This window comes from Sulfurovum sp. NBC37-1, from assembly GCF_000010345.1.
GTDB lineage: Bacteria > Campylobacterota > Campylobacteria > Campylobacterales > Sulfurovaceae > Sulfurovum.
This window is the reverse complement of sequence record NC_009663.1, coordinates 2,133,330-2,191,000: the sequence shown is the minus strand read 5'-3', so window position 1 is coordinate 2,191,000 and position 57,671 is coordinate 2,133,330. Positions and strand designations below refer to the sequence as shown.

Below are 57,671 nucleotides of genomic sequence, written 5' to 3'. Positions count from 1 at the left end.
GCCAGTTTGGCAAGAAGAACAATGCCTTTGTAATAGAGTTTGGCATCTGTGGGGTAGGCAATGTTTTTCTCCTGTACCGTAGAGTCAATCACGGCGTACTCTATACTTTTGGGTTTGATTACTTTTGTTTGAAAACCGCTTTTGATGGTCTCTTGCAGCAGTTTGTAGAGTTTTTTCTTTTTGAGCCTCTCTCGAAATTTGCTCATAGAGCTTCTGTCTATAGGAAAAGTGTGTTGAAACACTTTCTCTCCGCAGAAGTACTGATAGTAGGGATTCTCGATATAGGCCCAGACGATACTTTCATCACTCAGATCAAACATGTAGCGCAGATAATGCAACCCTACCATCAGGCGGATAGGTTTATTGGGATGGCCTGTAGTGGAAGGATAGGCTTTACTGAGATCTTCTTCGATACTTTTCCAATCGATAGAGTTTGCCAATTTAACAAGCGGATGATTTTCATCGATGATGTCACTCAGCTGTTTGCAGTGATCAAACAAGGTGACTCTCTCTTGTTTTTCCTGAATCATAAAATACTCCAAAACTGCAAGGTTTTATAGTGTAGCTATGTGCTTTTATGTATATTTAGGGTAGCATAAAAGTGCTTTGAAACCCCTTGCAGTGGGGCTTTGTGGGTTTTTCACGGGGAACTCTATAATGTCAGAGTTAAAATCACTCTTTTCATTTGCAATGGTGGAAAACATGGCACGGAAGCCGTGGGGTACGATGCGGTCAAATGGTCTCTTTGCTATAGTGTACCAAAAATGTATCATTACGTGTACCACTTGCTCTGTGGTGTAGTGAGTTGTGATTATTTTTTGTGAGATGATATGATATGCTTTAAAACCCGTATTTTAGGGATTTACAAAGAATTGTGATTTTTTATGAGTTGTATTGAATTGTTACGAAATGTAGTGTTGGTGGAAGTGAGGGGAATTGAACCCCTGTCCTAAAATAGCTAGGACTATGACTCTACATGCTTAGTCGGTGTTGATTGTTCTCGTTTGGTTTCGTTCAACACCCAAAACTACACCAAACCAGCCAGAATTCTCACACCGTGGCATGGCTTCCACGGAGCATAGTCATCAGATGTGATACCCAAAGATCCGGTTAAGATGACACTCACCGGCAGGGCAGTCCTCCGCGTTAGCGGGGTTAATGACTTACGCTACTGCGTAAGCTGGACGATAATCTGTATTGTTTGCGTTTAAGCTAAGTGGGCCGCGTAACGGAATTGCCCAGTCCGACATGCACATAGCCCCGACTACTCCAGTCGAAACCAAGTCACTCCCATGTGGGCGGATAATAACACTTTTAGGTTAGTTTGTCAAGGGCGTTATTTCTTAAGGTATATAATGCTAAGATTTTCGTTATGTATTTAAGTATATAAGGAAAAAGATGGAAGTCACATCGCCACTTACCTTTGAAATTTCCGGTGAACCGTTCCTGCTGGAAAAACGTATACGCCTTTTACATGCGATAAATGAGCATGGTTCCATTTCCAAGGCGGCCAAAGCAGTACCTATGAGTTACAAGAGTGCCTGGGAAGCGGTTGATGCGATGAACGCACTCTCTCCGGAACCCATTGTTTTCAGGGAAACAGGCGGAAAAGATGGCGGCGGTACGACCATTACAGCATATGGAATGCAGCTTTTGGAGAATTATGCACTGCTGAAAGAAGAGCATAACCGTTTTCTGGAACGTCTTTCCAAATTGACGGACATTCAGAGTGGAGCGTTTAAAACCATTGGGCGGCTGGGATTGCAGATCTCGGCACGAAACCAGATACAGGCAGTGGTTACAGCCGTTGAACCCGGAGAGGTCAATGCAAAGGTTCACCTGAAATTAAAAAGTGGGCAAGAACTGGTTTCTGTGATCACGGAAGAAGCCGTTGAAGACCTTGATATAAAAGAAGGACAGGTGGTAACGGCTATTTGTAAGTCTTCAAATGTTTACCTCCTTGCGGAGAATGAGAATAAGAATGAGATGGAAAACCATCTTGAAGGCAGGGTAGTACAGATGGAAAAAGACAGAAAAAATGCGAAGATAACGGTAGATATCGGCGAGCATGATACGATCGTTTCTGTAATGTCCCTGGCGAACTTTGAGAAATGGGCAATAGCAGAAAGCAGTAGTGTCATAGTAGTAATTGAAGCAAAAAATTTAATGTTGGGAAGATAAGGAGGAAGATGCAATGCTAAAAAAACTCTTTTTGGGAATCTTACTGCTGAACAGTCTGCTCTTTGCCGATACGATTACGGTTTTTGCGGCAAGTGATCTGAAATTCGCACTTGACAGCATCAAGGCAAAGTTTCTGGTACAGCATCCGGACGATACGGTCAATATGATCTACGGCTCTTCGGGTAAAGGAAGGATACAGGTGGAAAAAGGGGCGCCATACGATCTCTATTTCTCTGCCAATATGGATTATGTGGAGTATCTGCACAAAAACGGGGATATCGTGACGAAACCCAGACTTTATGCCATAGGAAGGATCGTGATATGGAGCAAAAATAAAAATTTTGATGCTAAAAAAGGGTTTGAGAATTTCAAAATGTCATGGGTACATAAAGTGACCATTGCCAATCCGTCGCATGCGCCGTATGGACAGAAAGCGAAACAGGCGCTTGAAAGTATTGGGCTCTACAAAGCGCTGGAACCCAGGATCGTCTTTGGCGAGAATATCTCCCAAACAGCGAACTATATCAATATGAAAGCTGCCGATATAGGCATCATCGCACTTTCGCTGGTACTTGCTCCCGGCATTGCCGGGAGTGAATACAGCAGTTACTATCTGATAGATGATTCGCTTCATGAACCGCTGAGACAGGGGTACGGTATCACGAAACAGGGTTCGAAGTCAAAACTGGCCAAAGCATTTTATGAGTTTATGCAAACACCACAGGTACAGCAGATCATGAAAAAGTACGGTTTTGTCGTCAATAAACAGGCATAAGAGAAGATGAACAGAATTACTGCAGCGATCACCGGTATCGATACGGTTGAAAATCTCAACATCGTACAGTTTAATGTACAGGGTGACAGCCTGACAATGATGAGTTTAGACCTTGGTGATACCGTCCGGATCGGAACCGTGGTCAAACTTGCAGTCAAAGCAACGAACATAGCCATAGGGAAGGATATCGGCGGATCATTGAGTTATGCCAACCAGTTACCGGTTATCGTGGAAAACATTGAAGAGGGTGTCTTGTTGAGTGCTGTGACTTTAAGGCATCTCGATACCGCTTTGGAGGCGATCATTACTGCCGATACTTTGAAAAAGATGGATTTGCATATAGGTGAAAAGGTCACAGCACTCATCAAAGCGAGTGAAATCTACATTCAGGAGATCATCTATGAATGAATTGTTTCAGACCATCGAATTCACGCCTTTTGTGCTTTCATTCAAACTCGCGGCGATCACGTCAATGATTCTTTTCACGATAGCCCTGCCTCTGGCATGGTACCTTTCGCAGACACGTTCCAAAGTGAAGCCTGTCCTGGAAGCCGTTACAGCTTTGCCTATCGTACTGCCGCCCTCCGTTCTGGGGTTCTATATGCTCTGGGCACTCTCAGCCAACTCTCCCATAGGGGCTTTTTTTGAAGAGATATTCGGTGTCAAGCTGGCTTTCTCTTTTCCCGGACTGGTGATAGCCAGCTGTTTTTACTCCATGCCCTTCATGGTCCAGCCCCTGCAGAGCGGATTTGAATCGCTCAATAAAAATATGCTTGAAGCGAGCTACATCGCAGGCAAAAGCAGATGGATGACGCTTCTCAAAGTGGCACTGCCCAACATCAAACCTTCCCTGATGACTGCGCTTATTGTGACCTTCGCCCATACGGTCGGCGAGTTCGGTGTGGTACTGATGGTGGGAGGCAGTATTCCCGGTGAGACGAAAGTGGCATCGGTGGCTATCTATGATATGGTCGAAATGATGGACTATACCTCTGCACATATCTACAGTGCCATTATGATCGTCATGAGTTTTCTGGTATTGCTGGCTGTCTATATCTTCAATGCAAAACAGCATAAAAAGTTTGGTTTACAATGATAGAGATAGGAATCAGAAAAAGCCTTCACGGCAGTACCGGAGAGATGGATCTTTCTGTCGATCTGGAGATCAAAGAGCAGGATTTTATTGCCTTGACAGGGAAAAGCGGGAGTGGGAAGACAACCCTGCTGCGAATACTTGCCGGTCTGGAAAAGGCGGAAGGGAAGATCACTGTTTCAGGAGAGATCTGGCAGGATGGGAAACGATTTCTTCCTCCTCAGCAGAGAAAGATCGGTTATGTTTTTCAGGAGTATGCCCTGTTCCCCAATATGACGGTAGAAGAGAATCTGCTCTTTGTTGAGAATGACAGAGTCTTGTCGGATCGTTTACTTGAACTTACGGAGTTATATGATTTGAAGAAAAGACTGCCGCATTCTCTGAGCGGTGGACAGCAGCAGCGTGTCAGTCTCTGCCGTGCCATGATGAAGCGTCCCAGACTGCTGCTCATGGATGAACCGCTGTCCGCACTTGACCCTGAAATGAGGATGAAACTGCAAAGTGAGATACTGGCACTGCATAAAGAGTTTGGTACCACAACGATCATGGTCAGCCACGACCCGAGCGAGATCTACCGTTTGGCGTCACGCGTCCTGGTGCTGGAGCAGGGAGAGATCATCAATGACGGCAAGCCCAAAGAGGTACTGCTTCAAACACAGGGCTCCCAGAAATTCTCTTTCGAGGGTGAACTGCTCGATATTACAAAAGTGGATGTGATCTATGTGGCCATTGTTTCCATCGGACAGCAGCTTGTTGAAGTGGTGGTCAGTTCCCAGGAAGCAGAAAAATTGGAGATCGGACAGAAGGTTAGGGTGAGTACGAAAGCCTTTGCTCCGATGATCGTATAATTCATGTAATGCTGTAGATCAACTGCGCTGCAGTACCTGCTTTTTCATTTTTGGGCTGGTAGAGGTAATTGTTCAACTTCTGAGGAATATGCTCCGGTACTTCCAATGTTTCATATTCCTCTTTGGCGGCTTGTTTGGCTTTGAAGAGTGCCATTTGTACACGGCTGTAGAAATTGGCTGCACCTTCTCCCGATGTCTCTATACTGAGGAAATTCGCCTGCGGATAGCGGCTGGTCACCAGTGACTGGACTCCGTCCGACACCGCGGAAGAGGGCATGCATCCGAAAGGTTTGATGGAGATGACGAGGTGTGCAAGATTATGCTTGACGCTTTCGATGAGGTGTGCCACCTCAAGGTGCCCTTCTCCTCCGCTGCAGTCGAGTGTATAGTACTCCTTTGCAAGCTCTGCCAGCTTTTCCATATTTGGAATGTCATAGTCATGCAGGCCGATGGCTTTGGCATAAAGTGAAAAGTGGGTTTTGACAGCCGCTTTTCCGGCTTTGATGAGCATGCGCGTTCTGACGTTTGAGAAGTCTATTTTTTTGCCGTTCTCGACAGCGAGCTTCTCTTTTTTGTTCAGAGCCTGTTCTGCTTCCCAGATGCTAAGCATCAGGCGATTCGTGATAGGTTGCGGTATGCATTCCGCCCCCTCGGTTTCCAGAAATCTGTGTAGATTGTAGTTCCCGTCACCCTCTGTCATCGCAGCCCAGAATTCTCCCATGACCATCACTTTTGCTTTGGGCTGCAGACGGTTTAGTTTGACCTTTTCCAGAACAGTCCGGCACTTCCAGAGTGCATTGATAAGACTGGAATGATCCAGAAAAGCCTTGGATACGATCTCTTTACATTTTTCTACAGCCTTGTCAATGCTTCCTTTCTCCACTTCATAGGGGCGCATTTTATAGGTCAGAATGTTGATGATGTCGCCGATGATGACGGCCTTGATGAGTCTAATGAAGAATTTTGGGGTAAAACTGAGAATATCTTCCTCTATTGTATCTCCCTGAAAGATCCCCTTATCATGTTCGAAAGAGGTCAGTCTGAAACCTTCAAAGCCCGCATCACGCAATGCCTTTTTGTATTCGGTGATGTACATACCGAAACGGCATGGGCCACATCCCCCGGCAGTGATGTAAACATATTTTCTGATGATCTCTTCACTGCTCAATCCCTGTTTGTCACGGAGGTCCTGCAGATATTTGACCAGGTTCCCTACGGTAAAGTAGGTAGGGTTGCACTGGCCTCTGTTCCCAAAGGCTTTTCCCGTCTGAAAGGATTTGAAGTCCGGGTTGGGCAGGGCAATGAAGTTGATATCCATGGAGTTGAGGGCTGCTTCGACCAGTTTGTCCTGCAGGAGTGTCAATCCACCCGAGAGGAAGATGGTTTCTTCTTTTGGGGCATATTCAATGGGTTTGGAGGGAATGTCTCTCCATTGGGAAGGCGCTTTGTTAATGAAACTCAGATCACCGTTCTTGTCAGTCATTTTAATACTTGTACATGCTGAACTCATTTTTTCCTCAAATTGTTATTTTGATATTTAAATTTCTTTTGTTACTTTTTTCTTTTTGTACTGCGACAAAAAAGAAAGGAAAGTAACCAAAAAAGAAAAAGCGCAAGTGACATAAAGTGTTTGCAGGTAGTGTATTGCTAACGACTTTGGATAATTTTACTTCGGTAGCGGTTTTATTGATAGAAAATATCATGCTAGAATCTTTGCTTTGGTAACGGCAATACGTTCTTTTGCATTTCTCAGTGTCTGCTTGTATTGTTCCAGAGTATAGGCAAAAGTCTTTACTCTTATCTTAATGGACCCGCCCGGCTTGTTTGCATCGATGTCGTGAAGGGTCAGATGCGGTGTACGTGAAGCGCCGAGTATCTTGTCGATGATGGCATAGGTCGGTGCGTCGTGCCCGCACTTGAAGGAACTGAGGTCAAGTACAGCCACATTGGGATGCCGTGCAGCGAATTTGGCTGCCCAGACCTTTTGTGCCGAATTGGTCGAGAAGTTCTCTGCCCAGACATCGCGTATATCATAAGGGGATTCTATGATTCCCTGTGAAACTTCTTCTCCAAAGAAGCGCATCAGATAGGTTTCATCTTTGGGAATGGCACGCATGGAGAGGGTCTTGAACCCGAGTGACTGGAATTCGTCGAGAACTTCATGGTTGAGCCCGGGGTCGGAATGGTAGGGACGTGCAAGCAGCAGAATAACGACTTCATTGTTCTGTTCGGCCTCATCTAGAATACGGTGTCCCTCTTCCATTATCTCCCGGTCGTTTTCATCGAGTGCCTTCCATGCCTGCTCGGCCGCCCAATGGTTCTCATCTTCCGTGATACGCAGTTTTTCCCCCCATGTGGCAAAGAGCTGTTTCTCAAGCAGTTTCCGGTTATCGAAATTCAGCGCTTCATCGACATAGACGATCCCTCTCTCTGAGAAAAGGTCCTTCTCTTTGGTAAAGGCAGAGTAGACCACTTTGGGTGTACCGGAAACGATGGGGCATGAGGTTTGTCCCATGGTATGCTGAACGTAACCGGGAAGCTCCGTCACGGCGGGGAACCATAGGTAGTCAAATGCTTTTTTTGCAAATTTTTTGCTGTACATCAGTGCATAGACATGAGACTGTGCCACTTTGGCAGGGTAGCAGGAATCCACAGAACCGTATTTGGCTCCTTCAAGGTACATATCTTCATTGGAAAAACCGGAGAACTGGATGTTGAGAGGGTTGATGCCAAGCGCTTCAAGATAGGTTCGCATGAAGGGGGCCAGGGAGTAGACATTGAGCACTTTGGGAATGGCGATCTTGAGTGCTTTCCTGTAGGCTGCATCTTCCGCTGAACTGACTTTGAAATTCCGTGTGACCTCTCTGCGCAGTGTCGGCCCCCAGCCGCCAAGGGTCACTTTTACCTGCTGCTCTTTTATCTGTGTAGATGCTGTCGGCTTTTTATCCAGCATGTAGGTGGGTGCAAAAAGTTTGGAAGACTCTTTTTTGACAAGGTTTGGTACGGTTTCCTGTAATGCTTTTCTGGAACTTTTCAGTGCTTTAAAGGCATCTGCAGACTCGACTGTACCGTCTTCGCAGGAGAACCCGGCAATGTAACGCACGGTCTCCGAAGAAGGGGTATGGGTATCGATGAAGGTACGTGAGCAGTTGATGGTGCAGAAATGGCAGCGCGTACTCTCATCTGTCTTGGAAGTATAGGTCATCTGCAGTGCTTCCTCCAATCCGACAAAGGTGGCCGTGCCTCTTTTCTGTACGACATCTCTTGCTTCAAGTGCGGCGCCGATAGCTCCGGCTTCACCCGGATGCGGATGGACGTCTACCCTGGCATTAGGTACACGTTCTTTGATGTAATCCACCTGTGCTTTCAGCGCTGCCTGGTTGTACTGTGTGCCTCCCTGCAATACGAAGTGGTCTCCGAACATGGCAAGGTTGGGGGCTTGTACGACATACTGCCAGACATTCTTGGGCAGAACCTTCGATATACCGGCAAAGAGTTCCTCTTTGGTGTATCCCTCTTTTTGAAAGTTCACTCTGTCTGTATCGAGAAAAACAGCACATCCGTAGTTGAAACGCGGTGCCTGCTTGGCGGCAAAGGCGACATCTGCAAAGCCCTCCACCGGAACGCCGAACTGCTTGGCCATACTCTGCAGCAGGGTTCCGTTACCGGCACTGCACTGATTGGAGAGACGAAAATTTTTCATCATCCCGTTCTCCATGAAAAGCACTTTGATGTCCTGTCCGCCGATATCACAGATAACATTGATGCTTTCGCCAAAAGCCTTTTGTGCACTTTTCATATGGGCAATGGTCTCGATGATATTGGCATCGGCTTTGAGCGCACCACCGAGTACATCTGCTGCGTAGCCGGTGACGCCAAGACCTTTGATATCGTAGTATTTCCCACTTTCTGATTCCTTGATCTTTTGCAAAAGTTCCAGCGTATCGTCAATGGGGTTTCCTTTTGAGAGCTGGTAGACTTTCAGAAGTAGTTCACCTTTTTCATCCAGCAATACCGCTTTGGAAGAGGTGGAGCCTCCGTCTATACCGAGGAAGCAGGTGGTTTTTTCTGTCAGAACAGGCGGATTGAAAGGCTTAATAGCGTATTGTTCTTTAAATGAATAAAGTTCTTCTGCACTCTGAACCAAAGGGGTGTCAATATTGTCATTCTGGTTGACACCGCCTGTATCCACCAGTGTTTTCAGAGCAATAAGTCCGCTGAAAGATTTGTCGTGGTTCGCTTCGCCTTCACCAAAGATCACCGCGCCCAAAGCGGCATAATACTGGGCATTTTCAGGCACAATAATCAGTTCGTCCAGCTTGTTTTTATCGTAGTCTATGCCACGTTCATCCCAGAGTTCGGCAATGCGCATGCGCCAGCAATCCTGCAAAAACGGCAGATAGGTGTTCGGTCCGCCAAGCAGCAGGACTTTGGGCATGAGTGTATTGCCACGTGTCAGCACTGTCAGGTTCTGCATAACAATGGCGTCTGCCAGGGAGTTCATGATCTCATTGGAAGGAACGGAGGTCTTGACAAGGTTGACAATGTCCGTTTCGGCAAAGACACCGCATTTGGCAGCGACATGGTGGAGCTTCTCTGTTGCAAAGGTGAGCTTCTGAACTTCTTCGCTCTCCATACCGACCTTCATGGTACATTTCTCTATGGTGGCTCCCGTACCGGAAGCGCATTTGTCATTCATGGAGGTCAGTACGGTTTTTTTGCCGTCCTTACCCTCCTTGAAATGGATGATCTTCGCATCCTGTCCGCCCAGCTCCACCACGGCATTCACGTCTGGATGATGATGTTCCACTGCAAGCACGACAGCATTGACCTCCTGAACAAAACGCGCATTGAGTGTCGGGGCGATCCGGCTGGCTCCCGAACCTGTAATGTAAACTTTGTCAATGTTGTCATAGGCTTCTTTATGGGTTTGCGAGAGTTCTTCCAAAAGCCTTAGAAGGGTAGGTGCCTGCTTGGTGTCGTGCGGGGTATAGGCTTTGGCGATGATGTTGAAGTCTCTGTCGCACAGTACGTATTTGACAGTGGTGGAACCAATGTCGATACCAAGTGCATAATGATTTGTTTGGTTTTTTGCATTCATAAATGTTTTTTGTATACCTTATTCCTATCTCTACTTTTTTGGAAAAAGTAGGTAAAAATGACAAAGCACTATGTACTGTGTTTCTTTTTTAAAGCCCATAATATCCATATGATACCTATCAAAATAAAAGGTAAACTTAAAGCCTGCCCTGTGCTGAAAGGAAGGTCCCATGTGTAGTCTGCCTGTTTTGTCTTAGTGTATTCAAGTAGAAAACGGACCGTAAACATAAAAGTCAAAAAGATACCCGGAAGGATGCGGGTAGCAAAGTCCGGTTTGCTTTTGAGGTAGACCAGGAGCATAATTACCAAAAGTATCAGGTAGGAAAAGGCTTCATAAAGTTGTACCGGGTGTCGTGGAAGCATGTCGACACGCTCAAAGATGATTGCCCAGGGAAGATCGGTAGGTTTACCCAGGATTTCGGAGTTAAAAAAATTTCCAAAACGTACGAATGCGGCTGTAATAGTACCGGCAATAGCAGTTCGTGAGAGCAGCCACATGAAATCGAGTTTATATTTTCTGCAAAAGAGCCAGATGGCCAGGATGGAACCGAGCAAACCGCCATGGCTTGCCAGTCCCCCTTTCCATATCTTCAGTATTTCAAGTGGGTGGGAGAGATAGAACTCCGGTTCATAAGCAAAACAGTGCATCAGTCGCGAGCCGATAACCGCACCGACCATGACATAGATGAGGAAACTGTCCAGAAGAGCAGGGGCTTTGCCTTCGCGTTTAAAGATCCATTGTAACAGCATAAGTCCCAGAAAAAAGGAACCAACGAACAAAATTCCGTACCAGCGTAGCTGCAAGGGACCTAAATGTAATACAACGGGATCGACATTCCAGATAAAATGTTCCAATAGAATTGCCTTCATAGGGAGTGAACCCGAATTATTTACGGGTTTTGAAGGAATTATACATAAAGTTTTTTAATGGGGCTTAGCTGTTGATCCTCTCTTTGATCTCTTTTGCGATCTCTGAAATTTTTGCGATCTTCTGAGTGTTATTTAAATTCTCGTCAAGCAGTACTTTCACGAAAGCGGAACCTACAATGACACCATCGACCCCTTTGGCTTTTTCTCTGGCCGTATTCTGATCGACACCGAAACCCACATAGATGGGAGTTTGTGTGAATTCTTTGATATCAGAAATAATAGGCTGAAGGTCTTCACTCTGTCCCGTACCGGTGATCCCTGCATAGGCAACAAGATAGATGAACTTCTTGGCATCGGTCACGATCTCTTCGATACGCTCTTTGGTATCTGTAGGTGCGATGAAGTCTATCAGACTCAGTCCGGCAGCTTCAATGGCAGGCTTGTAAGGTTTAGCCTCTTCAAAAGGGAGATCGGGGATGATGAATCCGTTCACACCCGTCTCTTTTGCCTGGGAAATGAAATAGTCCATTCCTCTGTGGTAGAAGGGATTGAAATAGCCCATCCAGAGTGTATCGATATGTGGCGCTATTTTAGCAGAAGCCTCGAATAGATGCTCCAGTTTGAAGCCGTTTTGAAGTGCTTTGAGGTTGGCAGCTTCTATGACAGGACCGTCAGCGACCGGATCGGAGAAGGGCATACCGAGTTCGAGTGTATCCACACCGGCTTCCGCCAATGCCAGTGCAGCATCTATCGTGAAGTTCAATGAAGGGAAACCGGTGGTAATATAGGCAACTAATTTTTTATCCAAAATATACTCTTTATGTGTCAAGATGATTATTTGGGTACCTCCGAAAACCCTAAATACTCATAATGGGTTTTGCAAATGTGAGATTTTGCAAGAGGCTTTCAAGTCCTAGCCAAAGCTAAGATGAAGTAAGCATCTTGTGAAATCTCACATTTGCAAAGCCCACCCTGCGGGCATCACTAGCTTTCGCCTATGCGTCGTTACTCTTTTTTGACTTAGCTATGGCTAGGCCTGCAAAAGAGTGCCTAGCCTAGACAAAAGCTAGAGATGTTATGAGTATTTAGGGTTTTCGGAGGTACCCATTTGTGATATTATACATTTTTTTGATAAAATGAGTACCAAAATACAGCCGTAGTGGTTCAACAACACGTTGCCGACAGACTAAGAAGGAATAGATTTTATATTATGAGCATCCATACCCCAAGAATAGAAAAAAAGATCACCTTGTCGACTATATCGGCTATGAAAGGTGTTGAGCCCATTACGATGGTGACGGCCTACGATGCGCTTTTTGCCCGGCTTTTTGACGGCGAGGTGGAAATGATCCTGGTCGGTGACAGTCTCAATATGAGTTTTCTGGGTAAAGAAGATACTCTTTCTGCCACGATGGACCAGATGATCTACCATACGCAGGCGGTGGGTAACGGTGCCAAATCGGCATGTATCGTTTTCGATATGCCTTTTGGTTCCTATACGACAGCGGATATCGCACTTGAAAATGCCGTGAGGGTCTATCATGAGACAAATGCGCAGGCGGTGAAGATCGAAGGAGGAAAAGAAAAGGCTGACATCGTACGTGTCCTGTCAGAGAACGGGGTAGCCGTAGTTGCACATATAGGCCTGATGCCCCAGCATGTACGCAGTGAGGGCGGCTATAAGGTCCGAGGGAAAGATGAGGACGACATCAAGGCACTGCTTGAAGATGCTTTGGATCTTCAGGCCGCCGGAGCAGCTTTGATACTGGTAGAGGGGGTTAAAGCGGAAGCAGCCAAAGCTGTTACGGAAGCGGTGCAGATACCGACCATCGGTATCGGTGCGGGGAACAGTACGGACGGCCAGGTACTGGTCTGGTCCGATATGTTCGGTTTCTTTGAAGCCTTCAAGCCCAAATTCGTCAAACGTTACTGCGACGGTGCCAAAGAGGTAAGAGAAGGGTTGGAGCAGTATATCAGCGAAGTGAAATCGCGAGCATTCCCGGATGAGGAGCATACGTATTAATGGAAAGAATGGTCGAAATAGAGCGTTTTGACGAAGAGGCTTCGTACGAAGTAACACTTCGTCCGAGTTCCTGGGATGAATATATCGGGCAGGAAAAGATCAAAAAAAACCTAAAAGTGTTCATTGAAGCGAGCAAGCGCAGGGAAGAGGCACTTGATCACATTCTTTTCTTCGGGCCTCCTGGCCTGGGGAAGACGACACTGGCGAACATCATCGCTTCTGAAATGCATACCAATATCAAGACCACTGCGGCACCCATGATCGAAAAAGCGGGTGACCTTGCAGCCCTTTTGACCAATATCGAAGAGGGTGATATTCTTTTTATCGATGAGATCCACCGTATGTCCCCGGCTATTGAGGAGATACTTTACCCGGCAATGGAGGATTTCCGTCTCGATATCATTATAGGCAGCGGCCCTGCGGCACAGACGGTGAAGATAGACTTACCGCGCTTTACTCTCATCGGTGCGACCACACGGGCAGGTATGCTTTCCAACCCGCTGCGTGAACGTTTCGGTATGCATTTCAGGATGCAGTTCTATACTCCCGAAGAGCTTGCAAAGATCGTTTCCCAGGCATCGCACAAACTTGAAAAACCTTCCAAAGCGGAAGCGGCACATGAGATCGCGCGACGAAGCAGAGGTACTCCGAGGATTGCCCTGCGTCTGCTAAAACGCGTACGGGATTTCTCCGAAGTGGCCAATGAAAACGAAGTGACTCTTGAAAGGGCCAGATATGCCCTCGATGAGCTTGGTGTGAATGATCTTGGATTCGACGAACAGGATATCAGGCTGCTCGAACTGCTTGTCTCCGCCAAGAACAAGCCGATGGGCCTGAGTACCATCGGTGCGGCATTGAGTGAGGATGAAGGGACGATCGAAGATGTACTCGAGCCCTACCTTATCGCCAATGGCTATATCGAGAGAACGGCCAGAGGACGGATTGCCACGCCAAAATGCTATGAGCATTTCAAACTGGGCGGCATAACACAAGGATTATTTGATGATCAGTAACAAAAGCCTGATGATCACGGCACTTTTTGTCTTTACCGTAATCGGTGCCTACAGTATCTATCAGCCGTTTTTGCTGCCCTTGAGTGTGGCCATATTGCTTACTATGGCTACCTACAATTTGACAAAGAAAATGATCAAATTTTTCAAGTCAAGAAAACTCAGTGCCGGTATTGCCACACTGCTTCTGGTACTTATTATCTTTGCACCTATTGTCTATATGGCAACGACCGGGGTCGGATATATGACACAACTCGATGTGGAGAAGATCAAACATGTCACGGAGGTGTTCAAGACATTTGGTGAAGAGATCCCTTTTGTCAAAGGATGGGTACATACTGCGCTTAGTGATAAAGCCATAGCAGGGTATGTGCAGGATGCCACCTCCTACCTGACAACGGCTGGTTCTGTGGGGATCGGTTTTGTGAAAAATATGATCCTTGTACTGGTTTTCTACTTTCTGATCAACTATTATGGAGAGCGTTTCTTTGAACTGATACGTGCATTGCTGCCGATCAACAAAATGAAAAGTGCCAAGATGATACATGAAGTATCCTCTACAATGGAGGTAGTCTTTTATTCCATCATCATTACAGCGATCTTTGAAGGTTTTCTTTTTGGTATTATGGTGAGCTATTTCGGTTTCAACGGGCTGCTTTTTGGTATGATCTACGGCTTTGCCTCCCTCATTCCCCTCATTGGAGGAGCAGTGGTATGGGTACCGGTCTCGCTTTATGCCTGGACCACTATCGATGCCAATACGGCGATCTTTATTGCTTCCTATTCTGTAGTGGTCATCTCCATCATTGCCGATACTTTCATCAAACCGGTGATCATCAAGGTGATCAAAGAGGATCTGCTCAAAAGCAATATCGAGGTCAACGAGATCGTGATCTTCTTCTCCATATTGGCGGGGATGAGTACCTACGGTTTCTGGGGGATGATCCTCGGGCCGGCAATCACGTCATTCCTGATCGCCATTACCAGAATATACATTGAATACAACTCCAAAGAGCAGTTGATGGCTAAACAGTGAACAGAAGATTTTCATTAACTTGATGCTATTATCTGCTCTAACTATTTTTCGAAAGAATCAAATTAAAGGAAAGAGCTATCATAAAGATATTGATTATAGAAGATGACCCGGAACTGGCGCTCATCCTGACGAACTACCTTACCAAGTACGATATGGAGGTTATCGGTGCGGAAGACCCTTATATCGGGCTCTCCCTACTGACACAGCATGATTTTGACCTGATCATCCTTGACCTCACTCTTCCCGGGATGGATGGGCTCGAAGTGATCCCCAAGATCAGGGAAATCACCAATATCCCGATCATCATTTCATCTGCACGCGACGATATTACCGATAAAGTGATCGGTATGGAACGCGGGGCAGATGACTATATGCCAAAACCCTATGACCCGAGAGAGCTTGTGACACGGATTAAAACGATCCTGAGACGTACACACAGTGTGGATGAGAAGAAGGAGAAAAAAGAGGAGATATTCGTTGCCGATCCACAAGCACATACGATTACTTTTAGGGGACACCTGCTCGATCTTACCGCAGCGGAGTACGATGTACTCGGCATGCTCATCCAGCACAAGAACGGTTCCGTATCACGTGAACAGCTGCTCTATGAGAGTGAACACATCGATGATGATAGCTCCATCAAGAATATCGATGTGATCATCTCCCGTATCAGGCAGAAGATCGCCAAGATCGATCCGGACCATATCTATATCAAACCTATACGCGGTGTAGGATACCTTCTGACAGACCGTGTATGAAAAACATTTCCGTAACCGCGTTCATACATATTCTCTTCTCGGTAGCGATAGCCATTCTGCTTGCCACCTTTTTGCTCTTCCTCTCCTGGGATAAAGATCGCCAGAAGATCGAAGAGTTCAAGCGTTACCAGCTTATCTCTATTACTTTCCTTTCCAACCTGAGACTCAACCCTTCAGAGGAAGAACTTGAAAAACTGTATGAGAAACTGCATGTCAGTCCTGTGAGCAAGGAAGAGGTCGAACTGATCAAGAATGAGATCAAAAAAGATGGAAAGACGATCTTCAGCGGCGGTTCCCTTGCCGGAAGGGTCAGGGTCTTCAATATTAACGATACCCACTATATCTATGTGCAGAGAATGTCCTACAATCTGATGCTGCGTGATGACAAGCCGGAGGATTACAAGTTCGAGATAGCGATGGTCACGGGGGTTTTCCTGATCCTGCTGCTTCTATTGCTCTATCTGGCAGTCCTGAAAAAACTCTATCCGCTCAAAAGACTGCATAAAGAGATACAGCGCTTCGCCCAGGGTGACATGAATATACTTATCAGCTATGAACATGATGATGAGATAGGGAAGATCGCCAAGAGTTTCGACGATGCCATAAGGCATATCAATGAGTTGAGCAACTCGAAGAACCTTTTTATGCGCAATATGATGCATGAGCTTAAAACGCCTATTACCAAAGGACGTATCGTTGCGGAGATGCTTGAGGATGAGGCGACTAAAAAGATATTGGTACGTGCTTTTGAACGTATGAACGAACTTATCTCTGAACTGGCCGAGGTTGAAAGGGTCACGACACAAAGTTTTGAACCCAGTATGGAGTACGTGACTCTTGAGGAGGTGATCAAAAAGAGTGAAGAGATGCTGATGGCTGAAAAGAGCTGTGTAAAGATAGAGATCGAGAATAAAGCATTGACTACTGACATCAAGTTCATGGCACTGGCGATCAAAAACCTTTTGGACAACGGTATCAAATACAGTCAAGACAAATGTGTTTTATTGTATACCAATAAAAATATTATAGAGGTACATTCGAAAGGAAAGGCACTGCAGCATCCTCTGCACTACTATACGGAACCATTCTCACAGGAAGAGAAACGCAGCAGCGGATTCGGCTTGGGATTGTATATTGTGAGCAGTATTTTGATCAAGCTTGGGTATAAGCTTAGGTACCGCTATGAAGAGGGGATGAACATCTTTATGATCGAACCCGATATGAAGCGGCGCTTCGGTTAATCCCTTAGTGCCTCCGCGATCAGCTCAAGCGGATTTTTGAAGATCGTCTCCACTCCCGCATTGTGCATCGATTCGCTGATCTGAACACGGCAGGCGGAACATTCCGCAGAGACGTAGTGTGCCTTGGTCTCTTCGATCATGGCTGCTTTGGGTTTTCCAGCTGCTTCGGCAAAGTGGAACTTTTCTGTCTGCATGGTTACTCCGCCAAAGCCGCAGCATCTGTTGGGGTCTGACATTTCGACCATCGGGTAGTTCGGTGCAAGGAGGTTGCGGGGCTCTTCGTAGATCCCCTGTACTTTCCTGGCATGGCAGGGGTCATGGTATGTGACTACTTCATCGAAACGTTTGCCTTTTGCTTCAAGCATCTCTTTGAGATTGGTGTTGTCATGCAGCCATACGGTCGCCATGTATATCTTTTCACCCACTTTCCTGGCTCTGGCTTCCCAGTCGGGCATATCATGATTTTTGAAGAAGACCTGCCAGTCATGTTTGACCATCGCTGAACAGGTTGCCTCTGGAATGAGCATCGCATCGCATTCATCCATGAAGCTCTCGAAATATTCGATATTCTTTTTAGTCATATATTCTACTGAAGAGACATCCCCTGTAAAGTAGGCAGGTGCCCCGCAGCAAAGTTGCTCTTTGGGAATGAAGATATCGATATTGAGCTTCCCCAGTATCTCTACCAGGCCGTTCCCGATACCTTCATAATTGTAGTTGCCCAGACAACCGATGAATATGGCAACACGGGGGTTTTTCTGTTTCTGCTCGGGTGCGGGTATCTCTTCGGGGTATGTGTTGAGAAAAGAGGTCTTCATCATCGAGGGGATGAGACGGTCCTTTTTCATCATCGGCAGTGAAAATCTGGCCCTGAGCCCTCGGCCTTTGTCATCTTCTGCCAGAGCACAGGTCTTGAACATAAAACCGAATTTCATGACAAAGTCCATGATCTTCCGGTGACGAAGCAGGAAGAAAAATCCTCTTTTGAACCAGGCGATGCCGTATTTGTCGGCGATGTCCGCCCGTACCTCTTCTATGACCATATCGGTAGGGAGAGAGTTGGGGCAGACATCGACACAGTTTGTACAGAGAAAACAGCTCTCGAAGATATCTTTCGCATTTTTGTCCAGTTCAAGCTGTCCCCTCTGGTACGCACCGAGAAGATCGATAAACCCGCGTGGAGATGTGGTCTCATCCGGGTTGATCTGGTGGATCGTACAGACAGGGATGCACTTACCGCATTTGATACAGTCGTCACTGGTAGCAGTAAAGTTGAAAATCTCTTCTGGTTTTTTCAAAGCTCTTCCTCTTTTATACAGTTTTTGAAAAACTCTTTTTGTTTCCACCGTATTGATGCATGTAGGCATCGAACGGCATGGCGATATTCCGGATCAGCAGGGTTCCTGTGGTTCCTACGGAAATTTTTTCATCAGTGACCGTAATGAGGTCGGCATCTACGAACTCCTGCAGCTCTTCGAGTGCATTGGCAAAGTACTCTTTGAAATTGATGCCGTGTTCTTTTTCTACACGTTTAATATCGATGGAGAAGTTCGCCATCAGTTCCATGATGACCGCTTTGCGCAGGTAATCGTCTTCGCTGAGCTCCACCCCTCTTTCAAAAGGGAGTTTTCCTGCTTCAATGGCAGCTTCATAGGCCTTCATATCTTTGGTATTCTGTGCATAGTAGTGACTTCCTTCCCCGATACTCGTTAATCCTATACCGATGAGGTTTGCGCCGCCTTTGGTGGTGTAACCCTGGAAGTTTCTGTGCAGTTCGCCTTTTGCAATGGCAGAGAAGAGTTCATCTTCGGGTTTGGCAAAGTGGTCCATTCCTACCATTTTATACCCGTTGCTCTCAAAAAAGTCAATAGTATACTGGAAGATCTGCAGTTTGACATCCGGTGCCGGCAGGGTGGTCTCGTCGAACTTACGCATGGTCTTCTTCATCCATGGAACATGGGCGTAGTTGAAAACCGCCAATCTGTCAGGGCTGAGGGTAAAGGCTTCCTGAAGTGTCTTTTTGAAACTCTCGAACGTCTGGTACGGCAGGCCGTAGATCAGGTCGACATTGATGGAATTGATACCGTATTTCCTGGCAAGGTCCACGGCTGCCTTGGTGATCTCATAGGGTTGGATACGGTGGATCTCCTGCTGCACCTTTGGGTCGAAGTCCTGTACACCGAAAGAGATACGGTTAAAACCGTGTTTCTGAAAGACTTTCATCTGCTCCTCGTTAAAGAACCTCGGGTCGATCTCACAGCTGATCTCTGCATCTTCACTCCAGTTAGGGAAAGTCTTCTTCACATAAGTGACGATCTCGTCAAGCTCGAATGCTTTGTAAAAGGTCGGTGTACCTCCGCCAAAGTGAAACTGGATGACTTTGCGGTTCGTATCGAGATGCTCTGCAAGGATGTCTATCTCTTTTTTGAGATACTCAATGTATTGGCTGAGTTTCTCTTCCTTGGAAGTAAAGACCACGTTGCATCCGCAAAAGTAACACGCACTTCGGCAGAACGGCAGGTGTATGTAGAGTGAAAGCTTGTCCGTACCCTCATCGAGGTATTTCAGGTATCTATCATAGGTGAAATCATCATTGAACTCCAGTGCGGTAGGGTAAGAGGTATATCTCGGCCCCGGTTTGGAGTATTTGCTGAATTTTTCGAAATCGATGTTGCTCATTTGTTTCCTTTGGAAAAAGCGTTTAGCGTTTAGCGTTTAGCATTTAGAGAAAATTATTCTGTATGCTTTTTTCACTCAACAAACCTGATACGCTCTGTATTAATTGTTTCATTTTTTCTTAACGCTCAGCGCTTAGCGCTAAACACTTGGCTGGATCAGCAGTGCTGATCCAGCCACACCATGATCCCCTTCTGGGCATGGAGTCTGTTCTCTGCTTCGGTAAAGATGACCTCTGCATGTTTTTCAAAGGTCTCTTCGCTCACTTCATAGCCACGGTATGCCGGCAGGCAGTGGAGGAAGATGGCATCGGATTTGGCCAGTGACATCATAGCTTCATCCACCATATAACCTTCGAATGCTTTGAGACGGATCTCTTTTTCATCTTCCTGTCCCATGGAGACCCAGGTATCGGTGGTGACGACATCGCACCCTTTCACCGCTTCTTTTGGATCATTTCCGAAGGTGATCTTCGCGCCGCTCTCTTTGGCGATCTCCATCGCATCTGCAACGATGTCAGGGTCGCATTCGTAGCCTTTCGGTGTGGCCACCCTCAGCTCAAAACCGAGTTTCGCCGCCAGCATCAACCAGGAGTGGGTCATGTTGTTCCCGTCACCGACATAGGCACAGATAGGATCGTCCGCTTTGCCGAACTCTATCATCGTCAGGTAGTCCGTCATCAACTGTACAGGATGGTAGGAATCCGTCAATCCGTTGATGACCGGTACTTTGGAGTAGGCAGCGAACTCTTCGAGCTTTGACTGTTCGAACGTACGTATCATTACCATATCGACCATGCGGCTGATAACCCTTGAAGTATCTTTCATCGGCTCACCCCGTCCCAGCTGTATGTCATTGGCGGAGAGGAAAAGCCCGATACCGCCAAGCTGGTAGATCCCGGTCTCGAAACTCACACGTGTACGTGTGGAACTCTTCTCGAAGATCATTCCGAGCGTCTGTCTCTCCAGGTAGGGAACGAATTGCTTCTGCTTGGTCTGTGCCTTGATCTTCTGTGCCAAAGCGATCATTTCCAAAAGTTCTTCTTTGTTGAAGTCTTTAAGCGTTAAAAAGTGTCTCATTGGACTGCCTTCTTATCCTACTCACGTATGGATAGTAAAATTTAAAAGAGATTATTTTACCATAAATGGCTTGAAAGTTATGAAATTAATTATTGTCGGGGTGAGGGCACCCCGATCTACAGTTATTTCTGCAGTAAAATCGCCGCCTCTTTGGCATGATAGGTGATGATGATATCCGCACCCGCACGCTTGAAACCGAGCAGTGTCTCCATCATGACCTTGTCGTAGTCAATGACACCGGCTTTGGCCGCCATTTTGAGCATGGAGTATTCGCCGCTGACGTTGTAGACCGCTAGAGGCAGGCTGACGTTGTTCTTGACATCGCGTATGACATCCATGTAGGCCAGGGCCGGTTTGACCATGAGTATGTCCGCGCCTTCCTGTTCGTCGGCGACACTCTCCGCGATGGCTTCCCTGCGGTTGGCCGGATTCATCTGGTAGCTTCTTCGGTCTCCGAAAGAAGGCGAGCTTTCCGCGACATCCCTGAACGGTCCGTAGTAGGCTGAAGCGAATTTGGTCGAGTAGCTCATGACAGGCAGGTTGACAAAACCTGCGCCATCAAGCCCTTTTCTTATCGCCTGTATCATTCCGTCCATCATGCCACTTGGTGCGATCATGTCAACACCTGCTTTGGCGTGTACCACGGCCTGCTTGGCCAGGTTGTCAAGTGTAATGTCATTGTCAACCGTTTCCAGAACAGGGTCGAGTACACCGCAGTGTCCATGGTCCGTATATTCGCAGAAACAGAGATCGGTGACAACGAATATGTCGGGATGTGCCGCTTTGACCGCTCTGACCGTTTCGGCAATGATCCCATGCTCGCACATGGCATCTGACCCTACAGAATCTTTCACATCAGGAATACCAAAAAGAATGATGGCCCTAATGCCGAGTTTCTTGAGTACGTCACACTCTTTGACGATCTCATCAATGCTCATCTGGTAAACTCCCGGCATGGAAGCCACTTCGTCTTTGATGCCTTCGCCGCTTCTGGCAAAGAGTGGATACATAAAGTCATTGACACTCAAATGTGTCTCCTGCAAAAGGTCTCTGAGGACAGGGTTGATTCTTTTTCTTCTAAAACGTGCGAACATAATCTTACTCACCTTTGAAATAAATTGGGGTATTTTACACTAATTATGAATTGTTAATTATTAATTGTTAATTGTTTCTGTATAATTCCGGCATGAAAAACATAGAGATATCACAAATCGCTACTTTACCGACCAAATACGGCACCTTTAAAATACAGGCATTCAAAGAGATAACCGACTGTGACGATGGCAAAGAACATTTGGCCGTCTTTACCGAGGATCTTGCAGAAACTCCCATTGTACGTGTTCATTCGGAATGCTTGACGGGTGATGCGCTTGGGTCTGCCAAGTGTGACTGCGGAGAACAGCTGCATTTTGCCCTGGAGCTCATCGCAAAAGAAGGCGGCATGCTCATCTACCACCGCCAGGAAGGCAGGAATATCGGCCTGCTTAACAAAGTCAATGCCTATGCCCTGCAGGATAAAGGCTACAATACAGTCGAAGCCAACCATCAGCTGGGCTTTTCCGCCGATGAGAGGACGTATGAGATCGTCGAATACATTCTGAACCATTTTGGCATCAAAAAGCTCAGGCTTCTGACTAACAACCCAAAGAAAATAGAAAGCCTTCCCCGCATAGACATAGTTGAACGCATCCCCATACAGATCGAACCCAACCCGTACAATGAGAAGTATCTCAAAACGAAAAAAGATGAGCTGGGGCATCTGCTTTAAGCATACGAGACAGTCAATTTACGCTCCCCACGTTTAATAATTGATTAATAACCAAAGAGATATAATTAATAATATATACTAAAAGAGAAAGCCTCCCTGTTGCGGAGCAGGTCCGGAAAGCTATGGGTCTGTGAGCTGTCATGTGACAGCAGATAAAAAGATCGCCAGGTTGCCTAATAAAAAAGTTTAAATAGTGTGAGTGTAATTCACTTACAGATAAGGGGTAATAATGAAAAAAACATACAAAATAATACTGAAACAGTTTTTGTTTCTGGGAATGATGCTGGCTGGAAGCTCGGTATCTGCTGCGACACTGGACTGGAATACAGTGGGATGGTCTCCGGCAGGTTCCTTGACCCAATCTTACACGGATGTTGATAGTTCAAAGGTCAATATTGATGTTACGATGACAGAGGACACAGATAGATATAACAGTGGTGTTCCTTCAGTTAATAGTACCTATGGATTGGACTACTACGTAAATTATAGTTCTAATACACAAAAAATTAAAACAACAATCACTTTTTCTTCTCCTGTAAAAATCAGCTTTTTGCGCTGGATAGATATAGATTCAGGAAATCCTTCTACTGACTTTGACGATAGAGTGATCGTTACTGCAAAAGATACTTCCGGGGCAACGGTTTATCCAAGTAGTGAAACTCTGGGTGATCATATTGATAAAAATGGTCCCGGAGATTATGAATCAGACGGTACTACTCTTAATGATGATGATCCAGATGGTTACGTAACGGTGGCATTTGAAGATGTTTATGTAACCGAGGTCTCTTTTGATTATACGAATGGTAGCAATGCTCAAAGTGATCCTAATAATCAGGGTATTTATTTGGCCAATATCACTTTTGATGCACTTGATTCAGATGGTGATGGTATTGCAGATGTCAAAGATATCGACGATGACAACGACGGGATTTTGGATGTGGATGAGAGTACACCTGCTGTAACGGAATCAAATACAGCATCGGGAACGATCCCTGATAATGGGTATCCTAATACCTGTCTGGATAGAACGTTCGATATACAAGATAGCGGTATAGTTAATGATGTAACGATCAAAGTAGATATTGCGCACACGTGGAGAAATGATCTGATCGTTCAGTTGATTTCTCCCTTTGGTACAGCGGTTGATCTGATACGAAATGAAGGTGGTAGTCACAATAATTTGAGTGCAACCTTTTTCGATGCGGCGACAACCTCCATTGTAGGGGATACGACGGATTTTACATTGGGCTCTTTTTTGCCCAGACAACCCGAGCAGGCGTTAAGTGCGTTCAATGGAGAGGATCCGCAGGGTACTTGGACGCTGCATATGTGTGATGACGCAAGTCAAGATACGGGAACTTTTAATGAGGCGAATCTTACCATCAACTATGTAAATGAACTGGATAGCGATAACGATGGTATTATTGACTGCCTCGACCTCGACAGCGACAACGACGGCATCCCGGATAACGTGGAAGCACAGCCGACTGCCACCTATGACGAACCGGATTCTGCCTGGGCTGATGCCGACGGTGACGGGCTGGCGGACCAGTACGACACCGACAGCGGAGGCACAGCAGTGACACCTTCGGATACTGATGGGGACGGTATCCCCGATTATCTCGACAGCGACAGCGACAACGACGGCTACACCGACTGTGAAGAGGGTAACAGTGTTGCCACGGGCTGTCCGATCACCCCGGGCGATACCGCTTCGACAAAGACAGGCCTTGTCAGCTGGGCACAGGGAAGCCTGGGTGATGTCTACTGGGATACAACCAACAGTGCCTCAGTATCAAACGGCAATGTCGATGACCCATCAAATGATCTCTTCAATGAAACAGGAGACACATCTGAAGTAGGCTACCGCGAATTCCTCTGCGGGAAAAACCGAACCACACTCACACACTTCCAATGGAAGATCGTCAGCTTCTGTTGCGCCACGGGTTCGAACCATATCGAAGACCTTCTTGGCGGCGACTTGGGTGCCTACGGTACCGACTGGGTCGTGTTCAAGCAGAGCGGAACAGACCAGTATGAGATCAACAGCGGCCATAAAAATACTACCAAAGCACAGCTTGCTGCCACAGACACGGTAGTGCCAGGAAAAGGCTACTGGATCATTGCAGACCTCGGAGGGGCAGGAAATGAAAAAAACATCACGATCGATAAAACACTTTCGAACCTGAGTCCCGCTTCAACGGTTACTTCTTCATCAGTAGGTATCACTAATCCCGACTTTACAGAAGTACACGAATACCTGCTGCCCAAAAATGAAGTCAGTGACCCTAATACGGTCGATTACAAGAAATATATGGCAGGCAACCCCTTCCCGTACGCATTTCAGCTCTCTGATCTCTATTTCAAGCACAATGCGGGTGGAATGTCTTACAATGAGATGGGCAATACAGCCAATGACAACTATATCAACAAGATCGTCTATAAACATGACAGTAATAAAACAGGCCCTGTGAGCGGTTACATGGCAGTAGACCCTGCAACCCCGGGCTTTGATGGTTCCATTCAACCAATGGAAGGATTCTTCATCAAGATAGAGAAGAACCAGACCGATAATTATGTCAACCATTTCGCTTACCCGCTGATGAACAAGTAAAGGAGCAAACAATGCAAAACAAAAAAACAAAGATACTTCTTGTCCTCGCAATGCTGCTGATGATAGGCGGTACCATGCTCCAGGCAGGAAGTGGTAAAAGCGTACAAAAAACACAAAAAGCCAAAAAAGCAGGATGGTACATGCGTACGAGAGTATCCGCCACCGCAGAGGACGGTAGCGTCTATGAACATAACAGTGCAGGTGTCTTCGGCGAGCTTAAACAAAGTAAAGCCAAAAAAGACAGACATGATGTCGCTGCATACGGTCCTGCAGTACTTCAGGTGGTCTTCCCCCATTACGACTGGGAAGAGGGTGATGCCGGTGACTACTGGAGTGACTACCGAAAATACAAAAAGGCAAGAGCAGACAAAAGAGCCGTCTGGACCTTCCAGGTCAAAAACCAGAAAACAGTCGATCTCTCAAACGCAGAGATCCACATCAAGCTTGATGATGCCATAAAAGTGAACTATATCAAAGAGAACGGAAACGTAAGATACATAGAGATCGGAACAGACAAAAAGATGAAGAAGAGATTTATCCTAGTCGATGTGGACAACCACCAGACCTACAGTGTGGATGAACTCGAATACGCCAACCTCTCAATGGACGGCAACCATACCAGGACCTTCAGATGGGTCAGGGGTGATGTTAGGAAAAAAGACTTTAAGCCGGTTGTGTTGCCGGAGTAGGTCTTGTCCCACCAAAGATTAAAGTCCAACTTGGATGGCAATGTTAGAAGGTGACATAAGTAAATTGAACTGGAAAGGAAGTATAGTATGCCAAAAGAAAGAATGCTGATCTATGGAGTGATTCTCCTTGTGTTGGCTGTGATCGGTTACTTTAAGTACAGTGGCGCAGAGAGTGAAAAACATGCTGTAACGCATAAAACGGTAAAACAAGAACGAAAAGTATCTGCCGCCAAGGTAAATACTGCAAAAGCAGATGAAAGGTCAGAGCCTGTAGAGGATGTTGTATCTGAGACTAAAGAAAAGAGTGTTTCTGCTGAGAATCCGAAGATGTCTGATGCAAATGATGAGGAGGAAGCGGAAGATGAAACCCCTTCGGTCAAACGAAGCCAGCTTATAGGCGGTGCGGATGTGGAGTGGATAGAACCCAAGCCAAAAGACCCGGACAACAAATTTGGTGAACCTCCTTTGTAAAAGTTGTAGGTTTGGCACGGCCAAACCTACATTTTATATTAAATTCAACCTAAATTAGATAAAATAGTAGGAATTTAAAGAATGAAAGAAAACGCCACCCCTGTTGCGAAGCAGGTTCGGAAAGCTATGGGTCTTTGATGCTGTCGCCTGGCAGCAGACGAGAAGATCGCCAGGTTGCCTAAATAGAAAAAATTTATACGCTGTATTAAGTATAATTTGCTTGCAGAGAAGAGGCAATTAATGAAAAATACATACAAAACAATACTGAAACGATTATTAGTTATGGGAATGACACTGGCTGGAAGCTCGGTATTTGCCGCGACACTGGATTGGAGTAGCCAGGGAGGATGGGATGCCGGCGATCTTTCAAAAAATTATACCAATGTGGATGGTAGTCACATCGATGTGGATGTTGATATTACCGGAAACACGGGTAGGTTCGAAAATAATGAGCCTAATGATATAACTGACAGTGTCGATACATCGCTGGATCTTGATGTGAATTTTAACACCAAAACGGAAAGCGTAACGACGACATTGTATTTTTCCCAGCCTATACAGATTACCAAACTGCGAATTCGAGATATTGATTATGCGGACCAGTTTTTGGGTGCTAAATTTGAGGATCGCGTTATTATCAAAGCGGCAGATGATGATGGGAATGTATATGAGCCTGACAATGTGGCAAAAGGTTCGCATATTGATGAAAACAGTGCAGGAGACTATGAAAGTGACCAGTCAGGGCCTCTTGATGATGATGATCCAGATGGATATGTCACGATGCAGTTTAGCAATGAGTATATCACTGAACTCAATGTTACATATACTTCAGGAACTAATGTACCGCGGAATAATCCGACAGAGCAGCATGTCCTTTTGGACAATATAGATTTTCATGCGAAAGATACCGACGGTGATGGCGTAGCGGATTTTTGGGACATCGACGATGACAATGACGGAATCTTGGATGCCGTGGAGATACAGGGTGCTGGTAACTGTGCTTATGGTTTCTTCCATATGATCGATGGTGTATTAAATGTGTTTGATCCTGAAAATGAGGTTTATTTACCTATAGGAGGGCAGAAAGCAAGTATCAATGCGATGGGCTTTGATGATCAAAGCGGTAAACTCTACGCATCGGTGCGTGCAGCTACGACCGATGATTATGGTACTTCACTTGTAAAAAATGATGTGATAGAGATAGATCGTTACAGTGGCAAGATTAAAAAAGCCAATACGATCAATAACAGCAAAATCGACAGCTATGCGGCAGATTTTTATAATGGAGCACTTTATGCACGCAAAAGTACAACTAAGTTATACAAGTGGATAAAAAGTGGTGACATACTGAGTGAGATAACATTTACTTCTGGATCGGAAAATGCTGCTGACTTTGCCATAGATGATTCAAGCGGTACAGTTATGGCATACGGGTTACGATCAACTAGTCAGACATCAGGAAGTGCAGATAATACAAGACTATATAAAATAAATCTTAGCAACAATACCAGTACCAATGTTAAGCTAACTGTTACAACGCCGGATGGGGCTGATTTGAGTAAAGGATGGGGTGCAACATTTATAGCAGACAACAGTAAATTGTTTGCAGCCAATAATAATGGATACATTTATGAGATTGTCGATTATGATACTGCTACTCCGACCGCAACATTTCTCTATCGTTCGGTTCCAACCGGTAATAATGATGGTGCAAGTTGTCCTGATGCCAACCAGTATGCTGTAGACAGTGACGGTGATGGAATCGATGACTATCTCGACCTCGACAGTGATAACGACGGTATTCCGGACAATGTAGAAGCGCAGCCAACTTCAGGCTACGATGCACCTGATTCTACTTGGACAGATGACGATGGTGACGGCTTGGCAGATCAATATGATCATAATACTGCAGGCGTCGTGGGCAGTAACGGCCTGATCCCACCGGATAAAGATGGAGACAATACTGCCGACTTCCTCGACAGCGACAGCGACAACGACGGCTACACCGACTGCGAAGAAGGTAGAAATCAGCCTGTTTGTACGCCCAACCCGACTGTACGAGATAACGGTATGCCAACATGGTACTATAACGATGATGATTATAATCACGTAAATGGTTACATAACAGATCCTGACCCAGACGATGGCGGAAATATTCAGGACGAAGTCACGGGCAACCACGAAGCCGCCTACCGCGAATTCCTCTGCGGGAAAAACCGAACCACACTCACACACTTCCAATGGAAGATCGTCAGCTTCTGTTGCGCCACGGGTTCGAACCATATCGAAGACCTTCTTGGCGGCGACTTGGGTGCCTACGGTACCGACTGGGTCGTGTTCAAGCAGAGCGGAACAGACCAGTATGAGATCAACAGCGGCCATAAAAATACTACCAAAGCACAGCTTGCTGCCACAGACACGGTAGTGCCAGGAAAAGGCTACTGGATCATTGCAGACCTCGGAGGGGCAGGAAATGAAAAAAACATCACGATCGATAAAACACTTTCGAACCTGAGTCCCGCTTCAACGGTTACTTCTTCATCAGTAGGTATCACTAATCCCGACTTTACAGAAGTACACGAATACCTGCTGCCCAAAAATGAAGTCAGTGACCCTAATACGGTCGATTACAAGAAATATATGGCAGGCAACCCCTTCCCGTACGCATTTCAGCTCTCTGATCTCTATTTCAAGCACAATGCGGGTGGAACGTCTTACAATGAGATGGGCAATACAGCCAATGACAACTATATCAACAAGATCGTCTATAAACATGACAGTAATAAAACAGGCCCTGTGAGCGGTTACATGGCAGTAGACCCTGCAACCCCGGGCTTTGATGGTTCCATTCAACCAATGGAAGGATTCTTCATCAAGATAGAGAAGAACCAGACCGATAATTATGTCAACCATTTCGCTTACCCGCTGATGAACAAGTAAAGGAGCAAACAATGCAAAACAAAAAAACAAAGATACTTCTTGTCCTCGCAATGCTGCTGATGATAGGCGGTACCATGCTCCAGGCAGGAAGTGGTAAAAGCGTACAAAAAACACAAAAAGCCAAAAAAGCAGGATGGTACATGCGTACGAGAGTATCCGCCACCGCAGAGGACGGTAGCGTCTATGAACATAACAGTGCAGGTGTCTTCGGCGAGCTTAAACAAAGTAAAGCCAAAAAAGACAGACATGATGTCGCTGCATACGGTCCTGCAGTACTTCAGGTGGTCTTCCCCCATTACGACTGGGAAGAGGGTGATGCCGGTGACTACTGGAGTGACTACCGAAAATACAAAAAGGCAAGAGCAGACAAAAGAGCCGTCTGGACCTTCCAGGTCAAAAACCAGAAAACAGTCGATCTCTCAAACGCAGAGATCCACATCAAGCTTGATGATGCCATAAAAGTGAACTATATCAAAGAGAACGGAAACGTAAGATACATAGAGATCGGAACAGACAAAAAGATGAAGAAGAGATTTATCCTAGTCGATGTGGACAACCACCAGACCTACAGTGTGGATGAACTCGAATACGCCAACCTCTCAATGGACGGCAACCATACCAGGACCTTCAGATGGGTCAGGGGTGATGTTAGGAAAAAAGACTTTAAGCCGGTTGTGTTGCCGGAGTAGGTTCTACGGTAACAGTCTTATTATGAAAAAACAGGAAAATATAAAATGATAGAAAAAAACCATTCGGATTTCTCAGGAGAAACAGAGAGACAAAAGAAACCGTATTCTTCTCCGAAAATAGAAATAATAGCGAATGTGAGAATGGCAACAAAAGGATCCACAATAGGCGGTACTGATAGTGGTGGGCAAAGTGCCAATGTTCCGTCAGATCCAGGTGGCTGGTAATTCGTAAAAAAAACAGTAAGATAATGTGATATAGTTGAATAGTATTTTTATTGCTTATTTAGTGAATGGGAATGGTGAAAAAAGCCATTCCGATCAGGAAAGGACTATTAAAGAAAGCTACTATCGCTATGGCAAAAGATTACCGGCCAAATTAAAAGGAGCATTCGCTTTCGCCTTTTACGACACTGAAAGCAAACAGACATTCTGCGCGCGCGACCCACTCGGGATAGCGCCGCTGTACTATACGAAAACCCCGGAGGGGTACCGTTTCGCCTCGGATATAGGAGAACTTCTCTCCCTCCCTTCCGTTTCCAAAAAACCGAATCTCCGTTCCATGCAAACCATGATGCAATGTTTTGCAGTAGACTATCATGAGACGATGTATGAAGGGATTTACCGTTTGCCTTCCGGGCACAGTATGACCATCGAGAACGGGGAAAAGCAGATAGAACGCTACTGGTTTCCCGAAAAAATCGAGATAGACTACGGCATCGATGAAAAGGTGGCGGCACAAAGATTAGAAGCACTGTTTGAACAGGCAGTCGAGAGGTCAACCTCTTCGCCGGAAGAGACTGCCTTTGAACTGAGCGGAGGACTTGATTCCGCTTCGGTCGTTTCCCTGCTGGCGCTGAAGAAAGGCTCCGGGCAGATCGACAGTTATTCGATGGATTTCGGACTGCTTGCCTGCGATGAGGGTGCGTATGTGGATGCCGTGCTGGCAGAGTACCCTGTAAACCATCAAAAGATCCCTGTGGACAGTTTGGATTATCGTCAAAAGTATTCTTTGGAGTCGCTTTATGCTTTAAGCCCCCACTGGCCCATAGGCCTGACCTTTGCTATGCTGCTTCCCATGCTTGAAAAAATGAGAGAAGACGGAAAAAAAGTTGTGGTCAGCGGCCAGGGGGGCGACCACCTGTTTACCGGCACTCCCTATGTGCTGTATGACCTGTTCGCAAGAGGAAAACTTTCCGCAGCCTTCAGTGAAATGAGAACGCACCGCCGTCCCGGGAGTGCATTTAAATCTTATGTGCTTGCACCGCTTCTAGGGCAGAAGAACGTGCATCGGTTCAAAACACTTCTGGGAAGAAATGAAAGAAAAAACCGTTTTTGGGAGCAGTGTGAAATGGATGGCCTGCCAGAAGAAGCGGGCATCACAAACCCTGCATTCAAAGATGCGGTCGATATGGTTTCCTCTCCATACCACAGCACTGTTATGGATGGCAATATTTTCCACTGTGCCGAGCGTCATTTTGGCATTGAGTACCGTCACCCTTTCTTTGACAAAGAGTTGGTGGAGTTTGCGGTCTCGCTTCCGCCGGAGATGAAATACGCCAACCGGACGATCAAGCGGATATTGAGAAAGGCGATGAAAGGCATATTGCCCGAAAAGATCAACCAGCGCAGAGACAAAGCGGAATTTTCGGAACTCCTCTCCCAGCAGATGGAGGCGATAGACCTTAACGCGTTGCTTGGAGAGCCTCACATTGTCAGGCTCGGGCTGATCAGCCGGGCCGACATCGAGTGGTGCCTTGAAAAGTACCGAAACGGGAACCTGCGATATGTTTCCCGTTTGTGGATCATTGTCAATGTCGAGTATTGGTACAGGTATCATCGGTTCGGGAGGGAAGAGGCAAAGGGAGAAGAGAGCTTATGATACATGCGCACCGTTTCTTCTTTTCTGACCAGCCGCAGTTGCAGAAAGTGTATGATTCTTTTGATTTTCCCTCTCCGGAGAACGGCAGTGGCAATAGGGTCGAAGTAAGAGAGATCGGCACTTATGAAGGGTTTAAGAGGAGAAGTGCACTGGTATATCTGTCAGAACGGGGATGCTACTATTTGAGTAATACGCCGCCTGAGAAGATAGGAAAAGATGATGACTGGGGGCTGGAGGTAGAGAATGTTTTGAGCCTGGTATGGGAGAGTGAACACAGACGGATTCTGTATGGGAAGGGGAAGGCGTTCACCCCCAAACTGCTGCAGTTCTGGATCTATCATACCTTTTTCCCGATAGTACTCGAGCTGGAGAGAAGTTATAAAATGCTGCATGTAGGCGCCGTGGAGATAGGCGGAGGGCCAGTCTTTTTTTCCGCACCCTCCTTTGGCGGGAAATCGATACTTACGGACTATTTCATCAGGCAGGGGCATACCCTTTATGCGGATGATACGCTGCCGGTCAGAGAAGAGAACGGAAAGTATATCGCTTACCCTTCATTTCCCTACCACCGCCCCTACCGTCAACCTGAGACTCTTGGCCATCGTGCAGAGAACTTCGCTAGGAAACCCGCTCCCATAAAAGCGCTCTTCGAGCTAGAGCCGGCTGAACCGGATGCCCCAGTTGAAATAACCGTTCCCAAAGGCATCGGAAGGTTCAAAGCCTTTCTTTACAGCAGCTTCCTCAAGTTTACATTTATGAAAAAAGAGCGTTTCAATTTTTTTACACAGATGGCAATGCAGGTGCCCGTTTACCGTGTTTTGGTACCGTGGGACAAGGAACGCCTGCCTGAAGTCTATGAAGCCATCGTAAAGAAAAGCCGGGAACTGTAGGTTTTAACCTACTTGATTTTTCGCTAAAATACGTTAAAAAAGGTGAAGCAAACGGATGACAGGCCCATACAGTTTCAAAACACTCTATCGCCAGATCAAAACGCAAAAGGGTGACTTCTGGCGTACCAATGTGTACGGCATTCTGGCGACATTGCTTTTACTGCCTATCCCCATGCTCATCCCGCTCCTCATCGATGAAGTGTTGCTGGAGCACCCGGGTAAAATGACGGAGACGATCTCCGCGCTCTTTGGTACGCATGAAACATGGGTTTACATAGCTGTTATACTTGCAACGGTGCTGCTCCTGCGGTTTTCTGCTTTTTTCTTCAACAACAAAAAAACCTTTTTTGCTACCAGGATCACCCAAAAGATAAGTTATCTGCTGAGACACCGCATTTTGCACCATTTGGAACGTGTCTCGCTTTCCGAGTACGAAGCGCTCAAGTCGGGAGGCATCGCTTCCAAAACGGTACAGGATGTGGAGAAGGTCAGTGGCTTTGCAGGACAGATGGTGACGACGGTTCTGAGTGCTTCACTCATGCTGGCAGGCATTGCTGCAGTGATGCTCTGGATGAACTGGGTGCTGGCGCTGCTGGTCTTCCTGCTCAACCCTCTTTTCCTGGGGTTTTCAAGACTGCTCGGGCGTAAAACGGGAGAACTGTTGCGCCGTCAGCATGAAGCGTATGAGCTCTACCATGAGCTGCTCAACGAGACTCTTGAACTTTTCATTCAGGTGCGTACGAGTAATCAGGAGCGAAGTTTTTTTGACCTGCTGCAAAATCGCGCGAAAAAGATAAAAAAAGCATCGCTTGACTATGGGTACAAGGCAGCAGTTGCACACAGTTCGTCCACACTTTTGACCAATACTGTAGTGGACATTTTCCGAGCATTAGGCATCGCCGCCGTAGCCTATTCGGACTTGAGCATTGGAATGATGATCGCTTTCCTTTTTTACCTCGCTATACTGGTGCAGCCGGTACAGCAGCTGATGGGACTGATGATCTCCTACCGGAGTAGCAAACCGGTGCTTGAGCGTATCAATACCCTGCTTGCCCTCTCGCAGGAACCTTACTATCCGCATGAGGTGGATCCTTTTGAGGGCAGGGAAACGACATCCGTTGCGTTGAAGAACATCAGTTTTTCCTACGGGAACGGCAGGCAGGTACTGTACGATGTTTCGATGAAAGTGGAAGCGGGGCAGAAGATTGCAATCATAGGTCCCAGCAGCAGCGGAAAAACGACTATTGCGCAGATCATGGTGGGGCTCTACCCTTCGCACAAAGGTGAGATACTTTACGACAATGTCCCCATAGAGCAGATAGGCCTACCTGTAGTGCGTGAAAATGTGGCGCTGATGCTGCAGCAGGCACTCTTTTTCAACGATACCATTCGGATGAACCTTACGCTTTCGAGTGAAAAGAGCGATGAAGAAATTTATGAGGCACTCAGGGCGGCACAGCTCGAAACATTTGTACGTCATCTCGAAGACTGCCTGGAGACACGTATAGGCAAGAATGGTATCCGTCTCTCCGGCGGGCAGCGTCAGCGACTTGCAATTGCCAGACTTATACTTTCCGACCCGAAGATCGTCATTTTTGATGAAGCAACCTCCGCACTGGACAATGCGACCGAGTTCCATCTTTACGAAACACTGGCACCGTTTCTTGAGGGCAGAACGACCATCATTATTGCCCACAGGACAACGACCATCAGGCAGGCGGAGCATATTTACCTGATTGAAGAAGGCAAGGTGAAGTTTGAAGGGTCCTATAGATCGCTTCAAGACAAAGGTTTGATCAAAGAGGATTTTGATCTAAGATAGTTTTCCATTATGGTATAATTTTTGCATGAAAAGAATAAATAATAAAGATCGCAAGCAGATTCGTTTGACACAAAAAGAGGTGGATAATTTTAAAGCCTCTGTATTGTCTATGGACCCAAATGCAAAGCTATATCTTTTTGGTTCGAGAACGGATATGGTGAAAAAGGGTGGCGACATTGATATTCTCATTATTTCTAAAAATATTACCCGTAAAGATCTTAGCAAGATACGCTGGCATTTTTTTGAAATGTTTGGAGAACAGAAAATGGATATTATTGTAGATAGTGGTACAATGCAAACAGCTTTTTTACAAATGATCTTTCCTCAGGCGGTAGAGCTATGAGTATAGAAAACCTGCTTGTGAACAGAGTGTTGCTGGAAAAACAGCTGTTTTGGCTGGAGCACTCTTTTGAAGAAACTACTAAAATCGGACTGAAACCAAGTTATGAAGTTGACGAGTTTGACAGTTATGAGAACTTATGCAGTCGCTTTGGCAGAATGATCGATTTTTTGGTACGAAAGATGTTCCGTGCTATCGATGCTGTTGAGTTTGAAAATCAGGGCACACTGATAGATACGGTCAATAATGCCCACAAGCGCGGACTTTTTGAGAACATTGAAACGATCAGAGAGATCAAGGATCTACGCAACGCCATTGCACACGAATATATAGATGATTATCTTCAGGAACTGTTTGAAGATATCATGAAACTGACACCAGATTTAATCGAATTGGCTAAAATCACTTTGAAATACACTGAGCAATACCAAAAATAGCGCACTTTTTTAATGATCCGAAAATTTAAAAAATTCACGCAGTTGCCGTCAGAAGAGAAAAAGCTTTTTATCGAAGCCTGTGTGACACTGGGGAAGATACGAGCGGCGATCCTGACTGTCTCGTTTAAACGGTTGACCTGTTCTTTGGAACATAAAACAACAGTGGAAAAGCTTACACCCTTAAGTGAAGAGGAAGTGCATACGGCCCGTCTGGTAGGCCAAGCTATCGTCAGGGCTTCAGCCTACACCCCCTGGGAAAGTGCCTGCCTGACACAGTCACTCACGGCCCAGAAAATGCTGCAAAAACGTGGGATATCCGGAGTGTTCTACCTTGGGGTAGCCAAAGACGAAGAGAATGAAGCTAAAATGAAAGCCCATGCTTGGGCACAGTGCGGAGATGCCATTGTTACCGGAGGAAGAGGACATGAAGCGTTTACCGTGTTGTCGGTGTTTGGGTGGTGAAAAATGGTTAGATCAGATAAAAAAATGCAGATTGAGTATCTCCATGAATATGATAAATCTTCGAGGATTTCATTTAAATTTTTTGGGTATTACATAAAATCCCAAGCTAAATTTATAGAATGGTATAATGCTACCCAAAAGAGTAAATAAATGGATCTAAATAAAAAAGTAAAATTTGCAGATATGGTGTTTGCCCAGGAAGTGGACGGAGAAATGGTACTGCTCGATATGAACTCAGAAAACTACTTTGGTCTGGATGCCGTGGGCACGGACATATGGGTGGCAATGCAGCAGAAAAAGAACCTTCAGGAAGTACTCGAGTCACTGCTGGAGCAGTATGATGTGGAAGAAGAGGTCATTAAACAAGACCTTGAAGCCTTTGTGCACAAGCTGGTGGAGAGCGGACTGGTAGAGGTGGTAGCGTAGTGGAGCTGTTGCAGTATCTGAATGCCGAAGGTATCGTTCTGGATGATGGCATCATCGGTAAACTTGAAGGCTTTGCCGTACTGCTGCATGAATGGAACCAGGTGCATAATCTTACCGGCGCGAGATCGGTAGTGGCGATCTACGACAACATTGTCGATTCGCTTTACCCTCTGACTTTCATCAGAATACCCAAAACACTGCTGGATGTTGGGACGGGCGCGGGTTTTCCCGGACTGGTGCTTGCCATTGCACTGCCGGAAACCGAAGTGGTGTTGGCGGAACCGTTGAAAAAACGCGTCTCTTTTTTGAAGTATGCTGCCATCGATTTGGGGTTGAAGAATGTGACGGTGGAGGCCAAACGGGTCGAGAACGTAGTATATGAAGCCTTCGACATGATCAGCTCGAGGGCAGTGACCAATACAAAGCTTCTGCTTGACCTTACGTCTCGCATCAGTGATGAACATACAGAATATCTTTTTTACAAAGGAAGCCGTGTGTTTGACGAAATAGCGCAGGTGGAAGGTCAAATGAGTTATGATATAATACAAAAAAACCAGAGAAACTATCTCTATATAAAGAATGAAACATGATATTGAAACTGATCATTTTTGCGATCGCCGGTATATTTATCTATAAACTTTTGGGCGGAAAACTGCCGACAGTACCAAAGCCGAAGAGTAAGGAACAGAAAAAACTCGATGAGGATACACTGGTGGAGTGCAGCAAATGCGATACCTATGTGACAATGAAGGAGTGCATTATGATACATGGCAAATATTATTGCGATGAGTGTGCAAAGGAGGAAATGAAATGATCATTATAGGACATCCGTGGATAGAGAGTGGTCGTTTTCGAAAAGTCTTTTCCAAAGATGATATAGAGCAAAGTAAGTCAGAAGATATCGTTCTACTTGAACCACTGGTCGATTCGGTAGAACTTGCCAGGTATTGCCAGAACAATGACATCCCCTATGCGATCACTGTGAACAGTCTGAATGAAGCGCTGTTTGCCAATGCGTTGGATGCGAGCTTCATGATATGCAAAGAGGAGGATGCCCTGCTGATACAGCCGATTGCGGAGCAGTACCTTTTCGATACCAAAGTACTGGTACTCATCCATGAAGAAAAAGAGATCGTCAAGATAGCCCGCTCGGGGATTGACGGTGTACTTTTCGTTGAAGCTATTTGCTGATCCCTTTGAATCGTATGAAAGAATTTTTACGCTATAAGGTTACCTATAGCATTATTGCCATTAACAGTGTTGTTTATCTTTTTTCTGCGTTCTTTAGCGGTAGTATTACCGATATGGACATGCAGGTCTTGGTCGATATGGGTGCGCTCTATGGCCCGTTGACCGTGCTTAAAGGAGAATGGTGGCGCCTTTTTACCGCGATGTTCCTGCATGGCGGCATGACACATATTCTGATGAATATGGTCTCACTTTACATCATAGGACGGGGTATGGAGATGTACTTCGATACGAAATCCTACCTGAGTATCTATCTTTTTTCCGGGCTTCTTGGTGGGCTGGTATCTCTTTATATCCATCCTGCGAGTGTGGGGATCGGGGCATCGGGTGCTATTTTCGGTGTGTTCGGTGCGCTGGCCGGTTTTTTCATCGCACATAGAAAACATCTCGGGAAACATACAAAAGCATTTATGAAAGAGTTCACTGTGATCATCGTGATTAATCTGGTGATAGGCTTTTCCATTCCGAACGTGGATGTAAGTGCTCACGTAGCTGGTACGGTCGTAGGGTTCATAGGCGGCTATCTGCTCTCCAAAGATCCGAAGTTCATTGGGATATACAGCGGGTTGATGGTTTTGCTCATGCTTGCGATCATGGCGTACCTGCCGACAATGTATGTACAGACATTTACTTAAGTTTTTTCTCTTCCTCTTTCTTTTGACAGGATGTGCGGTCAAACCGGTACCCCTAAAAGATGCCGAAGTCAAAAGACTTTCCATAATGCTTCAGCAAATGGATGGGAGCATTGAAGCAAAAACGGCAGATCGGCTCTCGAAAGATCTCTTTGTTCAAACGGCACAGCTCACCAGAGAATTTGATCTTACCTCACCGCCATGGCTGCATAATACACTGGTAAATACAGGTTTTCGTCAAAAGGGTCTGTGTTACGACTGGAGCGATGCACTCTATATTTATATGGTCAAACAGGCGTATCCCGACTTCAGCTTTCATCTTGGCGGTGCCAATATAGGCCGGTACTGGAATGAACACAATGTTCTGGTCATTACGGCTAAAGGCAAACCGTTCGATACGGGGATCGTCATAGATCCTTGGAGGGATTCGGGGGAGCTTTACTTTGCCAAAGTAAAAGATGATGTACAATATAAATGGAAAGAGCGTAGAGACAGATGTATATCAAAAAGGAGAAAACATGACTGATGACGAACGTGCATTGATGATGCTTGAAAAGTCCATTTACGAAGCGCAGGAGATGCTTGAAAAAGAGCAGACATTTCGGCCTTTTGCCCTGCTTCTGGATGGGAATGGAGAGATAGAAAGAGTGGAGAACAGTGTTGAAAATGTCCAGGACTCCTATATGGCGCTGTATGAAGAGATAAAGTTGTGTATAGAAGAGAAACCAATGGATATCGTCGTGCTGCTGTCGGATACGAATCTCCCGGAGAACCTTGCGGAAGACAATGTCGGCAGTGCGATACGTGTGCATCTCGAGGAGCGTTCCCAGCAGTACAAGAAAATAGCGGGGCGTTACATTTATGTGCCCTATCAGCTGCAAAGACTGGCCGGTACGGAAGAGATTAAAGCCAAACTCTTCACACCAAAAGCGGTGAGTTTTTCTTCGGAATTTTTAGAATGATCTACAGGGGAAGATAGACTTTGTCTATCAGCTCCTCATACTCTCTTTTGGCATCGGAATCCAGAGTAATACCGCCGCCGCTTTTGTAGAAGAGTCTGTTGTCCTCTTTTTCGATGAAACGTATCATGACCCCTGAACGCAGGGATTCACCGTCAAAAATACCAAAGACTCCGGTATAGAATCCGCGTTCATAATTTTCAATATCATTAATAATCCCAACCGTGGATTTTTTCGGGGTACCGGTAATAGAGCCGGCTGGAAGGATACCTGAAAGTAGAGTACCCAAATTGTTTTTCCATCCTTCAGGAAGTGTTGCGGTGATTTTTGAGCTGACCTGGAACAGTTCCTTCTCTCCTGCTTTGATCTTGTCGACATAACGGAACTTCTCTACCTTGACATTAGTTCCGATAATCCCGAGGTCGTTACGCATCAGATCGACGATCATGATATGCTCCGCCATCTCTTTCTCATCGTTCAGGATACGGTGTTCCGCATCGGGTATATCGGTATCTATTGTTCCTTTCATCGGGTAAGTGGCGATGGTGTTTCCTTCTATTTCTACGAACATTTCGGGAGAGAAGCAGATAAACTTATCTTTGAAGTAGAGCTTGAATTTTGCTCTGGCATAGGTAAAGATCTCTTTGAGGGTGAAGCTGCTCTCTATGGGTGTTCTGAAGGTAAGGTTCAGCAGATAGGTATTGCCCGAACGTATCTCTTCAAGTATTTTTTCCATACTGTTCCTGTAGGTGGGGAAATCTACAGGTGTTTTGGAGAAAGTAAACTCTCTAACTCTTTTTTTAACCGGGTAGTTTCTCCAGTCCTGCAGTTTGTAGAATATATCGCTGTCAAGTGTTTCGAGAGGCTGGGTGAAGATCTTTGTTTTATCGTAGGAGATGATGAAAAGGAAGGGGATGCGGTTTTGGCCTAATTGATTGATTCGGGAAAAACCGTCTTTTGAATTCAGCCACACTTCCTCGTTCCCCTATTGTTGTTCTCTATTTTTTAAACGCTACGCTTAACATTCAACGCTAATTATTGCTGTCCAACAGCAATAATTTCAGGATTGCCATTCTCATGTAGACACCGTTTTTTACCTGTGTGAGCACTTTGCATCTGGGGTCTTCGAGTATTTCGTCGGAAATGTCGATGTTCCGCATAACGGGTCCCGGGTGGAGGATCAGAATATTGCGGTCACCGAGGCGTTCTTCTGTGATGCAGTAATGTCTTGCATATTCGTTATAGTCGTCGAAGATCGGGGAAGCATGCCTTTCAAGCTGGGCTCGCAGGCTCATGATGACATCGACTTTGTCAAGGACATCTTCAAGATTCTCATACTGTGGCAGGTCGCTTTGCGGCATGAAAGGTTCAGGTGCGACGAGGATGACGTTCATTCCCATACGTCTCAGCAGACGGATACCTGAACTTGCCACCCTGGAACTGATGATATCTCCGACAATGGCGATGGTCTTTCCTTCTATGTTTCCTTCAAAGTGTTCCATCAGTGTGAAAAGGTCGAGCAGTGCCTGGGTAGGATGGGCATAATTCCCCGCACCGGCATTGATGACTGAAGTCATTTGCATATCGGCAAGAATGCCCGGTGCCTCATTCTCCTCATGGCGGATGATGACCCCATCAGGATCCATTGCGCAAAGGTTTGCAAAGGTGTCTTCGAGAGATTCCCCTTTTTTGGTTGAGCTTCTGCTGGGGTCAAGATGCACCACAGCAGCACCCAGACGTTTTGCGGCGACTTCAAAAGAGCTCCTGGTACGTGTCGAAGCTTCGAAAAAGAGGGTGATGATCAGTTTGTCCCTGAGCAGTTGGGGAGGACGTTGTGCTTTAAAGGTTTTGGCATCATGAAGCAGTTGGACTATCTGGGCGTCGGAAAAATTGCTGGTATCGACAAGATGTTGCATGCGCATCCTTAATGAATGAAGTATTTACTTGGTGCAGTAAATAATTATGCTGTGATTATATCAAAGCTGTGGTAAAAAGGGAGTGTAGCCTATAGGGATCTGGCAAACTTCTCCATCCCTTCTTTGTCACTCCACCACGCTGGAAAAACCGCATCATAAAAGGGTTGTGTGACTTCTGTAAAACTTTCTGCATCCTCATAGAGGTTTATACACCAGTCAAATGCTATATTACGGGACTTTAATGCTTCCATGGAGAGAAGGGTATCATTGATACATCCCAGTCTGCCGGGAGTGACAAGAAGTACTCTGGTTTGCAGTTCTTTGATGAGATCTATCATAAAAAAGTCTCTTGTGACTGGGACCATCAGCCCACCGGCTCCCTCGACAAGCAGGATGTCGCAAAGCTGTGAAAGTTGATGATATTTTTCGAGGATACGGTCTATACGTATCTTATGGTTGGTATCGGCGCAGAACGGTGCAGCGGGAAGTGGGAAGGTATAGGCTGTGATATCTTCTGTTTTAAGACCTTCGAAATTCCTGTTAACCTTTCGGCAAGATTCAAGTAGTATAGTGGCGTCAGGAGCACTGTCTAACACACCTGTTTCGATAGGCTTGAAGACACCGACTGACCGGCCTTTGGCCGCTAGTGCATCAAGGAGCTTGAGTGTGGTGTGTGTTTTGCCCACATTGGTACCGGTTGCAGTGATAAAAAGGGATGACACTTGAAAATCTCCGAATTTTATGTATAATAGTATAAACCATTAATTATAAGGAATATTAACACAATATGCCAAAGTTTGAAGTTGAGTCGGATGTAGAGTTGGAACTATGGGAACCGCAGATGTACAAGGTACTGCTGCACAACGATGATTATACCAGTATGGATTTTGTGGTGGAAGTATTGACTTCGATCTTCCATAAGACCCAGGAGCAGGCGGTACAGATCATGCTGCAGATACATGAAAAAGGAAAAGCGATCTGCGGTGTGTACAGCTTTGAGATCGCCCAGACCAAAGCGGAACAGGTCAAGCAGCTCGCGAAGAAGAATGAGTTTCCGCTATTGGCTACAATAGAAGAAGATGCATAAGGAATAAAAAATGATTAGTATAGCACTCAATGATGTATTTAAAAATGCCGTAAAATATGCCAAAGAGAACAGACATGAGTACCTGACAGTGGAGCATGTCTTCCTCTCTGTGGTCAGAAGCGAAGAGGGGATAGAGATACTTTCTACACTCGATGCAAATCTTGAAATACTCGAAGAAGGGATCGTGGAACATATCCACAAGACCATTCCTTCACTGAAAGAGGCGGTGGAGCCTTTTGAGACCGTGGCGCTTTCAAGGGCGATCAACGATATGATGACACATATCCACTCTGCGGGGAGGACGGAAGCAAGCATAGGGGATATGCTTGCGGCGATCTTCATGCAGGAGCACTCCTATGCGGTCTATCTGATGAAAAAAGAAGGGATCGCCCGTGTGGATATACTGGAGGTGATCTCCCACAACAGAGAAGATCATGCCCAGACTGAAACGGACAAATCTGCCAAAGAAGAAACTGTTCTGGAGCAGTTTACAATGGAGCTTGTGGCTCTGGCAAAAACCGGGAAGATAGACCCTGTGGTCGGACGCGTGGATGAAATAAACCGTGTGATGCAGACCCTTTGCCGCCGCAAGAAGAACAACCCGCTGCTCGTCGGGGAACCGGGAGTGGGTAAAACGGCCATTGCGGAAGGCCTGGCACTGAAAATCTCCGAGGGAGATGTTCCTGATGTCATCAAGGATGCAAAGGTCTACGCCTTGGATATGGGTGCCCTGATCGCCGGGACCAAATACCGGGGTGATTTCGAGAAACGCCTCAAAGGGATCATCAATGAGTTGAGTCAGATGGATGATGCCATTCTCTTCATCGATGAGATCCATACCATGGTTGGTGCAGGAGCGACAAGTGGAGGCAGTATGGATGCAAGCAACCTGCTTAAGCCGGCATTGGCAAGAGGGGACCTCAAGTGTATCGGCGCAACGACTTATGCGGAGTACAGGAATTTTTTCGACAAAGACAAGGCACTCAGCCGAAGATTTGCCAAGATAGATGTGGAGGAGCCAAGCGTGGAAGATACCTTTACCATCCTCAAAGGAGTACAGCATAAATATGAGGATCATCACAATATCAAGTTCACCGACGAAGCGCTACAGTCGGCGATCGATCTTTCCGTGAAATATCTGCATGACAGATTCCTCCCGGACAAAGCAATGGATATCATTGATGAGGTGGGGGCGCATTTCATGCTCAAAGGTGCGGAGGGTGTTATTGTCAAGCCCAAAGACATAGAAGAGAGTGTCGCCAAGATGATGAAGCTGCCCTCCACGGTTATCGGCACGGATGATACGAAGAAGCTCAAGACCCTTGAAAAAGACCTTTCTGCGCATATCATCGGGCAGAATGAGGCGATTGAAGAGCTGGCAACGGCGATCAAACGATCCTATGCGGGGTTGAATGCGCCCAATCGTCCTATCGGATCGTTTCTTTTTGTAGGCCCTACTGGTGTTGGAAAGACCGCGCTGGCGACACAGTTGGCCGAGACAATGCATGTGCATTTTGAGCGTATCGATATGAGTGAATATATGGAAGCGCATACCATCAGCCGCCTGGTCGGTGCACCTCCGGGCTATGTCGGGTATGAACAGGGCGGACTGCTTACAGAGATGATCAAGAAACATCCTCATACCGTACTGCTGCTTGATGAGATAGAAAAAGCACATCCGGATATTATGAACATTCTGCTTCAGGTGATGGATGGTGCCAAACTGACGGACAACAACGGTGTGGTGAGTGACTTCAAGAATGTCATTCTCATCATGACTTCCAATATCGGTACCAAAGAAGCCAATGTGATGGGCTTCAACAAAGACAATTCGATGAAAACGGACAAAGCACTCAAAGCCTTTTTCGCTCCTGAGTTCATGAACCGTTTGAGTGCTGTGGTGGAGTTCAATACGCTTGATCTTGAGACACTGGTCTCCATTGTGGATGTGGAGCTTGATAAGCTCAACCTTATGCTCAAACCGAAGAATATCAAAGTGAAAGTAAGCAAAAAAGCCAAAGAGTATCTGGCAAATGAAGGATATGATGAACGTTACGGTGCAAGACACATCGCCCGTGTGATCGACGAGAAGATCAAAGAGGCATTGACAGAAGAGATACTGTTCGGGAGACTGAAAAAAGGCGGCTTGGTCAAGGTTGGTCTTAAAAATGGAAAACTTACATTTGAATTTTCCAAATAAAAATGTAGGGTGCTGTCTCCCGATGGCGCCAAAATATATTGATTACAAGAAATGGTGCTGTGGGGGCACAGCACCCTACGTGATTATTGTATCTCAATGTGCATACCCATACAACATTCAAAAGCTCCAAAGGAGCTTTTGATATGGCTTCTATGTTTGATGAGGGGGAATACCTGATTCCCCCACTGAGTAGCTACTCTTACAATTTTCCCAACCCCCGTTTTGCATCGGATGAGGGGCTTCTGGCCTATGGCGGAGATCTCTCTTCTTCCCGTCTTTTGACAGCGTACAGAAAGGGTATTTTCCCCTGGTACAACGAAGGCGATCCTATTCTCTGGTGGTCTCCCGATCCACGACTGTTGCTTTACCCCGGAAAATTCAAAGTAAGAAAATCATTTCGAAGAGTGCTGCGGAGCAGTAGGTATACGGTAACGTTCGACAAAGCGTTCTCCGATGTGATACGCCACTGCGCCACCGTATATCGTCAAGGACAGGACCATACCTGGATCATACCGGAGATGCAGGAGGCTTACATCAGGCTACATGAAGAGGGTTTTGCCCACAGTGTGGAGGTTTACAGAGAGGGAGAACTCGTCGGAGGTCTCTATGGGCTGGCTATGGGAAAGGCTTTTTTCGGGGAATCGATGTTCTCTCTGGCATCCGATGCTTCCAAGGTCGCTTTCAAAGCACTAAGTGATGTTTTAGGCGCTAAAGGTTATGATTTTATAGACTGCCAGATGAAAACGGACCATATGGTCGGACTGGGTGCCGAGGTTGTCGAGAGGAACAGGTATCTCGATGAACTCGAATCGGCACTCGAAAAGCCAAGTGATCTGGGAAGCTGGCAGCATTTTAGATGGACTTATCCATACAAGGAAGAGGAATGGTAGATAGAGAATTGAAATTCTCGTTATGGTTGGATTTTGTGGAGAGAGACTATCTTAAAAATGAATTTTCAAAGCTGATCGAGGCAGGGGTCATCAATGGAGCGACGAGCAATCCTTCCATTTTTGCCTCCGCGATCACAACTTCTCCGGCCTATAAAGAGCAGCTTGAAAGTCTTGCAGGCAAAAGTGCCAAAGAGAAATATGAAGCAATGGCGATCGAAGATATCCGTACTGCGGCACAGGCGCTGCAAAGTGCTTATAAAAGCGGCAATGACGGGTATATCTCCATTGAAGTAGATCCTTTCCTCTCCAATGATACCCAGGGGACCATCGAAGAAGGTAAAAGACTTTTTGAAGCGATCGGCGAACCCAATGTGATGGTAAAGGTCCCTGCTACTAATGCGGGATATGAAGCGATGAAAGAGTTGCTCTCCATGGGGATCTCCGTCAATGCAACACTGATCTTTTCCCCGGAGCAGGCACGGCGCTGTCTTAAAGCAATGACCGCCGGCCTCCATAACTATGAGGTGTATGGTGGAGGAAAGGTCAATGCGGTCATTTCCGTTTTTGTCAGCCGTTTTGACCGTCTGCTTGATGCTGACCTTGCTGCCGAGGGTATGGATGTATCAAAAACGGGTATCTATAATGCTGCAAAGATTTACAATATCATTGAGAAGAATCATACACCAAGCATCCGAACACTGTTTGCCAGTACAGGTGTCAAGGGTGATGATCTTCCGGCAGATTATTATCTTCGGGAACTTCTGGCACCACACTCAGTGAACACGGCACCTCTGGCGACTATTGAAGCCTATATCGCCAAAAAGGCGACAGCACCGAAGCTGCCGATCGAAGAGAGTGAGATCAATGGGTATTTCACCAAGCTTAAAGACTGCGGGTTTGATATGGATGAAGTATATGCTTCCCTGCTTAAAGATGGGCTTGAAGCCTTTGAAAAAGCCTTTCAGGATATGCTGGACAGTTTAGAATAAAAATAAAGATCAGGGAGAAAAAGATGGACGAGAAACTTAAACTGTATCTGCGAACACTTGTAAACAATGAGGGGAGTGACCTTCATATCAAATCCGCCTCCCTGGTACGGGTACGTATTCACGGTACAATGAAGGTACTGGGAAAGGATATGCTGACGCCTGAAATGGTCGAACAGATGGTCCGTGAGATCACAACAGAGGCGCAATATGAAAAGCTCATTAATGACAGAACACTCGATTTCAGTTACAGACTGGGTGATGAGTATCGTTTCCGTGTGAATGTCTTTTATCAGATGGATGGCCTTTCTGCCGTGTTCCGTCTAATCCCGGTCAAAATACTCTCCCTGGATGAACTCAAACTCCCTGAAGTGATCAAAACGTTTACGGAGATACAGCGTGGATTGGTACTGGTGACCGGGGTAACGGGTTCAGGTAAATCAACCACACTTGCTGCGATCCTGGACAAGATCAACAATGAGGCAAAAAAACATATTATCACGATTGAGGATCCGATAGAATTTGTTCATAAAGACAAGGGATGCCTTATCAACCAAAGAGCAGTGGGACAGGATACGCACTCTTTTTCCGATGCGTTGAGGGCTGCCCTGAGGGAAGACCCTGACATTATCCTGGTGGGTGAGATGAGGGACCTTGAAACCATAGATATTGCGCTGCATGCAGCCAATACCGGGCACCTGGTATTTTCAACACTGCATACCCTTGATGCCAAAGAGACCATTGACAGGATCGTCGGTATGTTCAGCAACGAGGAGCAGAACCGTATCCGTATGTCATTGGCATCGGTACTTGAGGGGGTCATTTCACAGAGGCTTATCCCAACCAAGCGTGGTGGAAGGATCGCAGGGATCGAGATATTGAAGAAGACTGCAAGAATCGAACAATTGATCGCAGAGAGCAGGGATTCAGAGATCCCGGATGCCCTTTTTGACGGTAAAGAGATCTATGGGACACAGACCTTTGACCAGGCATTGCTTGATCTCATCAAAAAAGGAGAAATATCCAAAGAAGTGGCACTGGAATATGCAACGAATCCTGCCGACCTAAAACTGAAAATGCAGGGTGTCGGTAAAGGTTCCATTGTGGATGAGGAGACGATCAGAGGCAACGAGGATTTCTTCGAATTCAAATCTGAGGATGAATAACATTAAGAAATCGTGAACTGCTTCACGATTTTAGTTACGGAACCGGAGTGGTCGTAGCTTGGCGGAGCTACGGAGGCAAGAGAATGAGTAACTTCAACTCTCCTTAAAACTATTTCGATATAATCCTCTTCTATTTTAATTTAAGGACAAAAAATATGTTAGAAGGTATCGTTAGAGAGAGTATCGGAAAGACTACTGCAAAGAAGCTTAGAAGAGATGGTTATCTGACTGCAAACCTTTACGCAAACGGCGTAGAGAATATTCAAGCTGCGTTCAAACGCGGTGAGTTTATGAGAGCAGTCAGAAATAAGGATAGCCTTGCTTTTCCAGTAAAAGTGGGTGACAAAGAGTTGAATGTAGTGATCCAGGAGTATCAACTACACCCGGTTCACGGAGAAGTTGTGCATGTTGACCTTAGAATCACGGTTCCAGGTCAGGTAACAGACTTCCTTGTACCGGTTGTCACACACGGAACACCGGTCGGTCTTAAGAACAAAGGTGTACTTGTTATGTCCAAAAGAAGAGTCAAGGTCAGAGGGGCTATCGAAAATATGCCAGCGAAATTCGACCTTAATGTTGAACCGCTTAACAGAGATGACTCTCTTCTCATCAGGGATATAGAAGTGCCTGCAAACTGTAAAATGATGGATAGACCAGATGTTGCTGTCTGTGGTGTAATTAAATCCAAGTAATGAAAGTATCGTCGTGACACTCTTCGTAGGTCTGGGAAATCCGGGATCAAAATACGAAGATACACGACATAACATTGGCTTTAAAGTCATCGACAGCCTCGTCGATGATCTTGGGGCCAGAAATATCTCCAAAAATGCCTTTCAGGGCGAACTCTACCGTATCGCAAATACACTTTTTTTAAAACCTACCACATTCATGAACCTCTCGGGAAAATCTATTGAGACGGTCAAGCAGTTCTTTAAAATTGAACTGGAAGATATTATCGTGATACATGATGACATCGACCTGCCTTTTGGCGCGGTACGTTTTAAAAGAGGTGGCGGGCATGGGGGACATAACGGTTTGCGTTCCCTCGATGCACATATCGGAAAGGAATATATCCGTGTTCGCATAGGTGTGGGAAAACCGGAACATAAATCACAGGTAGCGGACTATGTACTCCACCGTTTTAGTGAGGAAGAAGAAAAAGAGATAGAGAGACTTGTCAAGCATGTCTCCAATGCATGTAAAGCCTTACTATGTGAAGACCTCAATAAGGTTAAGTCTTACTACAGTCTCAAGTCCATAGAAGGCCTTGAATGAGTCAGTTTTTCTATCCCTCTCTGCATTTTCGTTATCTGGCAAAACATTACATCAAAAATCTTCTGGCGATCCTTTTCGGGCTCTCTTTCGCATTTGCGGCGATTGATTATTTTCAATATACAGAGGAACTACAGGGTTCCTGGAACTATAAAATTCTGTATATCTTCTATATGTGGCAGGAAGCCCTGGGCTTACTCTATCCTCTGGCGATCGTGTTTGCGGTGATCATGACTAAACTCACTTTTGTCAAGCAAAATACGATGGGTGCACTTCATGCTTTTGGATATACGAAAAAGAGACTCTTTTCTCCTGTATTCGTGATAGCTTCTCTAACGTATGCCGTTTTTATCTACTTGCATACAACAGAATTTTCTTATGCAAAAGATAAGGCAAATATGTTGTTAAAAAATCAAGTGCATGCCTACAATGTCAATGATATGTTTTTTAAATACAATGATACCTTTGTGTATATCAAAAAACTTAACCCCATTGTGAAAAAGATCAAGGGGATCACGATCTTCAAAGTGGCTGGATACCAGGTACGGTACACGATAAAGGCACCGGTAGCTGTTTTTAACGGCGAAGAGTGGATCGCCCAGAACGCTACTGTAAAAACGCATATTTATCAAAATGGTGAGTTGGTCCGATACAGTATGGATCAGAAGGAAAGTATTGCTACCCTGCATGGCTATAAACCAAAGATCATCGAATCGCTGTATGAGGGGAAAGCACTTAATATTATTGATGCTTATAACACTTGGAAGCTGCTTGAAATACAACATCTTGATTCGGATAAGATCCGGGCAACAATATATAACAAAGTTATTGTCCCGCTTTTTGCTCTCGCTCTCCTGCTCATACTTTTTTTTAAGCTTCCTTTCCATGCCAGAATGATGAATTTTGGAGTAGTGGTTGCATTCTCTCTGGGAGTGACCTTCCTCATTTGGGGAGTTCTTTTTGGTTTGGAACAGATAGGCTTGAATGGTGTACTCAAACCGGAGTTTACTGCAGTGATGCCTATCGTACTTTTATGGCTCTATGCTATCTATGTGTACTTTACAGATGAAAGAAGAATAGCTTGAAACAATGATAGAACAGTGCTTTGCTTCCCTTCATATCTCTCTTAGTGATTTTTGGATAAAATCACTCTAAAATCTTCAATTCATGAATAAAAACAGGAACAGAATAGATGAATATTGACTATAAAGCATTGGCCCAAAAATATGGTACGCCGCTCTACATGTACGATTTTGATTATATGGAGCGTCGGTACAATGACCTCAAGGAAGCTTTTGCCGGTAAGAAATCTCTGATTAACTATGCGGTCAAAGCCAATTCAAATCTCTCTGTCATTGCACATCTTGCCAAGCTGGGTACGGGAGCGGACTGTGTCAGTATCGGTGAGGTCAGACGTGCACTGGATGCAGGGGTGGACAGGTATAAGATCATTTTTTCCGGTGTAGGTAAACGCGATGATGAGATCCGTGAGGCACTGGAAAAAGATATCCTGATGCTGAACCTCGAGAGTGAAGCAGAGATGAAACGTGTAGAGATGGTCGCCAAAGAACTTGGGAAAGAAGCGCGTATCTCCATCCGTGTCAATCCGAACATCGATCCTCAGACCCATCCGTATATCTCGACCGGGCTGCATGAGAATAAGTTCGGTGTTGAGATCGATATGGCGAAGCGTATGTATATCTACGCAAATAAATCAGAATATCTCAATCCCGTCGGGATCCATTTCCATATCGGTTCACAGTTGACCAAGCTCGATCCTATCAAAGAATCCGCAGTGATCGTAGCCGACCTGGTACGTTCTCTCAAAGTGATCAAGATCGATATCAAGTTCTTCGATGTGGGCGGTGGGATCGGTGTCGTTTACAGCGATGAGACGACGATCCCCGTACGTGACTACACCGAAGCGATTTTCGAAGCGACCAAGGGGCTGGATGTGACACTGCTCTGTGAGCCTGGACGCTATATGGTCGCCAATGCAGGTGCTTTCTTTACCAGTGTGTTGTATGAAAAAGTGAATGATGGTAAACGTTTTGTCATCGTTGATGGCGGGATGAACGACCTGATTAGACCAAGTCTTTACAATGCCTATCACAAGATCGATGCAGTGATGGTTGAAGGAGAGAGAACATTTGCGGATGTAGTTGGCCCGGTATGCGAAAGCGGGGATTTCTTCGGAAAGAACGTGCCGCTTCCTCCGCTGAAGCATAATGACCTCATTGTGGTACATTCGGCAGGTGCCTACGGTTTTACGATGGCAAGCAATTACAATACTCGTCCCAAACCTGCGGAAGTAGCGCTTGAGGCGGGAAAGGACAGGCTGATCCGAAGACGCGAGAGTTATGAGGACCAGGTACGTTTGGAAAAAGAATTTTTAAGGGTAGATGGGAATGCAGAGGGTTGATAAGCGACAAGTCGTGTGGGCACTCTGCCGAAGAGGACCCAGTGTCAGCGTAGCAAAAGAGGCTTTGCCTCTTTTGCGTTTTATGAAAGGGAAAACCAATGACATTAGATGAACTCAGAGAAAAGATAGACAAAGTCGACGATACGCTTCTGAAGCTTTATAATGAGCGTATGGAACTCGTGCATCAGGTTGGTGAACTGAAGAACACTACGGGTGCTCCCATCTATCGGCCTGAACGCGAACAGGCGATCCTGAACAGGCTCAAAGCACAGAATGACGGCAAGCTGACAGATGAAGCGATCGATGCATTGTTTTTGGAAATGTTCGCGGTAGCAAGAAACCTTGAACTGCCTGAAGCGGTCGCCTTTCTCGGGCCTGAAGCGAGCTTCACCCATCAGGCAGCTGAGAGCAAGTTCGGTGCGCTGAGTACCTACATCCCTATCAGTTCCATCCCGGGTGTCTTCAGGGAAGTGGCGAAGGGAACAGCCAAGTTCGGTGTCGTCCCAATAGAGAACAGTTCCAACGGAATTGTAACCGATACGATCAACTGTCTGGATAAGTATGACCTCAAGATCATTGCCGAAGTAGTGATTGATATACATCTCTGTTTTGCCACGATGTGCCAGGATATCAAAAAGATCACGAAGATCTATTCCAAAGATATCGCTTTCGGACAATGCAGGAAATTCCTGGAGGATCTGGGACTGGATGAAGTGGAGCATATACCGGTTGAGTCAACTGCAAAAGCAGCCAAGCTCGCGGCCCAGGAGAAGAATGCGGCAGCACTCTGCCCTTCCATCGCGGCAAAGATGTACAATTTGCCGATCCTCTTTGAGAATGTGGAGGACGATATGAATAACAGGACACGTTTCTTTGTCATATCGAACTTCGAGAATCAGCCTTCGGGAGAAGATAAGACATCGATCCTGGTGAGGCTTGCGAACAAACCGGGTGCTTTGGTCGATTTCCTGAACGATTTTGAAAAAGCCAAAGTGAACCTGACAAAGATCAAGTCGCATATCGTAGGAGGACAGTCCGTCTTTTTCCTGGAATTCAACGGACATAAAGATGATAAAGATATCGCAGAGATACTGGCAAAACACAAAGATGAGATAAAAGTACTGGGCTCTTACGTGAAAGAGCGGGACGATATCTGATAGGTGCAATGTACATACACATATCAGAAGTGAATAATGTAGGGTGGATTTATCCACCGGATAAAAGGTGAAGAGATGAAATTTAATAAAGTGCTGGAGAACATTCAGACCTATGAAGCAGGTAAGCCGATAGAACTGGTAGTGCGTGAATTTGGTATTGCTCCGAAAGACGTAGTCAAACTTGCTTCGAATGAAAATCCTATTGGAACAAACCCTGCAATAACAAAGGTAATAAGATCTAATGCAGATATAGCACATCTTTATCCGGATGACAGCATGTTCGAGCTCAAGGAGGCACTCAGCCGGAAATTTGATGTTGAAGATGAGAATATTATTATCGGTGCGGGATCGGACCAGGTGTTGGAGTTCATTTCCAGAGCTCTTTTGAATGAAGCGTCTTCTGTACTGATGTCTGCAGTGACCTTTGCCATGTATGAGATCTATGCAAAACAGATGGGTGCCAAAATAATAAGAACAGAGAGTTATGAACATAAATATGATGAATTTATAGAAGCATATCATACCTATAAGCCGAAAATCATCTATATCTGTACACCAAACAACCCGACAGGTGATGCGACAAGCAGAGAAGAAGTACTGAAGATCATAGAGGGTGTCGACAAAGATACTTTGGTTGTTGTGGATGGGGCTTATATGGAATATGCTGCTGCGAAGGATCAAAAACATGCCATAGCACCAACCGATCTTTTAAAGTATGAAAATGTGATCTATCTGGGTACATTTTCAAAAGCACATGGTCTTGGCGGCATGCGTGTAGGCTATGGTATTGCGCAGGCAAAGCTTATTAAAGAGTTGTATAAGATGCGGCCGCCTTTCAATATCACGACACTCTCCCTTTTGGTTGCTATTGAAGCCTGCAAGGATGATTCATTTGTTGAAGCATCTATCGCATTGCATCAGGAGCAGATCAAACGGTATGAAACGTTTGCCAAAGAAAATGGTATAAGTTACATAGAGAGTTATACGAATTTTATTACCTATCTGTTTGACGAGAATCTTGATTCGACTCAGATATCTGATGCGTTGCTCAAAAGAGGAGTGATCATCCGAAATCTTGCTTCCTATGGGATGAACGGTGTACGTATCACGATCGGTACTGAAGTGCAGAATGATGTTTTCTTCAGACATTTTGCTGAGGTCATCTCTTGAAAAAAGTAACAGTGGTACGGGCGGAAGAGGTGGAAGTGAAGCCGATTGACCTGCACCTTTTTACCGTACAGGGTGTAGAGAAGAAACTGTGTAAGAGGGTCAGTAAAAAAGAATTGAAAGAGATCGCGGAGAACCTGGGATTATCCTATGATGATATCCAGATAAGCTTTGCCAAAAAACTGATGAACGCCTATATGGAAAAAGAGATAAAATGACAGATATCAGCGCATACAGCATAGAAGAACTCAATACCCTGTCAGAAAAGATCAGGGAGAAAATACTGACGACTGTGAGTCAGAATGGTGGACATCTAAGCTCGACGATGGGTGCAGTGGACCTGATCGTTGCTATGCACAAAGTCTTTGATGTTAAAAAAGACCCGTTTATCTTCGATGTAAGCCACCAGGCTTATGCGCACAAACTGCTTACGGACAGATGGGACCGCTTTGATACCCTGCGACAATTCGGTGGACTTTCGGGCTATACCAAACCGAGCGAATCACCCTATGACTATTATGTGGCAGGACACAGTTCAACTTCCATCTCTCTGTCAGTGGGTGCAGCCAAAGCGATCGCGCTTAAAGGCGAAGACCGTATTCCGGTAGCGTTCATCGGTGACGGCAGTATGAGTGCAGGAATGGTCTATGAAGCACTCAATGAACTCGGGGACAGAAAATATCCTGTGGTGATCATTTTGAACGATAACGAGATGAGTATCGCCAAACCGATCGGAGCGATCTCAAAGCTCCTTTCCCAAACGATGGCGGGCTCGTTCTACCAGAAATTCAAAGGCAAAGTAGAAAAAGTACTCGACCATTTTCCCGATGGTGCAGCCTATATGGCAAAACGTTTTGAAGAATCGTTCAAACTTATCACGCCTGGTATCCTTTTTGAAGAAATGGGTATCGAGTATATCGGACCGGTGGATGGACATGATATAGAAACACTGATCGAAACGATGGAAGTGGCCAAGGCTTTTGGTAAACCTGTGATCATCCATGCCCAGACTACCAAAGGCAAAGGGTACGAGTTAGCAGAGGGAACGAAGGAACATTGGCATGGTGTCGGTGCCTTCGATCTTAAAACAGGTGAATCTGCAAAAAAGAGCGGCTCGAAATCGGCTACGGCGATTTTCTCCGAAACTCTTCTCTCTTTTGCCGATGAAGATGAGAAGGTCGTAGGGGTGACGGCTGCAATGCCAAGTGGTACAGGTATGAGCGCGGTAATGGAAAAATACCCTGAACGTTTCTGGGATGTCGCCATTGCGGAACAGCATGCGGTCACTTCCATGGGGCCGTTGGCAAAAGAGGGGTTCAAGCCTTTCTGTACGATCTATTCCACATTTTTACAAAGAGGATATGACCAGGTTATCCACGATATCGCTTTGATGGATCTCGGAGTTGTGTTTGCACTGGACCGCGCAGGAATCGTCGGCGAGGATGGTGAGACACATCAGGGAGCATTCGATATCTCCTATCTTAGAGCGATACCCAATATGACACTGTTGGCACCTTATAATGAAACGACTATGAAACTGACGATGCAGTTTGCTAAAACATACGATCGCCCCTGTGCTTTCAGGTACCCAAGGGGAGCCTTCATCGCCGATGACTGCAGCGCACCGCCATTTGAACTGGGGAAAGCTGATCTCTTGCAGGAAGGGGAAGAAGAGATTCTTTTCATCGGGTATGGAAACGGTGTCGGACGTGCACAGAAGGTGGCGGAACTGATGGGAAAAAAGCCTACGATACTCGATCTTCGCTTCGTCAAACCGCTCGATGAGGAGATGCTGGTAACACTGGCACAGAACTATAAAAATTGGTTCGTCTTCTCCGACTCTGCCAAGATGGGCGGTGTGGGTTCGGCAATACTCGAACTCCTGAGCCAAAAAAAGATATTGGATATAGCGTTAACTTCTTTTGAGTATGATGATGCATTCATTACGCATGGTAATACGAAACTGGTGGAAGAGAGCCTGGGGCTTCTGCCTGAGCAGCTTGCTGCAAGGGTGAATGAAAAAATTAAAAACCAGAAATGATCGTAAGGTGCGTAACACGCACCGATTCTGGATTTGAATAAATATCTCTACCTAGATATTTATTTAAGTTCAGTGACAGTGGACGAACTTACTTATTATCTAAAGGAAATAAAAAATGGCTAACGAATACATTTTTACAAGTGAATCGGTAACCGAAGGTCACCCGGATAAAATGGCTGACCAGATCTCTGATGCGATCCTGGATTACATCATTGAAAGAGATCCGCAGGCAAGAGTCGCCTGCGAGACGTTGTTGAGTAATGGTTTTTGTGTTATTGCAGGCGAGTTGAAAACAGCTGCCTATGCACCGATGCAAGAAATTGCGAGAGAGGTCGTACGTGAGATCGGATATACCGATGCAGCATACGGATTTGACTATAGAAGTGCCGGTGTGCTCAACGGTATCGGTGAACAGTCACCCGATATCAATGTTGGGGTAGACCAGAAGGGCGGGGAGATCGGTGCAGGTGATCAGGGCTTGATGTTCGGATATGCCTGTAAAGAGACAAAAGAGCTGATGCCACTTCCTATCTCGCTGGCACACCATATTACACGTAAGCTGGCCGCTGTCCGCAAGAATGGGACGGTCCCGTTCCTTCGCCCCGACGGCAAGGCACAGGTTTCTGTCAAATATGTTGACGGAAAACCCGTGGCGGTAGATACCATCGTCGTATCAACACAGCACCATGAGACTGTTTCACTTGAGCAGGTGCAAAAAGCGGTCAAAGAAGAGGTGATCGATCCTGTATTGGCAACATACGATATCGATATTTCGGATATCACCTACCATATCAACCCGACCGGACGTTTTGTGATCGGAGGGCCTCAGGGAGATGCTGGTCTAACAGGACGTAAGATCATCGTAGATACCTATGGGGGGAGCTGCCCTCACGGCGGTGGAGCGTTCTCGGGGAAAGACCCTACGAAAGTGGACCGTTCCGCTGCCTATGCTGCACGCTATGTGGCAAAGAACCTGGTAGCGGCCGGCGCCTGCGATAAGGCGACGCTTCAGGTAGCATACGCCATCGGTGTGGCAAAGCCGGTTTCGATCTATGTTGATACACATGGAACAGCACATATAGATGAAGAGAAGATCGTATCCTGTGTGGAATCCCTTTTTGATCTGACTCCAAAAGGTATCATTGATTCCCTGGACCTTTTGAAGCCAATCTATAAGAAGACAGCAGCCTATGGACACTTTGGAAGGGAAGATATGGGGTTTTCCTGGGAAAAGATCGATAAAGTCGATGAGATCAAGGCATTCCTGGGACTATAAATATAGTCATTATCAATTAGGAAAGTCCCGGTGTGCGGGGATATTCCAAGAAATGCCGGAATTATGAAAATTATTAAAATATTAAAGGATTTCTTAAAAATCTTTTGATATAGTTTGAGCATATTCAATTAAAGGAGAAATAGATGGCAGTAATTATTACAGATATTTGTATCAACTGTGCAGCTTGTATTGACGAATGTCCGGTAGAAGCAATTGTAGATGAGGATGATAACCCAACGGGAGAAGAGATCTATTATGTATATCCTGATAAATGTGTTGAGTGTGTAGGATACCATGATGTTCCTGCATGTGCAGAAGCATGTCCAACGGAGGGTTGTATCCAGTGGGATGATCCAGTTGAAGGTATGCCAACAGCAGAGAACAGAGGGGCAAAAGGCGAGCCAGTCATCGAAGACTAATTTGCTCTTCCCTTTTTCGACGGATTTTCTCCGTCGAAAATATATGTGTCACTTGGCATATTATATGAAACTTTTTTTCAGAAGAATTTCAAGCTTATCCAAATTTAACTTATTTTAATAAATCTTTAAAACATATTTCAGTATAATCCCGCCCTAATACTTTAGTAGCAGGTCTATAAAGTAAATTATCGCTTAGGAATGAAGTATGGAACAGACATTATCGATCATTAAACCGGATGCAGTAGCAAAGAATGTTATAGGACAGATCCTTGCAAGATTTGAAGCAGCTGGACTAAGAATCGCAGCAACAAAGAAAACAAGACTTTCAAGAGTTGACGCTGAAGCATTTTATGCGATCCACGCTGAAAGACCTTTCTTTAAGGATCTCGTAGACTTTATGATCTCAGGGCCTGTTGTTGTAACAGTACTCGAAGGTGAAAATGCTATGGCAAAGAACAGAGAGCTGATGGGAGCAACAAACCCAGCAGAAGCTGAACCTGGTACGATCAGAGCAGATTTTGCTGACAGCATCGATGCCAATGCGGTTCACGGAAGTGACTCTGTTGAGAATGCAGAGATTGAGATCAACTTCTTCTTTGCAAAAAGAGAAATTCACTAAGCAAAAACTTGAAAATAGTTTTTGACAAGATCGGTTCCACAGCCAAACCTTTTGAACTTGAGGTTCGAGGGATCCAAATGGCAGGAATCTTACAAAA

General features: G+C 45.8%; 59 protein-coding genes, 1 other RNA gene and 1 riboswitch (2 of these 61 cut by a window edge). Of the genes, 47 read left to right on the top strand and 13 right to left on the bottom strand.

Annotated elements, in window-relative coordinates; all coding sequences use genetic code 11:
- Both SUN_RS10930 and ssrA read right to left on the bottom strand, forming a co-directional pair.
- A protein-coding gene (locus SUN_RS10930) for an IS5-like element ISSlsp2 family transposase (RefSeq protein WP_011980130.1) crosses the window boundary here: on the bottom strand, window positions 1-530 show its 5' end (the start). It extends 823 nt beyond the left edge of the window; only the first 530 of its 1,353 coding nucleotides appear in the window; it begins with the start codon at window positions 528-530; its stop codon lies beyond the left edge, outside the window.
- Between the two features lie 388 nt (window positions 531-918).
- Window positions 919-1,292: a transfer-messenger RNA gene (ssrA, locus tag SUN_RS13275) on the bottom strand.
- Between the two features lie 106 nt (window positions 1,293-1,398).
- Here ssrA and SUN_RS10925 point away from each other — a divergent pair.
- The 5 genes from SUN_RS10925 to SUN_RS10905 are packed head-to-tail and all read left to right on the top strand — an operon-like array spanning window position 1,399 to window position 4,897.
- Window positions 1,399-2,181 (top strand): TOBE domain-containing protein, encoded by a 783-nt coding sequence (locus SUN_RS10925; RefSeq protein ID WP_012083875.1) that lies wholly within the window; start codon window positions 1,399-1,401, stop codon window positions 2,179-2,181.
- Between the two features lie 13 nt (window positions 2,182-2,194).
- Window positions 2,195-2,956: a molybdate ABC transporter substrate-binding protein gene (gene modA / locus SUN_RS10920; RefSeq protein ID WP_012083874.1), complete on the top strand. Its 762-nt coding sequence runs from the start codon at window positions 2,195-2,197 to the stop codon at window positions 2,954-2,956.
- Window positions 2,957-2,962: 6 nt separating this feature from the next.
- Window positions 2,963-3,364, top strand: coding sequence for a TOBE domain-containing protein (locus SUN_RS10915; protein ID WP_012083873.1), 402 nt, complete (start codon window positions 2,963-2,965; stop codon window positions 3,362-3,364).
- Entirely contained in the window at window positions 3,357-4,052 is a 696-nt protein-coding gene (gene modB, locus SUN_RS10910) for a molybdate ABC transporter permease subunit (protein WP_012083872.1), read from the top strand. Before SUN_RS10915 ends, modB begins: the two co-directional genes overlap by 8 nt.
- Complete coding sequence (locus SUN_RS10905; protein WP_012083871.1) at window positions 4,049-4,897, top strand: ABC transporter ATP-binding protein; 849 nt, start codon at window positions 4,049-4,051, stop codon at window positions 4,895-4,897. The genes modB and SUN_RS10905 overlap by 4 nt, the downstream gene beginning before the upstream one ends.
- Window position 4,898: 1 nt before the next feature.
- Here SUN_RS10905 and SUN_RS10900 read toward each other — a convergent pair whose 3' ends face one another.
- From SUN_RS10900 to trpA, 4 genes are all read right to left on the bottom strand, one after another.
- The gene (locus SUN_RS10900) at window positions 4,899-6,407 is read right to left on the bottom strand and encodes a hypothetical protein (RefSeq protein ID WP_012083870.1); all 1,509 of its coding nucleotides are present in this window, start codon (window positions 6,405-6,407) and stop codon (window positions 4,899-4,901) included.
- 189 nt (window positions 6,408-6,596) lie between these two features.
- Entirely contained in the window at window positions 6,597-9,998 is a 3,402-nt protein-coding gene (locus SUN_RS10890) for a BadF/BadG/BcrA/BcrD ATPase family protein (protein ID WP_012083869.1), read from the bottom strand.
- A gap of 68 nt (window positions 9,999-10,066) precedes the next feature.
- Window positions 10,067-10,852, bottom strand: coding sequence for a prolipoprotein diacylglyceryl transferase (lgt, locus tag SUN_RS10885; RefSeq protein ID WP_012083868.1), 786 nt, complete (start codon window positions 10,850-10,852; stop codon window positions 10,067-10,069).
- Between the two features lie 79 nt (window positions 10,853-10,931).
- Window positions 10,932-11,675 carry a tryptophan synthase subunit alpha gene (gene trpA / locus SUN_RS10880; protein WP_012083866.1) on the bottom strand — a complete coding sequence of 248 codons (744 nt, stop codon included), beginning with the start codon at window positions 11,673-11,675 and terminating at the stop codon, window positions 10,932-10,934.
- A gap of 402 nt (window positions 11,676-12,077) precedes the next feature.
- On the opposite strand from trpA, the gene panB reads away from it, so the two are divergent.
- The 5 genes from panB to SUN_RS10855 all read left to right on the top strand — a co-directional run bounded on the left by panB (window position 12,078) and on the right by SUN_RS10855 (window position 16,935).
- Window positions 12,078-12,890, top strand: coding sequence for a 3-methyl-2-oxobutanoate hydroxymethyltransferase (gene panB, locus SUN_RS10875; RefSeq protein ID WP_012083865.1), 813 nt, complete (start codon window positions 12,078-12,080; stop codon window positions 12,888-12,890).
- Window positions 12,890-13,903 (top strand): Holliday junction branch migration DNA helicase RuvB, encoded by a 1,014-nt coding sequence (ruvB, locus tag SUN_RS10870; RefSeq protein WP_012083864.1) that lies wholly within the window; start codon window positions 12,890-12,892, stop codon window positions 13,901-13,903. The genes panB and ruvB overlap by 1 nt, the downstream gene beginning before the upstream one ends.
- On the top strand, window positions 13,893-14,936 hold the full coding sequence (locus SUN_RS10865; protein ID WP_012083863.1) for an AI-2E family transporter: 1,044 nt from the start codon (window positions 13,893-13,895) through the stop codon (window positions 14,934-14,936). Before ruvB ends, SUN_RS10865 begins: the two co-directional genes overlap by 11 nt.
- A 77-nt stretch (window positions 14,937-15,013) precedes the next feature.
- Window positions 15,014-15,694: a response regulator transcription factor gene (locus SUN_RS10860; protein WP_041672764.1), complete on the top strand. Its 681-nt coding sequence runs from the start codon at window positions 15,014-15,016 to the stop codon at window positions 15,692-15,694.
- On the top strand, window positions 15,691-16,935 hold the full coding sequence (locus SUN_RS10855; RefSeq protein ID WP_012083860.1) for an ArsS family sensor histidine kinase: 1,245 nt from the start codon (window positions 15,691-15,693) through the stop codon (window positions 16,933-16,935). The genes SUN_RS10860 and SUN_RS10855 overlap by 4 nt, the downstream gene beginning before the upstream one ends.
- On the opposite strand, the gene SUN_RS10850 is transcribed toward SUN_RS10855, so the two are convergent.
- The 4 genes from SUN_RS10850 to hemB form a co-directional block, all read right to left on the bottom strand.
- Window positions 16,932-18,233 (bottom strand): (Fe-S)-binding protein, encoded by a 1,302-nt coding sequence (locus SUN_RS10850; RefSeq protein WP_012083859.1) that lies wholly within the window; start codon window positions 18,231-18,233, stop codon window positions 16,932-16,934. The genes SUN_RS10855 and SUN_RS10850 overlap by 4 nt on opposite strands.
- A 13-nt stretch (window positions 18,234-18,246) precedes the next feature.
- Window positions 18,247-19,614: an oxygen-independent coproporphyrinogen III oxidase gene (hemN, locus tag SUN_RS10845; RefSeq protein WP_012083858.1), complete on the bottom strand. Its 1,368-nt coding sequence runs from the start codon at window positions 19,612-19,614 to the stop codon at window positions 18,247-18,249.
- A 155-nt stretch (window positions 19,615-19,769) separates the two neighbouring features.
- A complete protein-coding gene (gene argF / locus SUN_RS10840) occupies window positions 19,770-20,690 on the bottom strand; it encodes an ornithine carbamoyltransferase (protein ID WP_012083857.1) in 921 nt (306 codons plus the stop codon).
- A 122-nt stretch (window positions 20,691-20,812) separates the two neighbouring features.
- A complete protein-coding gene (gene hemB / locus SUN_RS10835) occupies window positions 20,813-21,784 on the bottom strand; it encodes a porphobilinogen synthase (RefSeq protein ID WP_012083856.1) in 972 nt (323 codons plus the stop codon).
- 92 nt (window positions 21,785-21,876) lie between these two features.
- On the opposite strand from hemB, the gene ribA reads away from it, so the two are divergent.
- From ribA to SUN_RS10735, 20 genes are all read left to right on the top strand, one after another.
- Window positions 21,877-22,458: a GTP cyclohydrolase II gene (gene ribA, locus SUN_RS10830; RefSeq protein WP_012083855.1), complete on the top strand. Its 582-nt coding sequence runs from the start codon at window positions 21,877-21,879 to the stop codon at window positions 22,456-22,458.
- Between the two features lie 229 nt (window positions 22,459-22,687).
- Window positions 22,688-25,072 (top strand): proprotein convertase P-domain-containing protein, encoded by a 2,385-nt coding sequence (locus SUN_RS10825; RefSeq protein ID WP_012083854.1) that lies wholly within the window; start codon window positions 22,688-22,690, stop codon window positions 25,070-25,072.
- An 11-nt stretch (window positions 25,073-25,083) separates the two neighbouring features.
- Window positions 25,084-25,761 (top strand): hypothetical protein, encoded by a 678-nt coding sequence (locus tag SUN_RS10820; RefSeq protein ID WP_012083849.1) that lies wholly within the window; start codon window positions 25,084-25,086, stop codon window positions 25,759-25,761.
- A gap of 87 nt (window positions 25,762-25,848) precedes the next feature.
- Entirely contained in the window at window positions 25,849-26,232 is a 384-nt protein-coding gene (locus SUN_RS10815; protein ID WP_012083852.1) for a hypothetical protein, read from the top strand.
- Between the two features lie 83 nt (window positions 26,233-26,315).
- A riboswitch (cyclic di-GMP riboswitch) is annotated at window positions 26,316-26,414 on the top strand.
- A gap of 58 nt (window positions 26,415-26,472) precedes the next feature.
- Complete coding sequence (locus SUN_RS13815) at window positions 26,473-29,172, top strand: hypothetical protein (protein WP_012083850.1); 2,700 nt, start codon at window positions 26,473-26,475, stop codon at window positions 29,170-29,172.
- Between the two features lie 11 nt (window positions 29,173-29,183).
- Complete coding sequence (locus tag SUN_RS10805) at window positions 29,184-29,861, top strand: hypothetical protein (RefSeq protein WP_012083849.1); 678 nt, start codon at window positions 29,184-29,186, stop codon at window positions 29,859-29,861.
- Window positions 29,862-29,906: 45 nt separating this feature from the next.
- The gene (locus tag SUN_RS10800) at window positions 29,907-30,086 is read left to right on the top strand and encodes a hypothetical protein (RefSeq protein WP_041672763.1); all 180 of its coding nucleotides are present in this window, start codon (window positions 29,907-29,909) and stop codon (window positions 30,084-30,086) included.
- 34 nt (window positions 30,087-30,120) lie between these two features.
- Complete coding sequence (locus SUN_RS10795) at window positions 30,121-31,740, top strand: asparagine synthetase B family protein (RefSeq protein ID WP_012083848.1); 1,620 nt, start codon at window positions 30,121-30,123, stop codon at window positions 31,738-31,740.
- Window positions 31,737-32,630: a hypothetical protein gene (locus tag SUN_RS10790; RefSeq protein WP_012083846.1), complete on the top strand. Its 894-nt coding sequence runs from the start codon at window positions 31,737-31,739 to the stop codon at window positions 32,628-32,630. The genes SUN_RS10795 and SUN_RS10790 overlap by 4 nt, the downstream gene beginning before the upstream one ends.
- A 55-nt stretch (window positions 32,631-32,685) precedes the next feature.
- On the top strand, window positions 32,686-34,452 hold the full coding sequence (locus SUN_RS10785; RefSeq protein WP_012083845.1) for an ABC transporter ATP-binding protein: 1,767 nt from the start codon (window positions 32,686-32,688) through the stop codon (window positions 34,450-34,452).
- 25 nt (window positions 34,453-34,477) lie between these two features.
- Window positions 34,478-34,795, top strand: a complete 318-nt coding sequence (locus tag SUN_RS10780) for a nucleotidyltransferase domain-containing protein (RefSeq protein ID WP_012083844.1) — start codon at window positions 34,478-34,480, stop codon at window positions 34,793-34,795.
- Entirely contained in the window at window positions 34,792-35,229 is a 438-nt protein-coding gene (locus SUN_RS10775) for a hypothetical protein (protein ID WP_012083843.1), read from the top strand. The genes SUN_RS10780 and SUN_RS10775 overlap by 4 nt, the downstream gene beginning before the upstream one ends.
- 12 nt (window positions 35,230-35,241) lie before the next feature.
- The gene (locus SUN_RS10770; protein ID WP_012083842.1) at window positions 35,242-35,691 is read left to right on the top strand and encodes a lasso peptide biosynthesis B2 protein; all 450 of its coding nucleotides are present in this window, start codon (window positions 35,242-35,244) and stop codon (window positions 35,689-35,691) included.
- Between the two features lie 150 nt (window positions 35,692-35,841).
- Window positions 35,842-36,117, top strand: coding sequence for a PqqD family protein (locus SUN_RS10765; protein WP_012083841.1), 276 nt, complete (start codon window positions 35,842-35,844; stop codon window positions 36,115-36,117).
- Window positions 36,117-36,707 carry a 16S rRNA (guanine(527)-N(7))-methyltransferase RsmG gene (gene rsmG / locus SUN_RS10760; RefSeq protein ID WP_041672762.1) on the top strand — a complete coding sequence of 197 codons (591 nt, stop codon included), beginning with the start codon at window positions 36,117-36,119 and terminating at the stop codon, window positions 36,705-36,707. Before SUN_RS10765 ends, rsmG begins: the two co-directional genes overlap by 1 nt.
- Complete coding sequence (locus SUN_RS10755; RefSeq protein ID WP_012083839.1) at window positions 36,704-36,931, top strand: PP0621 family protein; 228 nt, start codon at window positions 36,704-36,706, stop codon at window positions 36,929-36,931. The genes rsmG and SUN_RS10755 overlap by 4 nt, the downstream gene beginning before the upstream one ends.
- Complete coding sequence (locus SUN_RS10750; RefSeq protein ID WP_012083838.1) at window positions 36,928-37,308, top strand: hypothetical protein; 381 nt, start codon at window positions 36,928-36,930, stop codon at window positions 37,306-37,308. Before SUN_RS10755 ends, SUN_RS10750 begins: the two co-directional genes overlap by 4 nt.
- 14 nt (window positions 37,309-37,322) lie before the next feature.
- Entirely contained in the window at window positions 37,323-38,000 is a 678-nt protein-coding gene (locus SUN_RS10745; RefSeq protein WP_041673100.1) for a rhomboid family intramembrane serine protease, read from the top strand.
- A complete protein-coding gene (locus SUN_RS10740; protein ID WP_012083836.1) occupies window positions 37,981-38,523 on the top strand; it encodes a hypothetical protein in 543 nt (180 codons plus the stop codon). The genes SUN_RS10745 and SUN_RS10740 overlap by 20 nt, the downstream gene beginning before the upstream one ends.
- Window positions 38,516-38,959 (top strand): hypothetical protein, encoded by a 444-nt coding sequence (locus SUN_RS10735; RefSeq protein WP_012083835.1) that lies wholly within the window; start codon window positions 38,516-38,518, stop codon window positions 38,957-38,959. Before SUN_RS10740 ends, SUN_RS10735 begins: the two co-directional genes overlap by 8 nt.
- A 1-nt stretch (window position 38,960) precedes the next feature.
- Here SUN_RS10735 and SUN_RS10730 read toward each other — a convergent pair whose 3' ends face one another.
- The 3 genes from SUN_RS10730 to bioD form a co-directional block, all read right to left on the bottom strand.
- Window positions 38,961-39,929, bottom strand: a complete 969-nt coding sequence (locus SUN_RS10730; protein ID WP_012083834.1) for an aminodeoxychorismate synthase component I — start codon at window positions 39,927-39,929, stop codon at window positions 38,961-38,963.
- A gap of 58 nt (window positions 39,930-39,987) precedes the next feature.
- The gene (locus tag SUN_RS10725) at window positions 39,988-40,872 is read right to left on the bottom strand and encodes an aspartate carbamoyltransferase catalytic subunit (protein ID WP_012083833.1); all 885 of its coding nucleotides are present in this window, start codon (window positions 40,870-40,872) and stop codon (window positions 39,988-39,990) included.
- Between the two features lie 89 nt (window positions 40,873-40,961).
- Window positions 40,962-41,594: a dethiobiotin synthase gene (gene bioD / locus SUN_RS10720; protein WP_012083832.1), complete on the bottom strand. Its 633-nt coding sequence runs from the start codon at window positions 41,592-41,594 to the stop codon at window positions 40,962-40,964.
- Window positions 41,595-41,659: 65 nt separating this feature from the next.
- Here bioD and clpS point away from each other — a divergent pair, with 65 nt between their 5' ends.
- The 17 genes from clpS to SUN_RS10635 all read left to right on the top strand — a co-directional run.
- Window positions 41,660-41,959 carry an ATP-dependent Clp protease adapter ClpS gene (clpS, locus tag SUN_RS10715; protein ID WP_012083831.1) on the top strand — a complete coding sequence of 100 codons (300 nt, stop codon included), beginning with the start codon at window positions 41,660-41,662 and terminating at the stop codon, window positions 41,957-41,959.
- A 10-nt stretch (window positions 41,960-41,969) separates the two neighbouring features.
- Window positions 41,970-44,159 carry an ATP-dependent Clp protease ATP-binding subunit ClpA gene (gene clpA, locus SUN_RS10710; protein WP_012083830.1) on the top strand — a complete coding sequence of 730 codons (2,190 nt, stop codon included), beginning with the start codon at window positions 41,970-41,972 and terminating at the stop codon, window positions 44,157-44,159.
- A gap of 143 nt (window positions 44,160-44,302) precedes the next feature.
- Window positions 44,303-45,049 carry a leucyl/phenylalanyl-tRNA--protein transferase gene (gene aat, locus SUN_RS10705; RefSeq protein WP_012083828.1) on the top strand — a complete coding sequence of 249 codons (747 nt, stop codon included), beginning with the start codon at window positions 44,303-44,305 and terminating at the stop codon, window positions 45,047-45,049.
- Window positions 45,043-46,038: a transaldolase gene (locus tag SUN_RS10700; protein WP_012083826.1), complete on the top strand. Its 996-nt coding sequence runs from the start codon at window positions 45,043-45,045 to the stop codon at window positions 46,036-46,038. Before aat ends, SUN_RS10700 begins: the two co-directional genes overlap by 7 nt.
- 23 nt (window positions 46,039-46,061) lie before the next feature.
- Window positions 46,062-47,201, top strand: a complete 1,140-nt coding sequence (locus tag SUN_RS10695) for a type IV pilus twitching motility protein PilT (protein ID WP_012083825.1) — start codon at window positions 46,062-46,064, stop codon at window positions 47,199-47,201.
- A gap of 155 nt (window positions 47,202-47,356) precedes the next feature.
- The gene (locus SUN_RS10690) at window positions 47,357-47,893 is read left to right on the top strand and encodes a 50S ribosomal protein L25/general stress protein Ctc (RefSeq protein ID WP_012083823.1); all 537 of its coding nucleotides are present in this window, start codon (window positions 47,357-47,359) and stop codon (window positions 47,891-47,893) included.
- Window positions 47,894-47,906: 13 nt separating this feature from the next.
- Window positions 47,907-48,476 (top strand): aminoacyl-tRNA hydrolase, encoded by a 570-nt coding sequence (gene pth / locus SUN_RS10685; RefSeq protein WP_012083822.1) that lies wholly within the window; start codon window positions 47,907-47,909, stop codon window positions 48,474-48,476.
- Window positions 48,473-49,558, top strand: coding sequence for an LptF/LptG family permease (locus SUN_RS10680; protein WP_012083821.1), 1,086 nt, complete (start codon window positions 48,473-48,475; stop codon window positions 49,556-49,558). The genes pth and SUN_RS10680 overlap by 4 nt, the downstream gene beginning before the upstream one ends.
- Window positions 49,559-49,665: 107 nt before the next feature.
- A complete protein-coding gene (lysA, locus tag SUN_RS10675) occupies window positions 49,666-50,895 on the top strand; it encodes a diaminopimelate decarboxylase (protein ID WP_012083820.1) in 1,230 nt (409 codons plus the stop codon).
- Between the two features lie 98 nt (window positions 50,896-50,993).
- A complete protein-coding gene (gene pheA, locus SUN_RS10670) occupies window positions 50,994-52,052 on the top strand; it encodes a chorismate mutase (protein ID WP_012083819.1) in 1,059 nt (352 codons plus the stop codon).
- Window positions 52,053-52,127: 75 nt separating this feature from the next.
- Complete coding sequence (gene hisC / locus SUN_RS10665; RefSeq protein WP_012083818.1) at window positions 52,128-53,222, top strand: histidinol-phosphate transaminase; 1,095 nt, start codon at window positions 52,128-52,130, stop codon at window positions 53,220-53,222.
- Window positions 53,219-53,437: a hypothetical protein gene (locus SUN_RS10660; protein WP_041672760.1), complete on the top strand. Its 219-nt coding sequence runs from the start codon at window positions 53,219-53,221 to the stop codon at window positions 53,435-53,437. Before hisC ends, SUN_RS10660 begins: the two co-directional genes overlap by 4 nt.
- Window positions 53,434-55,260, top strand: a complete 1,827-nt coding sequence (gene dxs, locus SUN_RS10655; RefSeq protein WP_012083817.1) for a 1-deoxy-D-xylulose-5-phosphate synthase — start codon at window positions 53,434-53,436, stop codon at window positions 55,258-55,260. The genes SUN_RS10660 and dxs overlap by 4 nt, the downstream gene beginning before the upstream one ends.
- A 115-nt stretch (window positions 55,261-55,375) precedes the next feature.
- A complete protein-coding gene (gene metK / locus SUN_RS10650) occupies window positions 55,376-56,536 on the top strand; it encodes a methionine adenosyltransferase (RefSeq protein WP_012083816.1) in 1,161 nt (386 codons plus the stop codon).
- Between the two features lie 143 nt (window positions 56,537-56,679).
- Window positions 56,680-56,955: a 4Fe-4S dicluster domain-containing protein gene (locus tag SUN_RS10645; RefSeq protein WP_012083815.1), complete on the top strand. Its 276-nt coding sequence runs from the start codon at window positions 56,680-56,682 to the stop codon at window positions 56,953-56,955.
- A gap of 205 nt (window positions 56,956-57,160) precedes the next feature.
- On the top strand, window positions 57,161-57,574 hold the full coding sequence (gene ndk / locus SUN_RS10640) for a nucleoside-diphosphate kinase (protein WP_012083814.1): 414 nt from the start codon (window positions 57,161-57,163) through the stop codon (window positions 57,572-57,574).
- Window positions 57,575-57,582: 8 nt separating this feature from the next.
- Window positions 57,583-57,671, top strand: the 5' portion of a protein-coding gene (locus SUN_RS10635; protein WP_012083813.1) for a hypothetical protein. Its footprint extends 286 nt past the window's final position; the window shows 89 of its 375 coding nt (coding positions 1-89); the start codon lies at window positions 57,583-57,585; the stop codon falls past the right edge of the window.

What these genes read in the sequence shown, in the direction of transcription:
- SUN_RS10735 (WP_012083835.1), top strand. Translation starts at nt 38,516, where the DNA reads ATGACTGATGACGAACGTGCATTGATGATGCTTGAAAAGTCCATTTAC.
- panB (WP_012083865.1), top strand. Translation starts at nt 12,078, where the DNA reads ATGAGCATCCATACCCCAAGAATAGAAAAAAAGATCACCTTGTCGACT.
- dxs (WP_012083817.1), top strand. Translation starts at nt 53,434, where the DNA reads ATGACAGATATCAGCGCATACAGCATAGAAGAACTCAATACCCTGTCA.
- SUN_RS10700 (WP_012083826.1), top strand. Translation starts at nt 45,043, where the DNA reads ATGGTAGATAGAGAATTGAAATTCTCGTTATGGTTGGATTTTGTGGAG.
- SUN_RS10690 (WP_012083823.1), top strand. Translation starts at nt 47,357, where the DNA reads ATGTTAGAAGGTATCGTTAGAGAGAGTATCGGAAAGACTACTGCAAAG.
- SUN_RS10695 (WP_012083825.1), top strand. Translation starts at nt 46,062, where the DNA reads ATGGACGAGAAACTTAAACTGTATCTGCGAACACTTGTAAACAATGAG.
- SUN_RS10925 (WP_012083875.1), top strand. Translation starts at nt 1,399, where the DNA reads ATGGAAGTCACATCGCCACTTACCTTTGAAATTTCCGGTGAACCGTTC.
- argF (WP_012083857.1), bottom strand. Translation starts at nt 20,690, where the DNA reads ATGAGACACTTTTTAACGCTTAAAGACTTCAACAAAGAAGAACTTTTG.
- SUN_RS10755 (WP_012083839.1), top strand. Translation starts at nt 36,704, where the DNA reads ATGATATTGAAACTGATCATTTTTGCGATCGCCGGTATATTTATCTAT.
- SUN_RS10725 (WP_012083833.1), bottom strand. Translation starts at nt 40,872, where the DNA reads ATGCAACATCTTGTCGATACCAGCAATTTTTCCGACGCCCAGATAGTC.
- SUN_RS10785 (WP_012083845.1), top strand. Translation starts at nt 32,686, where the DNA reads ATGACAGGCCCATACAGTTTCAAAACACTCTATCGCCAGATCAAAACG.
- SUN_RS10900 (WP_012083870.1), bottom strand. Translation starts at nt 6,407, where the DNA reads ATGAGTTCAGCATGTACAAGTATTAAAATGACTGACAAGAACGGTGAT.
- hemN (WP_012083858.1), bottom strand. Translation starts at nt 19,614, where the DNA reads ATGAGCAACATCGATTTCGAAAAATTCAGCAAATACTCCAAACCGGGG.
- SUN_RS10680 (WP_012083821.1), top strand. Translation starts at nt 48,473, where the DNA reads ATGAGTCAGTTTTTCTATCCCTCTCTGCATTTTCGTTATCTGGCAAAA.
- SUN_RS10740 (WP_012083836.1), top strand. Translation starts at nt 37,981, where the DNA reads ATGTACAGACATTTACTTAAGTTTTTTCTCTTCCTCTTTCTTTTGACA.
- SUN_RS10790 (WP_012083846.1), top strand. Translation starts at nt 31,737, where the DNA reads ATGATACATGCGCACCGTTTCTTCTTTTCTGACCAGCCGCAGTTGCAG.
- SUN_RS13815 (WP_012083850.1), top strand. Translation starts at nt 26,473, where the DNA reads ATGAAAAATACATACAAAACAATACTGAAACGATTATTAGTTATGGGA.
- ndk (WP_012083814.1), top strand. Translation starts at nt 57,161, where the DNA reads ATGGAACAGACATTATCGATCATTAAACCGGATGCAGTAGCAAAGAAT.
- SUN_RS10750 (WP_012083838.1), top strand. Translation starts at nt 36,928, where the DNA reads ATGATCATTATAGGACATCCGTGGATAGAGAGTGGTCGTTTTCGAAAA.
- SUN_RS10775 (WP_012083843.1), top strand. Translation starts at nt 34,792, where the DNA reads ATGAGTATAGAAAACCTGCTTGTGAACAGAGTGTTGCTGGAAAAACAG.
- SUN_RS10780 (WP_012083844.1), top strand. Translation starts at nt 34,478, where the DNA reads ATGAAAAGAATAAATAATAAAGATCGCAAGCAGATTCGTTTGACACAA.
- modB (WP_012083872.1), top strand. Translation starts at nt 3,357, where the DNA reads ATGAATGAATTGTTTCAGACCATCGAATTCACGCCTTTTGTGCTTTCA.
- SUN_RS10815 (WP_012083852.1), top strand. Translation starts at nt 25,849, where the DNA reads ATGCCAAAAGAAAGAATGCTGATCTATGGAGTGATTCTCCTTGTGTTG.
- SUN_RS10745 (WP_041673100.1), top strand. Translation starts at nt 37,323, where the DNA reads ATGAAAGAATTTTTACGCTATAAGGTTACCTATAGCATTATTGCCATT.
- SUN_RS10820 (WP_012083849.1), top strand. Translation starts at nt 25,084, where the DNA reads ATGCAAAACAAAAAAACAAAGATACTTCTTGTCCTCGCAATGCTGCTG.
- clpS (WP_012083831.1), top strand. Translation starts at nt 41,660, where the DNA reads ATGCCAAAGTTTGAAGTTGAGTCGGATGTAGAGTTGGAACTATGGGAA.
- metK (WP_012083816.1), top strand. Translation starts at nt 55,376, where the DNA reads ATGGCTAACGAATACATTTTTACAAGTGAATCGGTAACCGAAGGTCAC.
- SUN_RS10645 (WP_012083815.1), top strand. Translation starts at nt 56,680, where the DNA reads ATGGCAGTAATTATTACAGATATTTGTATCAACTGTGCAGCTTGTATT.
- SUN_RS10765 (WP_012083841.1), top strand. Translation starts at nt 35,842, where the DNA reads ATGGATCTAAATAAAAAAGTAAAATTTGCAGATATGGTGTTTGCCCAG.
- ribA (WP_012083855.1), top strand. Translation starts at nt 21,877, where the DNA reads ATGAAAAACATAGAGATATCACAAATCGCTACTTTACCGACCAAATAC.
- SUN_RS10865 (WP_012083863.1), top strand. Translation starts at nt 13,893, where the DNA reads ATGATCAGTAACAAAAGCCTGATGATCACGGCACTTTTTGTCTTTACC.
- pheA (WP_012083819.1), top strand. Translation starts at nt 50,994, where the DNA reads ATGACATTAGATGAACTCAGAGAAAAGATAGACAAAGTCGACGATACG.
- SUN_RS10805 (WP_012083849.1), top strand. Translation starts at nt 29,184, where the DNA reads ATGCAAAACAAAAAAACAAAGATACTTCTTGTCCTCGCAATGCTGCTG.
- SUN_RS10855 (WP_012083860.1), top strand. Translation starts at nt 15,691, where the DNA reads ATGAAAAACATTTCCGTAACCGCGTTCATACATATTCTCTTCTCGGTA.
- ruvB (WP_012083864.1), top strand. Translation starts at nt 12,890, where the DNA reads ATGGAAAGAATGGTCGAAATAGAGCGTTTTGACGAAGAGGCTTCGTAC.
- clpA (WP_012083830.1), top strand. Translation starts at nt 41,970, where the DNA reads ATGATTAGTATAGCACTCAATGATGTATTTAAAAATGCCGTAAAATAT.
- lysA (WP_012083820.1), top strand. Translation starts at nt 49,666, where the DNA reads ATGAATATTGACTATAAAGCATTGGCCCAAAAATATGGTACGCCGCTC.
- SUN_RS10890 (WP_012083869.1), bottom strand. Translation starts at nt 9,998, where the DNA reads ATGAATGCAAAAAACCAAACAAATCATTATGCACTTGGTATCGACATT.
- aat (WP_012083828.1), top strand. Translation starts at nt 44,303, where the DNA reads ATGGCTTCTATGTTTGATGAGGGGGAATACCTGATTCCCCCACTGAGT.
- SUN_RS10915 (WP_012083873.1), top strand. Translation starts at nt 2,963, where the DNA reads ATGAACAGAATTACTGCAGCGATCACCGGTATCGATACGGTTGAAAAT.
- SUN_RS10825 (WP_012083854.1), top strand. Translation starts at nt 22,688, where the DNA reads ATGAAAAAAACATACAAAATAATACTGAAACAGTTTTTGTTTCTGGGA.
- hemB (WP_012083856.1), bottom strand. Translation starts at nt 21,784, where the DNA reads ATGTTCGCACGTTTTAGAAGAAAAAGAATCAACCCTGTCCTCAGAGAC.
- hisC (WP_012083818.1), top strand. Translation starts at nt 52,128, where the DNA reads ATGAAATTTAATAAAGTGCTGGAGAACATTCAGACCTATGAAGCAGGT.
- modA (WP_012083874.1), top strand. Translation starts at nt 2,195, where the DNA reads ATGCTAAAAAAACTCTTTTTGGGAATCTTACTGCTGAACAGTCTGCTC.
- SUN_RS10800 (WP_041672763.1), top strand. Translation starts at nt 29,907, where the DNA reads ATGATAGAAAAAAACCATTCGGATTTCTCAGGAGAAACAGAGAGACAA.
- SUN_RS10905 (WP_012083871.1), top strand. Translation starts at nt 4,049, where the DNA reads ATGATAGAGATAGGAATCAGAAAAAGCCTTCACGGCAGTACCGGAGAG.
- SUN_RS10770 (WP_012083842.1), top strand. Translation starts at nt 35,242, where the DNA reads ATGATCCGAAAATTTAAAAAATTCACGCAGTTGCCGTCAGAAGAGAAA.